Source organism: Pseudomonas sp. R11F, from assembly GCF_050312575.1.
Classification (GTDB): Bacteria; Pseudomonadota; Gammaproteobacteria; order Pseudomonadales; family Pseudomonadaceae; genus Aquipseudomonas; species Aquipseudomonas palleroniana.
In genome coordinates, this window is record NZ_JBNPJU010000024.1 from 1 (window position 1) to 56602 (window position 56602).

A 56602-nucleotide genomic window follows, 5' to 3' on the forward strand; every position below is an offset into this window, starting at 1 on the left:
GGTGTATCAGTATCAGATAAGCTGACTGAGGCACCGCTATCGGGAGCAAGCCCCCTCCCACATTTTGAGGCCGGTTCATTCAGGATCATCTTCCATGTCCAAATTCCCGACTGCTGTAAACCTGCACAAGACCTCCAACACCCTCAGCCTCACCTACGGGCCCAATGAGGTCTATCAGTTGCCCGCCGAACTGCTGCGTACCCACTCGCCTTCCGCAGAGGTCCAGGGCCACGGCAAACCCATCCTGCAATTCGGCAAACTCAACGTGCGCCTGATCAAGGTAGAGCCGGCCGGGCAGTACGCACTGAAATTGACCTTCGATGACGGCCATGACAGCGGACTGTTCACTTGGGACTACCTCTACCAACTGGCTGTACGCCAGGAAGCACTGTGGGCCGATTATCTGGCGGAACTCAAAGCCGCCGGAAAAACCCGCGACCCGAGTGAGTCGGTCGTGCGGCTGATGCTCTAGCTCAGGCCTGCGGCTCTTTAGAGAGCATTTTCTAATTCCATCTGCTTGAATGCCCTGTCTCGTGGCCAACGATTGGCCCGCTTGCGAAAAAAATTAAACTCGGGTAACCAATGGAACTGGCAAGTTCCCTGCATTTGACGATGCGGTATCAACGGTCACCCGAGTCGCGTACCTGGCTTGTGTTGTGTATCGAAACCTGGTGCACAGCGGTACCCGGTACTCGTCTTTCGGACAATGGAGCGTCGTAGATGAGTAACAAGAACAACGATGACTTGAAACGCCAGGCCTCGGAAAACACCTTGGGGCTGAACCCGATCATCGCGTTACGCAAAAAGGATTTATTGGCCTCGGCGAAGATGGTGTTGACCCAAGCCATCAAGCAACCGTTACACAGCGTCAAACACGTCGCCCATTTCGGCGTTGAACTGAAAAACGTGATGTTCGGCAAATCCCAACTGGCGCCCGAGAGCGACGACCGTCGCTTCAACGACCCGGCCTGGAGCCAGAACCCACTCTATAAACGCTACCTGCAAACCTACCTGGCGTGGCGCAAGGAACTGCACGACTGGATCGGCGACAGCAACCTGTCCGAACAGGACATCAGCCGCGGCCACTTCGTGATCAACCTGATGACCGAAGCCATGGCCCCCACCAACAGCGCGGCCAACCCGGCGGCGGTCAAACGCTTCTTTGAAACCGGCGGCAAAAGCCTGCTCGACGGGCTTTCCCATCTCGCCAAAGACCTGGTGCACAACGGCGGCATGCCGAGCCAGGTCAACATGGGCGCTTTCGAAGTGGGCAAGACCCTGGGCACCAGTGAAGGCGCGGTGGTGTTTCGCAACGATGTGCTGGAGCTGATCCAGTACAAGCCGATCACCGAGCAAGTGCACGAGCGCCCTCTGTTGGTGGTGCCGCCGCAGATCAACAAATTCTATGTCTTCGACTTGAGCCCGGATAAGAGCCTGGCGCGCTTTTGCCTGCGCAATGGCCAGCAGACGTTCATCGTCAGTTGGCGCAACCCGACCAAGGCCCAGCGCGAATGGGGCCTGTCCACCTACATCGAGGCGCTCAAGGAAGCGGTGGATGTGGTTACGGCGATCACCGGCAGCAAGGACGTCAACATGCTGGGCGCCTGCTCCGGCGGCATCACCTGCACCGCCCTGCTCGGCCATTACGCGGCACTGGGGGAGAAGAAGGTCAACGCCCTGACCCTGTTGGTGAGCGTGCTGGACACCGCCCTGGACACCCAGGTGGCGCTGTTCGTCGACGAACAGACCCTGGAAGCGGCCAAGCGCCACTCCTACCAGGCCGGCGTGCTGGAAGGCCGCGACATGGCCAAAGTGTTCGCCTGGATGCGCCCCAACGACCTGATCTGGAATTACTGGGTCAACAACTACCTGCTGGGCAACGAGCCTCCCGTGTTCGACATCCTGTTCTGGAACAACGACACCACGCGCTTGCCCGCCGCGTTCCACGGCGACTTGATCGAACTGTTCAAGAACAACCCACTGGTGCGCGCCAACGCACTGGAAGTGTGCGGCACGCCGATTGACCTCAAGCAGGTCACCGCGGATATCTACGCACTGGCCGGCACCAACGACCACATCACACCGTGGCAGTCGTGCTACAAGTCGGCGCAGCTGTTTGGTGGCAAGGTCGAATTTGTGCTGTCCAGCAGCGGGCATATCCAGAGCATCCTCAACCCGCCGGGCAACCCCAAGGCGCGCTACCAGACCAGCGACAGCCTGACCGGCAAGGCTCTGGACTGGCAGGAGAATGCGACCAAGCACACCGACTCCTGGTGGCTGCATTGGCAGGGTTGGCTGGCAGACCGGGCAGGCAAACTGAAGAAGGCCCCTACAGCGCTCGGAAATAAAACCTACGCCGCGGCGGAAGCGGCGCCGGGCACCTACGTACATGAACGCTAGATTGAAATGAGATCAAATGTGGGAGGGCGCTTGCCCCCCACATTGGCTGCACTCCAGAGACACCACTTCACAGGGCTTGAGCATGCCGCAACCGTTCATCTTCCGTACCATCGACCTGGACGGCCAGACCATCCGCACGGCGGTACGCCCGGGCAAGCCTCACTTGACGCCGCTGCTGATCTTCAATGGCATCGGCGCCAACCTCGAGCTGGTGTTTCCGTTCGCCCAGGCGCTGGACCCGGACCTGGAAGTGATCGCCTTCGACGTGCCTGGAGTGGGAGGGTCTTCAACGCCCAGCGTGCCCTATCGCTTTCCCGGCCTGGCCAAGCTCACCGCACGAATGCTCGATTACCTCGACTATGGCCAGGTCAATGTGGTGGGTGTGTCCTGGGGCGGGGCGCTGGCGCAGCAATTTGCCTACGACTACCCGGAGCGCTGCAAGAAACTGATCCTGGCGGCCACGGCGGCGGGTGCGGTCATGGTGCCGGGTAAGCCAAAAGTGTTGTGGCTGATGGCCAGCCCGCGCCGTTACATCCAGCCATCCCACGTAGTACGCATCGCGCCAATGATTTATGGCGGTTCATTCCGTCGCGACGCCAAACTCGCCGCCGAACATGCCAGCAAAGTGCGCTCGGCCGGCAAACTGGGTTACTACTGGCAGCTGTTCGCCGGCCTGGGTTGGACCAGCATCCATTGGCTGCACAAGATCCGCCAACCGACCCTGGTACTGGCGGGGGACGACGACCCGCTGATCCCGCTGGTCAATATGCGCCTGCTGGCCTGGCGCATCCCCAACGCACAGTTGCACATCATCGATGACGGCCATCTGTTCCTGATCACTCGGGCCGAAGCCGTGGCGCCAATCATCATGAAGTTTCTCGAGGAGGAGCGCCTGCGCGCGGTGATTCATCCGCGCCCCGCGGTGTAAGGACCACACCGCCGCGCAACTTCCCAGGAACCGACTATGGTTCTGAATTGGCGTGCCTGCTTGATGACTTGACCAAGGAGTGTTGGCTCATGCGAGAAAGACCCGTGTCGAACCCGGCGCCCACCCCCGCTGCGTTCATTAACGCGCAAAATGCGATCACCGGTCTCAGGGGACGAGACCTGCTGTCGACCTTGCGCAGCGTGGCGGCCCACAGCTTGCGCAACCCGCTGCATACCGCCCGTCATGCCCTGGCATTGGGTGGCCAGTTGGGGCGCGTGCTGCTGGGCGAAACCGTGCACGAGCCCAACCCCAACGACAGCCGCTTCATCGACCCCACCTGGAAGCTCAACCCGCTCTACCGGCGCAGCCTGCAAGCCTACCTGAGCTGGCAACAGCAGACGCGCCACTGGATCGATGACAGCCACCTGAGTGCCGATGACCGCGCCCGCGCGCACTTTGCCTTTTCCTTGATCAATGACGCCGTTTCACCCTCCAACACCCTGCTCAACCCACTGGCCGTCAAGGAACTGCTGAACTCCGGAGGCAACAGTGTGGTGCGTGGTGTGAGCAACCTGTTCGAAGACCTGCTGCACAACAATGGCCTGCCGCGCCAGGTGAGCAAGCACGCCTTCGAAGTGGGCAAGACGGTGGCCACTACGCCGGGCTCGGTGGTGTTTCGCAACGAGCTGCTGGAGCTGATCCAGTACAAGCCCTTGAGCGAAAAACAGTACGCCAAGCCGCTGTTGATCGTGCCGCCGCAAATCAACAAGTACTACATCTTCGACTTGAGCCCCGGCAACAGCTTTGTGCAGTACGCCCTGAAGAACGGTTTGCAGACATTCATGATCAGCTGGCGCAACCCGGATGTGCGCCATCGCGAATGGGGCCTGTCCACCTACGTGGCGGCCCTGGAGGAAGCACTCAATGTGTGCCGGGCAATCACCGGGGCCCGAGAGGTCAACCTGATGGGTGCCTGCGCCGGTGGCCTGACCATTGCCGCCCTGCAAGGCCACTTGCAGGCCAAGCGCCAGCTACGGCGCATTTCCAGCGCCACTTACCTGGTCAGCCTGCTCGACAGCCAGATCGACAGCCCCGCTACCCTGTTTGTCGATGAGCAAACCCTGGAGGCCGCCAAACGCCACTCCTATCAACAGGGCGTGCTGGACGGTCGTGACATGGCCAAGGTGTTCGCCTGGATGCGCCCCAACGATCTGATCTGGAACTACTGGATCAACAACTACCTGCTGGGCAAGGAACCACCGGCCTTCGACATCCTGTACTGGAACAACGACAACACGCGCCTGCCTGCCGCGCTGCACGGCGACCTGCTGGACTTCTTCAAGCACAACCCGTTGAGCCACCCCGGCGGCCTGGAAGTATGTGGCACGCCGATCGATTTACAGAAGGTCACGGTGGACAGCTTCAGCGTGGCCGGGATCAACGACCACATCACCCCCTGGGACGCGGTGTATCGCTCGACTCAATTGCTGGGCGGCGAGCGACGCTTCGTGCTGTCCAACAGCGGGCATATCCAGAGCATCCTCAACCCGCCGGGCAACCCCAAGGCCAACTACGTCGAGAACGCCAAGCTAAGCAGCGACCCGCGGGCCTGGTATTACGACGCCAACCACGTCGAAGGCAGTTGGTGGCCGCAATGGCTGGAGTGGATTACGCAGCGTTCGGGCGTGCAACGCGAAACCCTCACGGCCCTGGGCAACCAGAACTACCCACCGATGGAAGCGGCGCCGGGCACTTATGTGCGGGTGCGCTGAGCTCTACGAACTCATTAAGAAGACTGGATGAAGACCCGCGACCGTATCCTTGAATGTGCCCTGCAATTGTTCAACCGCAAGGGCGAGCCCAACGTGTCGACCATGGAGGTAGCCAATGAGATGGGGATCAGCCCCGGCAACCTCTACTACCATTTCCACGGCAAGGAGCCGCTGGTGCTCGGGCTGTTCGAACGCTTTCAGTGTGAGCTGGCGCCGCTGCTCGATCCACCCGCGAACGCGCAACTGGAGGCCGAAGATTACTGGTTGTTCCTGCACCTGATCGTCGAGCGTATGGCGCACTACCGCTTTCTGTTCCAGGACCTGTCGAACCTCGCCGGGCGCCTGCCGAAACTGGCCAAGGGCATTCGCAGCCTGCTTACGGCACTCAAGCGCACCCTGGCTTCACTGCTGGCACGGTTGAAAGCGGCGGGACAGTTGGTCAGCAGTACCCAGGCGCTGGGCCAGTTGGTGGAACAAATCACCCTGACCCTGTTGTTTTCCCTGGATTACCAGCGAGTTCTCGATCGCGAAGGTGAAGTGCAGGTGGTGGTCTACCAGATCATGATGCTGGTGGCGCCACACTTGTTGGCACCGGCCCGCCAGGCGACGGAACAGTTCGCTCTGCGCTATCTGGACAACCCGGGTTAAGGCTGGGCAGACACTGCCTACCCTGGCTTGCCAAACTGTTGAGTGAACTTGAAAAGTTCGCTATCGGTCTTGATGCCCAATTTCCGATAGGCCGATTGTTTTTGCGTACTGATAGTACTGGCGCTGCGCGAAAACTTTGCCGCAATTGAACTCACCGACATGCCATCGAGAAAGCAACGCAGCACCTCCTGTTCTTTGGGTGTGAGGCTGGCATTAGTCGGGAGCGAACCGCCCCCGCCCAGCGTTGATGGTATATCGCCCCCCTCAAAGATAAGTTGGGCGCCTTGCTGTTCCGGCAACATACAGGGCTGCAGGTAAATTCGCCCTTGGGCGACTGTTCGAATCGCTGCAACCAACTCCGTCAACTTCTGGGTTTTGCCCAATACTCCCCAACTTCCGGCCTTCAACGTCATTAACACCGTTGCCGGTGTGTAGTGGGATGACAAGACGATGGGTTTGCACTGCTTGAAACGTCGGCTCAGGGTCTGGATCAGGCTGAGGCCATCGATGTCTGAAGGCCCCAGGATAAAATCCATCACCACCACATCAGCAGGCCGCCGGGCAAGCGCCTCCAATAATTCCTTGCCTGTGCCGAAGGAACCGATGACCTCAAGGTCGACTTCCTTGCTCAGGCCCAGCTCGATCCCCTGCCTAACCATCTCATGATCATCAAGCAACATGATGGTGTACGTACTGGAAGTTGATGTAGGCATCGAAAAACCCGATCTTGTGAGTACTGCTCATTACAAAAACTCGCCGGTCATTATGATCACGGTATATCCCAGCCGCACCGCAGGTTCAATCAATAACAATAATAAGGATTTCTCTTACATTCCCAACTTACAGCGCAATCTTACAAGTAGCCGTCAATACAACTATTTGGATTCTAAATACAAAATTTCGAACAATCACGAGGCCAATATCGTTACTTCTCTATAGGCAGCATCGACGGTTCCGGCCGATTATTTGTAGGCCTCGCCAACTTGGAGCGTTTTTAAACAAAGCCCAAGTGCGCGAGGCCAATCCCAGATAATTCATGCTTGGAAATACTATGAAATTCAACGCTCTCTCTTCCGCTGCAACTGCCCTTGCATTGGCTGCCGCCGTATCGCAAACCGCCTACGCCGCCAATGACGGCACCATTAATTTCACCGGACTGGTGAACGACACGACGTGCACCATCGAAGGCGCGGCGCCGGGTACCGGTGCCGTGGTCAAGGACGTGAACCTGGGGGGTGTTTCCGCTGCGCGCCTGGCGCGACCGGGTGATCGTGCCAACCTGACCGGCTTCACCATCCGTATTGGCGCCCCCGGCGAAGGCAGTTGCACCAACGGCCGCACCGCCATGGTTGCGTTCGACCCCACCAGCCCGGCCATTGACGTGGCGACCGGGCGCTTGAACATCGATGGCTACGACAACCCTGACGACACCGCCAACGCCAAGAACGTACAGGTTGAAGTGACCAACCGAAATGGCACGCCCATTAACGTTTACACCGAAAAATCGGAGGGCGTCGTCATCGCGGATAACCAGGCCATCATCCCGCTGGCCGCGCAAATGTACGCCAGCGGCACGGCCACCGAAGGCACGGTCAAGACACGCGTCGGCTTTATGGTCGTGTACGCCGATTAAGGAGCTGGCAGGCCAAGTAGGTAACGGACTTGCAGCGCCCCTGCAGGTCCCTCCCTGGATTCGAAGAGACGTTGGACACTATGAAAACAATGGCTCGCCTCGCGCTGGCCACCTGTGCTGTTGGATGGTTATCGCTCCAAGCGACTCCCGCCCATGCAGGGGTGATTATTTATGGCACTCGCGTGATCTTCCCCGCCGAACAGCAGGAGGTCGTCGTGCGCCTCGAGAACAAAGGCGATCGTCCGGCGCTGGTGCAAACCTGGCTGGACACGGGCGATCTGCGCTCGACACCGGCGACGGCACAAACACCGTTTACCCTGTCACCGCCGATCTTCCGCATTGAGCCTAATCAACAGCAGGCATTGCGCCTGCGCTACTCCGGCGAAACACCGCCCACCGACCGCGAAAGCCTGTACTGGCTGAACGTGCTGGAAGTACCCCCGGTGAGCGCCGGTGCCGAGCAAAACAACCAGATCGAACTGGCCTTCCGTACTCGCCTGCGCGTGTTCCTGCGCCCCCAGTCATTACCCTATCCGGTGGGCAGTGCCCCGGCAAAACTGCAGTGGAAGCTGGTAGCCCGGGACCAGGGCTATGCGCTGCAAGCGACCAACCCGACGCCGTACCATATTTCCCTGACCACCGTTGACTTGCTCAGCGAGGGTAAACGCTTCAGCAAAGCGCCGAACCAGGCAGCCAACGATGGCCTGCTGCTGCCGGCCGGAGACGTGAAACTGTTTGCGCTGCCGCAACTGCATGAGCGTCCCCGTGGCGCCTCCAAGGTCGAGTTCACCACCGTCAGCGACTTCGGTGCCCGAGTACGTCACTCGGCAAACCTTGCCCCTTCAACTACCCGATGACTCACCCCATGAACCTAACCTCTATTTCACAGCGGCTCTTGCAGCTCATGGTATTGGCATTCGCACTGCTGGGCACAGCCCTCGCGCACGCCAGCGTTGTCATCAACAACACGCGGATCATCTACCCACAGAACGACAAAGAGGTGACGGTCAGGCTTGAAAGCAAAAACCAGGCACCGGTGTTGATTCAGGCCTGGCTGGACAGCGGCGACGAACACTCCACGCCGGACCTTGCCGGCATCCCCTTTATCGCCACGCCGCCGATCTTCCGCATGGAACCCGGAAAGCAACAGGTTCTGCGCCTGGCCTACACCGGCGAAAGCTTGCCGGCGAAACAGGAAAGCCTGTTCTGGTTCAACCTGCTGGAAGTACCCGCACAAACTCGGGACGCCCAGCAGGGCAACCAGCTGCAGCTCGCCTTCCGGTCGCGGATCAAGCTGTTTTTCCGCCCGCCGAACCTGCCTTATGGCGTCGACGCTGCGCCGGGCAAACTGCAATGGCGGCGCGAATCCACCGAGCAGGGCCAGGTTCTGGAAGTCTACAACCCCACCCCTTATCACGTGACGTTCGAGGAGATTGAAGTGCTGGAGTCAAACCTGCGTCATGCACGCAAGGCCTCGACATCCGGTGCCGAGAACATGGTGGCGCCTGGCGCTCGCAATCGCTTTGAAGTGCCCAGTCTCAAGTCAGCACCGGGCCGCGCAACAACCGTGGAATTCCAGACGCTCGACGACTTTGGGGTAAAGACCTCTCATCGCGCCAAGCTCCTGATGTGAGCGACGAAGCCTGCCGAGCACCGTAGCCGCCCGACCCGCTCCTCACCTCACTGAACACACCCGTTTGATGCCCATTTTTCAGGGCAGGGCTTCCCCTTGCCCGAATTCGGACAGCACCTTTTTTTGGAAATGGTAAAGATGAGTTTGAACACGCCTGTCAGCGCAAGACCCAGGTCCCTGACACGTCATTGGTTGACGCACACGGCGCGTTGCCTGTTACTGCTGGGCGGTGCCCAATCCCTCAACGCCCACGCGGTCGAGAATGTCGAGTTCAACCCGGCCTTCTTTCCGGATGGCGTGGGCGGCCAGCAAGTTGATATTTCAAAATTCAGCCAGGGCAACGTTGTACTCCCCGGCAGCTACCGCAGCGACGTCTACCTCAACGGCCAGTGGATAGGCCGTGAAACCCTGGCCTTCATCGCGGTCAAGGGCCAGGACTCTGCGCATATGTGCCTGGAGCGAGACGCGCTGCTCAGGTTTGGCATCGACCTGGACGCGCCGCAGAAGCAACCGGCCGAGGCCGGTCAGGCGCCCACCCCGACATTTGCTCGCTGTGCCGACATTTCCGCCTACCTGCCAGGCAGCACCAGCCAATTCGATTCGGGCGAAAACCGCCTGACGCTGCAGGTGCCACAGATCTACCTGGCGCGTAAGGCGCGTGGCTATGTTGACCCCAAGCATTGGGACAGTGGGGTCGATGCGGCCTTTGCGCGCTACAACGCCAACACCTTTGCCACCCGCACCAACGGTCGCTCACTCAACTCCCATTACCTGGGCCTGAACACCGGGCTCAACCTGGGTGACTGGCACTGGCGTCACAACGGCAGCTTCAGCCAGACCGACACCGCCTCGGGCTATCAAAGCAGCAGCACCTATGTGCAACGCGAACTCAACCCTCTGCGTTCACAACTGATGCTGGGCGAGATCTACACCCCGGGCGAGCTGTTCGACAGTGTGCGCCTGCGCGGTGCCAGCCTGTTCAGCGATGACCGCATGCTGCCGGACTCCATGACCGGTTTTGCACCGGTGGTACGCGGCATCGCCCAGACCAACGCCCGGGTCACGGTGCGCCAGCGCGGCGTGCTGCTCGATGAGGTGTCTGTCGCTCCCGGCCCATTCGTCCTCAACGACCTGTTCCCCACCGGTTATGGCGGCGACCTGACCGTCACGGTGACCGAAGCCGACGGCCGTCAGCGCGAATTTATCGTGCCCTTTGCCGCCAATGCCAACCTGCTGCGCGCGGGCCACACTCGCTACTCGCTGAGTGTCGGCGTGCTGGATGAAATCGGCCTGCGCCATCCACCGACCCTGGCCCAGGCCACCTACCAGAACGGGCTCAACAACCTGCTCACCGCCTACATGGGCGCGGTCGTCAGCGAGGACTATCTGTCGCAGTTGTTGGGCGCAGCGTTCAACACCCCGGTTGGCGCACTGTCACTTGACCTGACCACATCGAGAGCCGCCCTGCCGGGCCATGAACCGCGTGGCGGACAAAGCTTGCAGTTACGCTACAGCAAGAATTTCACCGACACCGGAACGCACTTTGCCCTCGGCGCCTACCGTTACTCCACCGAAGGCTTCCTGAGCATCGCCGACGCGGCACGGGTGCGTGACCTCGCCATCGACGGGCGCAGCCTGGACAACCTGTCGCGCCTGCGCGACAGGATGGACATCAGCCTTAACCAGAGCCTGGGCAACGGCTCGGTGTACCTCACCGGTTCCTCGCAAAACTACTGGAACCGCGCCAGCGGCAACCTGACCTTTACCGCCGGTTACACCAATAGCTGGAAGGGCCTGCACTACACCGTCAGTGCCCAGCGCACCAAGGATTTGCTGAGTGACAGGGTCGACAAGCAACTGGAACTGACCGTGAGCCTGCCACTGGGCAGCGACCCTCGCTCACCGACCTTGACCACGACGGCCTTTCGCGGCAATCAAAGCAGCGGCGAACGCGTGAACCTTGGCGGCACACTGGGCGAGCGCAGCGAATTCACCTACGGCGTGGGAGGCAGCCGCACGCAAGGCAGCGGTAACTCCGTGACCGCCGACGTGAAGTACCAGGCCAGCCACGGCGTGCTGTCCGCAGGTTATGGCCAGAGCAACACCTACCGCGCCATGTCACTGGGCATGACCGGTGGCGTCGTCGCCCACGCAGACGGCGTGACCTTCGCTCCGGAGCTGGGCGACACCATCGGCATCGTCCAGGCAGCGGACGCCCAGGGAGCGCGGATCAACGGCAACCATGGCGCCCAGGTCGGCAAGCAGGGTTTTGCCGTGGTGCCCCACCTCACGCCCTATCGCCAGAACGTGGTCGAGCTGGACCCCAAGGACCTGTCGGTCGACGTGGAACTCAAGACCGCCGCGCAAAACGTAGCGCCCCGTGCAGGCTCGGTGGTGAAGCTGCAGTTCGACACAGTCAGCGGCCAAGCCGTGCTGATCACAGCGTTGCGAGAGGATGGCAGCCTGCTGCCGTTCGGCTCGGATGTATTCGATGAAGACGGTGCCAGCGTGGGGATCGTCGGCCAGGGCGGCAAGGCGTTTGTACGCGTAGCGCGTGACCAGGGGCGGTTGACCGTCAAGTGGGGTAGCCGTGACGACGCGTCTTGCCGGCTGCAATACGGCCTGGACAAGGCAACGGGAGGGAGCGCCACCCAGCGGTTGCGCCATCTGGATGCCGGCATTTGCACGGCCAATACAAGCGGTTGATCCGGCGAGCGCGCATATCGCGCCCAAACGCTCTATTTCCGAGGACGGGACTGACGATGAAACACCCTACCCTGCTGGTTTCGACACTGCTGGCCCTTGGCATACCGGTCGCCGCCCAGGCGAGGTGTGACCGATTCCAGAACGATACGTTTACCTTGAACCTGCCGGCGACCATCACCGTGCCGGACAGCCTGCCGGTTGGCAGCGTCATCACTCGCGTGGCTTTCAACGGTACGGCACCCGACTACTTTGCCGAGTGCAGCGTTGCCACCCATAGCGGGGTCTGGGGTCGATATACCCGGCTGCAACACCCGGGGACTGACGCTTACCACACCGAAGTTGCAGGGGTAGGCCTGCGTATCACGATGACCTGGGCCGGCGGCGGAGGCCCGGCAGCCTTTGCACTTTATGACCAAGGCTACCAACAGGTGTACGGGAAGATCCCCAGCTTCACCTCAGCGGAGGCCACCTTCTACAAAATCGGCGCGGTGACCACCGGGACAATCCCCAGCGGAAGGTTCTGGGAAAAACACTGGGTCATCACTCCAGAGCGGTTTCAACTGCAACTCGCCAGCCCGGTCCGCTTCGTCAGGCCTGCGGCCACTTGCGACCTGGCAGCCGGCGACGTCAACCGCACCATCACGCTCCCGTCCATCCAAGTCAGTGCCTTGAAAGACGAGGTCTACGCCGGCGCACAGAACTTCGACCTGACAGCCAACTGCACCGATGCAGGCAACGTCACGTTCAGTATCACCGGCACTCCCGCCCCCGGGAACGACTTGCTGTTCGCCAACACCGGCACCGCAGCGGGTATAGCGCTGTGGCTGTACTCACGCATCAACGGCGTCCCACAGACCCTTAGCAACCATGGCACGCGCACGCTGGTGGTTACCGGCAATCGCGCAATCCTGCCGCTCGGTGCGGCTTACCACAAAAACGGCACGGTCAGTTCGGGCACGCTCGCCAGTACTGCCACCGTCAACATCACCTACAACTGAAATAACAAGGACTACCTGATGAGCTTTCGAACCCTGCCCATAGCACTGGCAATCACCGCAAGCCTGGCTACCAATGCCGCACACGCCGCGACCACGGGCACCCTCAACTTCCGGGGCCAGGTCAACGCCGGTACCTGCAACCTCGCCGCTGGCGATGTGAACCGCACCATTACCCTGCCAACGGTCAAAATATCTGACTTTGATTCGGTCAATTTCACAGGAGCGCACAACTTTGAAATTTCCGCCGACTGCGAATCGGACATTCGCAATGTAGTTTTCCTGTTTGCCGGCACCGTTTCCGCCGGCAACGGGCTGTTGTTTGCCAACACCGGCACTTCAGCCGGGACGGCTTTGTGGCTTGCACACCGCGCCGCCCCCCACACCACAATCCCCGCCAACGGCACTCCCGCCCAACGCAGCCGAACGATACCGACCAGCGGCAACAAGGCGGTTCTGCCCCTTCAGGTCGCCTACCACAAAACCGGTGTGCCGATCACCCAAGGCACCCTGGTCAGCGCCGTGACGGTGTCCATCACTTACAACTGACGAAGGTCTGGCATCCCTCCAACCTTGATCACGGCACTGCGTGAACTGTGGACCACCAGTGCCGACGCCTATTTCGTCACGAGAACAGAAGATGAAGCACGGTTTCAAATCTCTTTGCGTATTGCTGGGCCTCGGTTTGCCAGTCGCCGCCCAGGCGGCCTGCGATCGCTACCCCAACATGCAACACAGTGTGACCTTTCCCAGCACCATTACCGTGCCGGAAAGCCTTGGCATCGGCCAACTGATCACCAGCCAGACATTTGCAGGGCCCTACCCGACGTTTTACATGAATTGCCACTCCCCGACCCCGACGTTTCTCACAGGGCGGTTCACGTCCGCAATCTCGGCGCCGGGAGGGCTCATTTATCACACGAATGTTCCTGGCATCGGCATGCGCGTCATGGTCACGCTGACCTCCGGCGCGCCCTATTCCGCCAAGCTCATGACCGAAAGCCTTGTCTCGGCTCCTGGAAGGATTCTATGGGGGGCTACCCGGCTGGTTGCGCAGTTTTACAAGCTGGGGCCGGTGACAACCGGCACTTTGCCTAGCGGTGAAATCCAGCATAACAACTGGGATGGAGGCAGAGGCCATTACCGGATGATCCTCAATACCTCCATACGCTTCGTCAATCCCGCGTCTACCTGCGACCTGGCCGTTGGCGATGTGAATCGCACGATAATCTTGCCCACCGTCAGGGTTTCCGACTTCAACCACGCCAACTCCACCGGAGTGCATCCCTTCGAACTGACCGCCCACTGCGAACCTGGGATCAGGAATGTGAGCTTCCTGTTCTCGGGTACGCCGTCAACCGGGAACGGCGCGCTGTTCGCCAATACGGGAACCTCAAGAGGAACGGCGCTCTCGCTGTCCCACCGCAACGTCGCGTACATTCCCGCCAATGGGTCTGCGGCCCAACGCACCCGCCAGATCCCGACAAGCGGCGCGAGAGCGGTGTTACCCATGAACGCGGAGTATCACAAAACCGGGGCCGCGATCACTCCAGGAACCCTGGTCAGTACCGCAATCGTTTCCATCGCTTACGACTGATGAAGTTTGAGCGCGCATAAAAAATGCCCGACCTTTTCAGGCCGGGCATTTTCAGGTCCCGGTAAAATCAGGACTGACTGGATGGCGTCGGCGTGGCCGGCGTCGCAGTCGTAGTTGTAGCAGCAGACGCCGGCGCGGAAACCGAGTTGGCGGTGGAGGCGGTTGACGCAGGTGCCGTGGCAGGCTTGGCCGCGACTGCCGGCTTGGGCGCTGCTGGTTTCTTCGCTACGGCCGGCTTTTTAGCGGCGGCGGGTTTGGCCGCCGGCTTGGCAGCGGGTTTGACGGCTGCCGGTTTGGCGGCAGGTTTGGCGGCAGCGGTTTTAGTCGCGGGCTTGGCAGCCGGTTTTGCGGCGGCCTTGGCGGCGGGTTTAGCGGCAGGCTTGGCAGCGGCTTTAGCGGCCACGGGCTTGGCGGCAGGCTTGGTGGCTGGTTTTGCCGCGGCGGTTTTGGCAGCGGGTTTGGCCGCTGCTTTTGCCGGGGCCTTGGCGGCAGGTTTGGCGGCGGCTTTTGCCAGAGGCTTGGCGGCCGATTTCGCCGCAGGCTTGGCCGCTGCAGTTTTAGCGACAGGCTTGGCAGCCGGTTTGGCGGCTGCGGTTTTCGCCGGAGCCACTTTCGCGCCGGTGAGTTTTTCGATTTGCTTGGTCAGGGTATCGACCTTGCTGTGCAGCGTCTTCAGTTCTGCTTTGCTGGGTACGCCCAGCCGAGAAATGGCACTGTTCAGACGCTTGTCGAACGTTTCTTCCAACTTGCCCCAAGTATCAGAAATACTGGACTTGGCGGAACCGGCAGTGGCCTTGGCCGCCTCGACTTTCTTACCTACGGTGGTCTTGGTCAACTTCTCGGCCTTCTCGCCGTCTTTAACCAGGGTCTCGAAGTATTTACCGCCGTCACTGCTAACCTTCGAGTACACGCCTAAACCAGCAAGCCAGATCTTACGGGAATATTTTTCAACCTCCCCGATCCACGAGCTGCCTTCTTTCTGAGTTTTCTTTTGAACAGCCATCCCGTTGTCTCCTTAATGTTTACGCGCGACACGTTCGAGCAATGCCGTCAGCTCTTCGAGCTTAGCAGAGAGTGTCTCAACGTCATGTTTAGACGCAATGCCAATCCGATTCAAGGCACTTGCAACACGCGTGTCAAAGGCTTTTTCAACTTTATCCAGTTGAACTTCGACCAAGCCTTTGACGCTGGAGACATTACTCTTTACTTGATCAATCTGACTGTTGGCAGCATCAAGTTGTTCAACCACAACTTTTTTGCCTTTACTTTCAACATGTTGACCGGTCTTAACCAGCTCTTTGAAGTACTCGCTGCCCTCGCTGCCGACCTTGGCATACGCACCAAGACCCGCCAGCCAGATCTTGCGGGCATAGCTTTTAACGTCACTCAGGGCAGTGGACTGTACGTCGTTTTTTTTCTTCAAAATAACTTTGGCCATGGTGCACCTCACGCAAAATAGGGTGGAGGAACAGCCCACAGGAGTTGAGGGCCTGGGCACAAAGTAGGGAGAAAAATTAGAATCGGCACCCTAAGCGCGGTGAATCAAGCCAGCGCCTTATCCAGCGCCTTCTCGATTTCGGACTTGATAGTGCCACTCATGGCCGACATCAACAGGCCCAGTTCCACATCAATGCGCAGCGACTCATCAGCCACTAATACAGTGCCTTTAACCCCCGAGCGCTTGAGGTTCAAGGTATCGCCGGACCATGAAGGTTCCAGGCCATATTGCTCCTTGAGCTTGTGCGCCAACTTCTCGGCCTTCGCCCGCGCGCCCTCTTTACCCAAGGTGTGTGCACGTTCAACGGTAATACGGGCCATTGCAATGACTCCTCTTTATAGCGAGTGGAACACCTGCCATGCGGCAAAAGGTCTCGGTGACCGCCTATCTTACCTTCAGCCTTGCCAAGACAAAGCAGGTCATGGGGATTATCATGTCCCGCATTCTCTTTTGGTGACAGCGATATGACTGATCAGCGCAAAGGCAGCGATGCCGAACCCACCACTCACTTCGGTTTCAAGAACGTCCCGGAAAGCCAGAAAGCGGAAAAAGTCGCTGAGGTGTTCCACTCCGTGGCCGCCAAGTACGACCTGATGAACGACGTGCTGTCGGGCGGCATGCACCGCCTGTGGAAACGCTTCACCATCGAACTGTCGGGCGTACGCGCCGGCAACCGTGTGCTGGACATCGCCGGCGGCACGGGCGACCTGGCGGCCAAGTTCTCCAAGCTCGTCGGCCCCACCGGCCAGGTGGTACTGGCGGACATCAACGGTTCGATGCTCAAGGTCGGTCGCGATCGCCTGCTGGATAAAGGCGTGGCCGGAAATATCGAATTCGTCCAGGCCGACGCCGAAAAACTGCCGTTCCCGGATAACCATTTCGACTGCGTGACCATCGCCTTCGGCCTGCGCAACGTCACCCACAAGGAGGACGCGATCCGCTCCATGCTGCGCGTGCTCAAGCCGGGTGGTCGCCTGTTGGTGCTGGAGTTCTCCAAGCCGACCAACGCGCTGATGTCCAAGGTCTACGACACCTACTCCTTCGCCTTCATGCCGTTGATGGGCAAGCTGATCACCAATGACGCCGAGAGTTATCGTTACCTGGCCGAATCGATCCGCATGCACCCTGACCAGGAAACTCTGAAGTCGATGATGGTGGAGGCCGGTTTCGACCGCGTGACCTACCACAACATGACCTCGGGTATCGTCGCCCTGCACCGCGGCATCAAGCCCTGATGTTGTTCGCCGGTCTTCTCGCCAGCGTGGAACACGGCATCAACCGTGTCTTGCGCCTGGACAGCACCGCCCTGGCGCGGCTCGCGCACCTCAACGGCAAGATCATTGCCGTAGACTGCCGCAGCCCCGCCTTGCAGTTGTTCATCCTGCCCAGCGATGAAGGCTTGCTGCTCGCCAGCCACTGGGCCGCCGAGGCCGACTGCACCCTGCGGGCGCCGGCGTCGAGCCTGTTGCACCTGGCCTTGAGCCGCAACAAGACCGCCATCCTCCACAGCGCCGAAGTGGAACTGGAAGGCGAAAGTGCGGTGCTGATGGACTTGGCCGCCGTGCTGCAAGACCTTGAACTGGACTGGGAATACGAGCTGTCGCGCTGGATCGGCCCCGTCGCCACCCAGTTGATCAGCGGGCACCTGCGCAGCCGCTCGCGCTGGTACCAGCAAGGGTTCGCCAGCCTCAACCAGAACCTTGCCGAATACCTGAGCGAAGAATCGCGCACCCTGGTCGGGCAACGGGAAGCGCAAGCGCGCTTTCGTGAACTCGACAAGGCCAAAATCGACCTGGAACGCCTTGAGGCCCGCTTCGAGCGCCTGAGCCGTTCCCTTGATCCAAGCGATAACGCATGAAGCTGCTCGCCGTCCGCCGTCTGTTTCGTATCCAGCGCGTCGTAGCCCGCTACCGCCTCGATGACCTGCTGTTTGCCCTGCCCCTGCCGTGGTTTCTTCTGGCAGTACGCTATGTGCTGCCGTGGCGCTGGCTGCCGCGCAAGCAGCTGGAACTGAGCCGTGGTGCACGCCTGCGCCTGGCGCTGCAGGACCTGGGGCCGATCTTCATCAAGTTCGGGCAGATCCTCTCCACCCGCCGCGACCTGCTGCCGGAAGACATCGCCGACGAACTGATGCTGCTGCAGGACCGCGTGCCGCCGTTCGACTCGCAGCAATCGGTCAAGCTGATCGAAGAACAGCTCGGCAAAAAGATCAGCGAAGTGTTCAGGCGCTTCGACATCGAGCCGCTGGCGTCGGCCTCGGTGGCGCAGGTACACGCCGCACAGCTCAAGACCGGTGAAGAAGTGGTGGTGAAGGTGATTCGCCCCGGCCTCAAGCCGATCATCGGCCAGGACCTGGCATGGCTGTTCATCCTCGCCCGCGCCGCCGAGCGTTTCTCCGCCGACGCACGCCTGCTGCACCCGGTCGACGTGGTCGCCGATTACGAAAAAACCATCTACGACGAACTCGACCTGCTGCGTGAAGCCGCCAACGCCAGTCAACTCAAGCGCAACTTCGAAGGCTCGCCCTTGCTGTATGTGCCGCAAGTGTACTGGGACTGGTGCCGTCCCAAAGTACTGGTGATGGAGCGTATCTACGGTGTGCAGGTCACCGACCTCGCGACCCTGGCGGACCAGCGCACCGACATGAAGATGCTCGCTGAACGCGGTGTGGAGATATTCTTCACCCAAGTATTCCGTGACAGCTTCTTTCACGCCGACATGCACCCGGGCAACATCTTCGTCAGCACCGTGAACCCGTGGAACCCACAGTACATTGCGATCGACTGCGGCATCGTCGGCAGCCTGACCCCGGAAGACCAGGACTACCTGGCGCGCAACCTGTTTGCCTTCTTCAAGCGTGACTACCGCCGCGTGGCGCAACTGCACATCGATTCGGGCTGGGTACCGGCGGAAACCAAGCTCAACGAATTCGAAGCGGCGATCCGTACCGTCTGCGAACCGATCTTTGAAAAACCGCTGAAAGATATCTCTTTCGGCCAGGTGCTGATGCGCCTGTTCCAGACTGCGCGGCGCTTCAACATGGAAGTGCAGCCGCAGTTGGTGTTGCTGCAAAAAACCCTGTTGAACATTGAAGGGCTGGGGCGCCAGCTGTACCCGGACCTTGACCTGTGGAACACCGCCCAACCGTTCCTGGAACGCTGGATGCGTGAGCGCGTCAGCCCGAAAACCCTGATCGGCAACCTGCACAGCCAGTTCGAACAACTGCCGCACCTGGCCAACATGACCCGTGACCTGCTGGAGCGCATGTCCCAGCCCCACGCCCATGACCCGGCGCCACCCTGGCAGAAGCGCAAGGACGACTGGTTCCTGCGTCTTTTGGGCGCCGCGCACCTGGTGGGTGGCGTGATACTAGCCATTGGCGGGCCACTGAATGAGTTGGGCCACTGGCCAGCCGGCATCATGGTCGCCGTGGGTGTGTATCTGATCGTGCGTCGATAGCCGATCCGGTTATACACTGTCGCAAATTGCCGGAGCCGAACATGAAAGACTGGTTGGACGAGATCAAGTGGGACAATGACGGCCTGGTGCCGGCCATCGCCCAGGACTACAAGACCGGGCGCGTGCTGATGATGGCCTGGATGAACCGCGAGGCCCTGAGCCTCACCGCCGCTGAGCAGCGCGCTATTTACTGGTCACGTTCGCGTGGCAAACTGTGGCGTAAGGGCGAAGAGTCCGGCCATGTGCAAACCCTGCACGAGATACGCCTCGACTGTGATGCCGACGTGGTGATCCTGATGGTCGAGCAGATTGGCAACATCGCCTGCCACACCGGTCGTCACAGTTGCTTCTATCGCGTGTTCGAAGACGGCGAATGGAAGATTGTCGAGCCGGTGCTCAAAGACCCGCACGCCATTTATTCTCCAGGACACTGAACATGAGCGATACCCTGAACCGCGTGGCCCAGGTACTGGAAGACCGCAAGGGCGCGGATGCCGACAGCTCCTATGTCGCCAGCCTGTACCACAAGGGATTGAACAAGATCCTGGAGAAGCTCGGCGAGGAGTCCGTCGAAACGATCATCGCCGCCAAGGACGCGCAGATCAGCGGTGATTACAGCGATGTAATCTATGAGACCGCCGACTTGTGGTTCCATAGCCTGGTCATGCTCGCCCAACTGGGGCAGCATCCGCAGGCCGTACTGGATGAACTGGACCGTCGCTTCGGCTTGTCCGGGCACGTCGAAAAGGCCTCGCGCCCGTCCGCCTGAATAACTTTCACAGAGGAATTGCAGCATGGGCATTTTTGACTGGAAACACTGGATCGTCATTCTGGTGGTGGTGGTACTGGTGTTCGGCACCAAGAAACTCAAGAACCTGGGCACCGATGTGGGCGAGTCGATCAAGGGCTTTCGCAAGGCCATGAACGACGACGAAAAACCGGCCGACACGGTCGCCACTCCGGTGCCGCCGGCCCAGCCGGTACATCCGCAGGCCACCCAGCCGATCACCGAGCGTCGGACCTTCGACGTGCAGGCTGAAAAAGTCGAAGAGCCGACCCGCAAAGACTCGTGAGCACTGACTAATGTTTGGTATCAGCTTCTCTGAACTGCTACTCGTCGGCCTCGTGGCGTTACTGGTATTGGGGCCTGAACGCCTGCCCGGTGCCGCACGCACGGCCGGCCTGTGGATCGGGCGCCTGAAACGCAGTTTCAACGCCATCAAACAGGAAGTTGAACGGGAAATCGGCGCCGACGAGATCCGCCGCCAACTGCACAACGAACACATTCTGTCGTTGGAGCAGGAAGCCCGGAAAATCCTGTCGCCGGTACAAGAGCCGGCCAAGCCGGAGGAGCCTGCGGCCCCGAACAGCATCGCGCCCGCACCCGTTGCACAAGCCACGCCCGCCACGCCAACCGAGCCTGCGCCGACGCCCGTTGCGTCGCCCGCGCCCCATGACCCTACATTGCCGCCGCGAGCCCCATGAGCGCTGATAAACCGGAAAACGACCAGCACATGCCGCTGGTCTCGCACCTCACCGAGTTGCGCACCCGCCTGCTGCGTTGTGTAGCGGCCATCTTCATCATCTTTGCCGGGCTGTTCGCCTTTACCCAGCAAATCTACACCTTCGTCTCCACGCCTCTGCGCCAGTACCTGCCGGCTGGGGCAACGATGATCGCCACCGATGTGTCGTCGCCGTTCCTCACGCCATTGAAGCTGACCATGATGGTGTCGTTGTTCCTTGCGATCCCGGTGATCCTGCACCAGATCTGGGGCTTCATCGCGCCGGGCCTGTACAAGCATGAGAAGCGCATCGCCGTTCCGTTGCTGGTGTCGAGCATCCTGTTGTTCTACACCGGCATGGCGTTCGCGTATTTCCTGGTGTTCCCGCTGATCTTCAAATTCTTCGCCGCAGCCACGCCGGCCGGCGTGGAGATGATGACCGACATCACCAGCTACCTTGATTTCGTAATGACGCTGTTCTTCGCCTTTGGCGTGGCCTTCGAAATTCCGGTGGCCGTGGTGCTGCTGGTATGGATCGGCGTGGTCGACGTCAAATACCTGAAGAAGATCCGCCCGTACGTGATCATCGGCTGCTTCGTGGTCGGCATGATTCTCACCCCGCCGGACATCTTCTCCCAGACCTTGCTGGCCGTGCCCATGTGGATGCTGTTCGAGATCGGCATCCTGTTCGGCAGCCTGATCAGCAAGCGCGAAGACCAGCCGGATGACCCGCCCGTCGACAACGACCAGCCGCCAGCCACCCAGCCATGAACCTGCTGTTGCTGGAAGAGGCCGACTTTATCGCGGCAGACCGGGTAGTGCTGCGTGATCGGCGCCTGGTGCATATGCAGGAAGTCCACCGTGCTGCGGTGGGCGACAGCCTGCGCGTGGGGCGCATCGGCGGCCTGATGGGCAACGCCCGGCTGTTGCGCCTGGAAACCCGCGAGGCCGAGCTGCAAGTCAGCTTCGACCAGCCCCCGCCGGCCAAATTGCCCCTGACCCTGCTGCTGGCCCTGCCGCGCCCGAAAATGCTGCGCAGGGTGCTGCAAACCGTGGCCGCCATGGGCGTGCCGAAGGTCGTGCTGGTCAACAGCTACCGCGTAGAAAAAAGCTTCTGGCAGACGCCGTTCCTGGAGCCTGAAGCGATCCGTGAGCAATTGATCCTGGGCCTGGAACAGGCGCGGGATACGGTGTTGCCCGAGATCATTATCGAAAAGCGCTTCAAGCCGTTCGTTGAAGACCGCTTGCCCGCCATGACCGCAGGCACCCTGGGCCTGATCGGCCACCCTGGCGATTACCCGGCCTGCCCGCGCGGGCTGGATGAGCCGGTGACACTGGCCATCGGCCCCGAGGGCGGCTGGATTCCCTATGAAGTGGACTTGCTGACCCAGGCCGGCTTGCAACCGGTGCAACTCGGCGCACGTATCCTGCGCGTCGAAACGGCGGTCACCGCCCTGCTCGCCCGCCTGTTCTAACAACGCTCACTACAAACTCCAGTTTTCCTACAGATATAGCCCTGCCGGCCGATAGCCTTTGAATAAGTCCAAGCCTTGTTCCAAAGGAGATCGCAGCATGTATCGTTGGTTAGCCGAAAAACTGGGGAATGTGAGCGTCAATCGCAAGCTGGGCGTAGGCTTCGGCTTGGTGTTGATCCTGACGCTACTGATCACCTTCACCGGCTGGACCGGCCTGAGCAACGTGACCAGCCGTGGCGACAAACTCGGCTTTATTTCCAGCCTCAACAGCCTGACCAAAGACCTGCGGCTGGCACGCCTGGACTTCGAGATGCGTCGTGGTGAACAAGGTACGGATGCGGTCAATGGCTTGCTCACGCAGTTGGACAGCGGCCTGAAAACCGCCCTGGATCTGATCGAACAGCCTAACGACAAGGCGCTGGTCGAGCAGCAACTGGAGGCCCTGAATCAATATAAAAAAGCCTTCGCCGCCATGGTCCAGGCCGGTCTGAAGCGTGAAGGCGCCCGCAGCCAATTGGGCGACACCGCTGACAACGCCGTGGCCAAGATCAATGAAATCGAAAAAGCCCTGCTGCAAGGCGACAGCGTCGCCCAGTTCAATAGCGTGGTGGACTTGAGCAAGCTGATCCAGCAATCGCGCTTCCAGGTTCGCGGCTACACCTACAGCGGCAAGACGGAGGCCGAACAGCCGGCCCTGGATGCCATCGACAACGCCCTGAAAAAAATCAACCAACTGCAAGGCCAACTGCCGGAGCCGTATCAGGCCAACCTGCAAGAAGCCGGCGTGTCGCTGCAAGCCTATCGCGCTGCCGTCAGCCAGTATCGCGACGCCCAGGTTGCCAGCGCGGCGGCCATGGCGACCATGAAGGCCCAAGGCGATATGCTGTTGGGCCATAGCGAAAAGCTCACCACCTCGCAAACGGCAGTGCGTGATGCCGACGTCGTGCAAGCCAAACAGCTGTTACTGCTGGCCACCGTGCTGGCGCTGATCTTCGGCATCATCGCCGCCATGGCCATCACCCGCCAAATCGTCATCCCACTGAACCAGACGCTTAAAGTCGCAGAGCGCGTAGCCTCGGGCGACCTGAGCCACAACCTGGACTCGATGCGCCAGGATGAACTGGGCCAGTTGCAACGCGCCATGCAAAGCATGACCGTGGGCCTGCGTGAACTGATCGGCGGCATCAGCGACGGCGTCACGCAAATCGCCAGCGCCGCCGAACAACTGTCGGCCGTGACCGAACAAACCAGCGCCGGGGTCAACAGCCAGAAGGTCGAAACCGACCAAGTGGCCACCGCCATGAACGAAATGGCTGCCACCGTGCAGGAGGTGGCGCGCAACGCCGAGGAAGCGTCCGAAGCCGCCGTGGCCGCCGACCAACAGGCGCGTGAAGGTGACAAGGTGGTCAGTGAAGCCATCGACCAGATCGAGCGCCTGGCCACCGAAGTCGGTCACTCCACTACCGCCATGGGCGACCTGAAACGCGAAAGCGACAAGATCGGCAGCGTGCTCGACGTGATCAAGTCGGTCGCCCAGCAAACCAACCTGTTGGCGCTGAACGCGGCAATTGAAGCGGCGCGCGCCGGTGAAGCCGGACGCGGTTTCGCGGTGGTGGCCGATGAAGTGCGCAGCCTGGCCCAACGCACCCAGAAATCCACCGAAGAGATCGAAGAACTGATCGTCGGCCTGCAAAACGGCACCCAGCAGGTGGCCACTATCCTGGACAACAGCCGTGGCCTGACCGACAGCAGTGTCGAATTGACCCGTCGCGCCGGCAGTGCGTTGGCGAGCATCACCCGCACGGTCTCGACCATCCAGGCGATGAACTCGCAGATCGCTACCGCCGCCGAGCAACAGAGCGCCGTCGCCGAAGAGATCAACCGTAGTGTGCTGAATGTGCGCGACGTGTCGGAGCAAACGTCGTCGGCCAGTGAAGAGACCGCCACCTCCAGCGCAGAACTGGCGCGCCTGGGGATCTACTTGCAGACCTTGGTCGGGCGCTTCCGCGTCTGACCCTTTGCTGCGGCGGTCGATCAAGGCCGCCGCAATTTGTGAAACGTCCTACGCAGTTATCAGCCCGCCGTCACCTCGAATCGTTTTAGCGTTTTAACCGAACGCTATTCCTGATTGGAGGCTCATCATGTTTTCTCGGCTGACCCACGTGCTGGTCAATGCCAGCGTCCGTCTCAAGCTCATCCTGGGATTCGGCCAAGTGCTGATCCTCAGTCTCCTGATCGCCATGACCGGCTGGCAAGCCTTGAACACCGCGCTGTATCACACCAGCAGCCTGACGGTATTGGGGCGGTTGGCCGTCGACACAGAAGCCATGCGCGCTGATCGTATCGTGTACCGCACCCTGACGGACGCCGACAGCCTGGCCAAGATGGCCACGAGCATCGAACAAATCGACGCACACCTGGCCGACCTTTCAAGCCGCTTGAAAGACCCCGCCGACCTGCAGCGCTTGCAGGAGGCAACGCGCTGGGTCGCGGATTTCAAGGCCGCCCTGGTGCAACTGCCGCCCTTGATCGAGCAACGCGAGAGCATTCGCCCCGCGCTCAAAAGAACGGCGCTGCAAGCCAGTGAGACGCTCGTCCAACTCGCCGGCGCATTACCCGACCCAGAAGACGGCAACGCCCATGGCGCCATCGAGCAGTTGCGCCAGGCCATGGAGCAGGCCGAGGAGCGTGTGCAAAGCCCGGCATGGGCCGCGCAATCATTGCAAGCCTACTCCGAGGCCATTGCCAAGACGCTCGACGCGCTGGAAGTCGCCCAGGCCGCAGTCACCACCTTGCCTGTCGACTCGGCGCAGCTCAAAACCGACCTGGCCACCTATCGCGAGCAACTCACCCGGCTCAAGGACGCGCAGCTCAACACTGAAACCGTGCAAAACCGCTTTGAACAGCAACTCAACCAGCTGCGCGAGCAAAACCTTGCGCTGATTGAAGGCCAGAACGCCCAGGGTGATGACGCCGCGAGCCACACACGTTTCCTGCTGATCAGCGTCACCGTGACAGCCTTGCTGCTCGGCGGCCTGGCCGCATGGTGGATCGCCCGGCAGATTGCCGTACCGCTACGCGCAGTCCTCACCGCTGCCCATCGCGTCGCCGACGGCGACCTGAGCCACGACACCCAGGCCGATCGCCATGATGAACTGGGCCAATTGCAACAGAGCATCGGACAAATGACCCGCAACCTGCGCAACCTGATCAGCCGCATCGGCGACAGTGCCCGGCAGATAGCCAGTGCGGCCACCCAATTGTCCGCCGTCACCTTGCAAACCCGCACGGGCGTGAACAACCAGAAAGACGAAACCGACCAGGTGGCCACGGCCATGAATGAAATGCTCGCGACCGCCCAGGAAGTCTCGCGACACGCCGAACAGGCGTCGGCCGCCGCCCAGGAAGCAGACCAACAGGCCAGCGCCGGAGAACAGGTGGTCGCGCAGGCGGTGGAGCAGATTGGTCACCTGGCGAGTGAAATGGCATTGTCCAGTCGCGCCATGCTCGCCTTGCAGCAGGAGAGCCAGAAAATCGGCAGCGTGCTGGATGTGATCAAATCCGTGTCCCAGCAAACCAACCTGCTGGCGTTGAACGCCGCCATCGAAGCGGCGCGCGCCGGGAGTGCCGGAGAAGGGTTTGCCGTGGTCGCCGATGAGGTACGCAGCCTGGCGCAACGCACCCAGGAATCGGCGGAAGAAATCGAAGGGCTGATCCTGGACCTGAACAAGGGCACCGAGCAGGTGGCGCAGATTCTGGACAGCAGCCGAAACCTGACCGACACCAGCGTCGGCCTGACCCGCGATGCCGGTCAAGCGTTGGTGGCGATTGCGCGCACGGTGTCGATCATCCAGGACATGAACCCGCAGATTGCCGCCGCCGCCGAGCAGCAAAGCGCGGTGGCCGAGGAGATCAATCGCAGTGTGTTGAAGGTGCGGGATGTGTCGGAACAGACGGCGACCGCCAGCGAAGAAACGGCGGCCGCCAGTGTTCAGTTGACGCGGCTGAGCCTGGATTTGCAGACGCTGATCGGCAAATTCAGGCTCTGACGCTTACAGGACCTGGCGTAAAAACGCTTGGGCCCGCGGGTCTTTGGGGGCATCGAAGAACTCGGCCGGGGACGCGTCTTCGAGCAACTTGCCGTGATCGAAGAACAGCACGCGGTCGGCGACTTCGCGAGCAAACCCCATCTCGTGGGTGACGCAGACCATGGTCATGCCTTCCAGGGCCAGGGTCTTCATCACGTCGAGCACTTCACCGACCATTTCCGGGTCAAGGGCCGAGGTGGGCTCATCGAACAACATCACCTTGGGCTCCATCGCCAGGGCGCGAGCAATTGCGACGCGCTGCTGTTGGCCGCCGGACAACCGTGATGGAAACTCGTTGGCCTTTTGCGCAATACCGACTTTTTCCAGCAGCGCCAGGGCCTTGGCCTCGCGTTCTTTCTTGGCGCGCTTGCGCACGACCTTTTGCGCCAGGCACAGGTTTTCCAGCACGGTCATGTGAGGGAACAGGTTGAAATGCTGGAACACCATGCCGACTTCACGCCGATAGGCGTTCACATCGGTTTTCGGATCAGCCAGCTGCAGGCCGTCGATGCTCACCGAGCCTGAATCGAACGTTTCCAGGCCATTGAGACAGCGCAGGAAAGTGGACTTGCCGGAGCCCGACGGGCCGATCACCACCAGCACTTCGCCCTTGGCCACTTGGGTGGTCACGTGGTCCACCGCGCGCACGACCTGGCCACGGGTATCGAAGACTTTTACCAGATCGCGGACTTCAATCACTTTGCGCGAGCCTCCGCTCAAGCCGGCTGGCCATTTTCGACAGCGGCAGGTTGATCAGCAGGTACAAGCCTGCCACACAGAACAGGATTTCAAATGGCGAGAACGAGGTGGTGATCACCTCCCGGCCGCTTTTGAGCAATTCGGTAATCGCAATCACCGACACCAGCGAGGTGTCCTTCACCAGGCTGATAAACTGCCCGGCCAGGGGCGGCAACACGCGCTTGAAGGCTTGCGGCAATACCACATGCCGCATCGACTGGCTGACACTCAACCCCAGGGAGCGCGCAGCTTCGTTCTGACCGCGGGCAATGGATTGCACACCCGCACGAACGATTTCCGCCACATAGGCGCCGGTAAACAGTGACAACGCAGCCACCCCGGCGAACTCCCGGGACAGGTTGAGCACGGTGCCGATGAAGAAATAGAAAATGAAGATCTGCACCAACAACGGCGTGCCGCGTACCAGTTCGACATAGATCGTCGACAGATCACGCAACGTCGGGTTGCTGGAGAGACGGCACAAGCCGGTCGCCAAGCCGATCGCCAACCCGAGCACCCCGGAGACCACCGATAACCACAAGGTGGTCCACAAGCCCCACATCAGCGGGCCCAACGCCCAATGGCGGGTCACGCCGACCACATCGCCTTCGGCCACATCATCGCCGCGCGCCACTTGCAGGCTGTTGTCGGCCACGCTCAGCTTCTGCTCCACACCGGCGTCGTTGCGCAGGGTGACTTCAGCCACATCGCCCTTGCGCACCAGTTCAACGACGGTGGAGATATCGGCGGCACGCTGGGAGGTCTCGGCCTGGTAGGCGAAGTACTGCGGTACGCGGTTCCAGCGCCACTCGTAGGACATCAGCGAAGTGGCGTAGTACAAGGCGCCAGCCAGGCCGACCAGCACGACCACGGTCAGCAGGTGCCAGGGCCATTGGGCTTTTTTCTGTTTCATTTCACTTTCCGGGATATGTGTCGCCTGTGAGACCGCCTTCGCGAGCAAGCCCGCTCCCACACTCGACCGCATGCTCATGCTGGAACTCGGTCAAATGTGGGAGCGGGCTTGCTCGCGAAGGACGCGACTCGGTCTTAAGCCTTATTCCATGTCCTTGAGCCACTCGGAGCTCTTGAACCACTTGTCATGGATACGATCGTAGGTGCCGTCGTTGCGGATCTGGTGCAGGAAGTTGTTGATGTAGTTGAGGCTGTCGTAATCGCCTTTCTTCAAACCGAACGCCAAGGGTTCGAACGTGAACGGTTCTTCCAGGAACACCAGCTTGCCGTTACCGACTTTTTTCTCGGCGACCACGTTGTAAGGCGCGTCATACACAAAGGCATCGGCCTTGCCGTTGACCACGTCCAGTACGCCTTCCTGCTCATTGTCATAGCCATGGTATTTGGCTTTGGAAATCAGTTTTTTGGCGACCATCTCACCGGTGGTGCCGAGCTTGGAGGTCAGGCGGAACTTCTCGTCGTTCAGGTCTTTATAGGACTTGATGGTGCCTTCCAGGTCTTTACGTATCAGCAGGGTCTGGCCGACGACGATGAAGGGTTCGCTGAAGTTCAGGCGCAGGTTACGTTCCTGGGTCAGGGTCATGCCGCTGCCGATCATGTCGAATTTACCGGTCAGGAACGCCGGGATGATCCCGTCATAACCGGTGGAGACCAGTTCCAGCTTGACGCCCATGGACTTGGCCAGCGCCTTGAGGATGTCGACTTCGAAGCCAATGATTTCACCGCGCTTGTCTGTCATTTCGAACGGCATGTAGGTCGGGTCCATGCCGACTTTGAGCGTGCCGCGCTTGACCGCATCATCGATGGCACCGGCCTGGGCCGCAGTGGCGGCGACCCACGCCGTGACGCCGAGCATCAGCATCGAAAGATACTTTTTCATCATCAAGTCCCCTGGACGGTTCTTATAAGAGCGGCGCGCAAAAGGGCTGCACCATTTCGGGGTGCGATCCTAACCCACTCGTTGCCCGTCACAAAGGCTTCACGGGTAAATGTTATCGGCGTATGTCGGAAATGCCCCACATGGGTGCAGCGAAGCGTGGGCGTAGACACATTGCCCTCTTCACTCGTCCATTGGGTTATGTGTAAACAGTTATGACTTTCAGTCGATTTCCGCCATCCAGGCAGTGTCCTTGAACCACTTGTCGTGCAGGCGATCGTAGGTCCCGTCCTGGGCCACCTGATTGAGGAAGTGGTTGATCCAGTTGAGGCTATCGTAGTCGCCCTTCTTCAGGCCGAAGGCCAGCGGTTCGAAGGTGAAGGGTTGTTCGAGCACCAGCAACGCACTGTTCTCGGGGCGGGTCATTGCAATCAGGTTGTAGGGTGCATCGTGCACAAAGGCATCTGCCTTGCCCTCCACGACCTGGCGCACACCTTCTTCAGGGGTTGCGAAACTGCTCAGGCGCGCCGCGCCCAGGAAGCGCTGCGCCGCCGCCAGCCCGGTGGTGCCTGCAGTGGCGGCGACGCGGTACTCGGCACTGTCCAGGTCTTCAATACTGGAAACCCTACCGGCCAGGCTTGGGTGCAGCAGGATGGTTTGGCCGACCACGATAAAGGAGTCGCTGAAATTCAGTTTCAGGTTGCGCTCCTGGGTCACCGTCATGCCGCTGCCGATCAGGTCAAACTGTTTGGCCACCAAGCCGGGCAGCAACTCGGTGTAAGGCACCGCCACCAGCTCGAGTTCGACCCCCAATGCACGGCTCATGGTCTGCAGCAGGTCGATCTCGAAGCCGACGATGCGCCCCTGCTTATCCGTCATTTCAAAGGGGATGTAGGTGGGCGTCGTGCCGACCCTCAGCACTCCCCGTCGAACCGCATCATCGAGGGCACCGGCATTCAACCAACCTGCGTAGATGCCTGCGACAACGCCGACCAGCCATGCTGAACCGTACCTCTTGAACATGAATACCCCCGTGGCAAGTCAAATCTGGGGGGCGATGCTACCCCAGCCACAGGCACGGCAATACGCCTCGAATCGAGGTCTTTTGTTTCGAAATAACAAGGAGTTAGAACAAAAAGGAAGAGACGCGAAACGCCGTAGGACCAGCGTTTCAAGCGCCCCCGAAGTGAGCCTTCGGGGGCGTCTGAATCAGGCCGGTTGGGCCTGGGACGACAGCGGTTGCAGCGGCAGCAACGGCGCGTGCGGATCAGCCTTGATCGAGGCACGCCAGGCGCCCAGCCATTCGGCGTGACCTTCACTCCAGACCTGCTGGTGCAGGCGGGCCAGGGCTACCGGATCGCTGAGCAGGGCCAGGCGTTCAGCGTTGTTGAGTGCGGCCGGGCCGACTTTCAACGCATGCCGCACCCGCTCGGCACGCAGGTGCTCGATCGGCTCTGCCTGACGGTGGCGCGAAGTCGCCAGGGCGCAGGCCAGGGCGTTCTGCTGCGGGTCGACCACCGAGCGCACAAACCCGTCATGCAGGGCGTGCCAACGGTTTTCGTGGGTGTACTGCTCGGTCGACAACAGCGCTTGCGGCGGGTTGTACTCCTCGGGGATCAGGAACAGGCTCTCGTCGCGGGACTTGAGGCCCAACTTGACCCGGCTGGAGATCACCGACACCGGGATCGACAACATCAGCGAGCCGACGATCGGGATCAGCCACCACAGGAAGCTTGGGTTCAACCACACCACCAACAAGGCCCACAAAAAGCCCAGCACGGTTTGCGGACCGTGGCGCTTGACGGCCTCGCTCCATGGCGTGGAATCGTCGTCACGTTGCGGCGAATTCCAGGTCGCAGCCCAACCGAGGAACGCGGCCAGTACGAAGCGGGTGTGGAAGATCATCCGCACCGGCGCCAGCAGCATGGAGAACAGCATCTCCAGCAGCATCGACAGCGTCACCTTGAACTTGCCACCGAACTCTTTCGCGCCCTTGGCCCAGATCAGGATGATGCTCAGCAGTTTAGGCAGGAACAGCAGCACGATGGTGGTGGAGAACAGCGCCACCGCCTTGTCCGGATGCCATTGCGGCCACAGCGGGTACAACTGGCGCGGCGCCATGAAGTACTGCGGCTCCATCAGGGTGTTCACCGCCAGCAGCGCGGTCGACAGCACCAGGAAGAAGAACCACAACGGCGCCGACAGGTAGGACATCACGCCGGTGAGGAACACCGCACGGTGCACCGGGTGCATGCCCTTGACCAGGAACAGGCGGAAGTTCATCAGGTTGCCGTGGCACCAGCGGCGGTCACGCTTGAGTTCATCCAGCAGGTTGGGAGGCAGTTCTTCGTAGCTGCCCGGCAAATCGTAGGCGATCCACACGCCCCAGCCGGCACGGCGCATCAGCGCAGCTTCGACGAAGTCGTGGGACAGAATCGCACCGGCGAATGCGCCTTTGCCTGGCAACGGCGCCAAGGCGCAGTGCTCGATGAACGGCTTCATGCGGATAATTGCGTTGTGGCCCCAGTAGTGGGATTCACCCAACTGCCAGAAGTGCAGGCCGGCAGTAAACAACGGGCCGTACACGCGGGTGGCGAACTGCTGCATGCGCGCATACAGCGTGTCCATGCCCGACGCACGCGGCGCGGTCTGGATAATCCCCGCGTCCGGCGTGGCTTCCATCAGGCGTACCAGGCTGGTCAGGCATTCGCCGCTCATCACGCTGTCGGCGTCGAGCACCACCATGTACTTGTAGTCACCGCCCCAGCGACGGCAGAAGTCGTCGAGGTTGCCGCTTTTACGCTTAACGCGGCGGCGACGGCGGCGGTAGAAGATCTTGCCGAAGCCACCGGCTTCGCGGCACACGTCCAGCCAGGCCTGTTGTTCGGCGATGCAGATATCGGCGTCGTTACTGTCGCTGAGCACGAAGAAATCGAAGCGGTCCAGGTCGCCTGTGGCGGCCACCGACTCGAAGGTAGCGCGCAAGCCGGCAAATACCCGGGGCACGTCTTCGTTACAGATCGGCATGACCAGCGCGGTACGGGCGTCCTTCGGAATCGGCTCGTCACCGGCACTTTTACCGGAGATCCGGTATTTATCGTGCCCCGTAAGCAGCTCCAAGAAGCCCATCAGCGCGGTCCAGAAACCCGCCGAGACCCAGCAGAACAAGATCCCGAACATGATCAGGATGCTGGTTTGCAGAGCGTAAGGCAGTACCTGTGTGGCGGTTTGCAGCAGGGTCTGGTTGCGGATCTCGTCGAAGTCGACCAGCGACCAGCCCTGGTACGGCATGATGCCTTTCATGTACCAGCCGGCCACGATGGTCTGGCCAAGCATCAAGATCAGCAGGATATAACGGCGGATCGAACCGACGGTGCGCCAGCGCGCAGCGGGCAATACACGCTCGTCTTTCGGCGGCTTGGGTGGGTTGGTGCGACCGGTCAAGCGGCGCCAGCCACGTACCAGGATATTGGTACGCCATGGCTCAGGCACCACCTTGGTCCGACGGATCGGCGGCGTGGCCTTCAGGCTGACCCGGCCGCTGGCGTCGAGCGCGAGCATTTCGGCGTCTTGCAGTTCCTCGGCGGTACTGAGGGTCAAGCGCGTGCCAACCGACGCCTGGGCGGCGTCGGTCGGTGCGTCGAACGTCTTCGACGACAGGCGTTCGTGCAATTCGCTGAAGGAGGTGCAGCCCGCCAGTTCGGCGCGCTGCTCGGCAGTCAACGGGAGATGCGCCAGGTACTCGGACAGAGTTTCTGGTTTGGCTTGTGAATTACTCATCGGCAGGCAACTGGTAGCTCCAGGTCTCGGTCAGGACTTGTTCGGTCTTGGCCGGCTCTGGGGTGGCAGGGGCAGCTTCGGGCTGTTTGGCTTCCTTGTCTTTCGCATCCTTGGCGTCTTTCTTGGCCTGTTTCTCGTGCTGCTTGGCCAGGACCTTGTCGGCCTTGAGCACGTGGCTCGAGTCCTGCTCAGGCGCCGGAGGAGGAACATCTTGCACCAGCGCCGCACGCATTTCGGTCGGCTTGCCTGCGTCCTTGATCTTCATTCGCAGGGTCAAGCGCCAGCCTTTGGTGTGCTCGTTGTAACGCACGCTGTTTTCAACCAGTTCGGCGTTGTCGCCGACACTCACCTGGCTGCGCACCGGGGCGTCCGCAGGCAGTGCCTTGAGGGACGGGCCCTCGAAGTCCACCAGGTAGGCCACGCTGCCGTCAGGCTGGCGAATCAGGTTCGACTGCTTCACGTCACCGGTGGAACGCAGGGTCTGCTTGACCCAGGCGCTATCGCTAGGGTGCAGGGCTTTCTCGTCCATGGTCCAGTGCAGGCGGTAGGAAACGTCCAGCGGCTGACCGACTTCAGGCAGGTTTTCCGGGCTCCAGAAGGCAACGATATTGTCGTTGGTTTCATCGGCGGTTGGAATTTCCACCAGGCTGACGGTGCCTTTGCCCCAGTCGCCTTCGGGCTCGATCCAGGCGCTTGGGCGCTTGTCGTAGTTGTCGTCCAGGTCTTCGTAGTGGCTGAAGTCGCGACCGCGTTGCAGCAGGCCGAAACCTTTCGGGTTTTCCACGGCGAAGCTGCTGACCGACAGGTGTTTAGGGTTGTTCAGCGGGCGCCAGATCCACTCGCCATTACCGGCGTGGATCGACAGGCCGCTGGAGTCGTGCAGCTCACGACGGTAGTTGAGCACCTTGGACGGCTGGTTGGCGCCGAACAGGTACATGCTGGTCAGCGGGGCAACGCCCAGCTTGCTGACCTTGTCGCGCAGGAACATCTGGGACTTGACGTCGACAATGGTGTCGGCGCCCGGACGCAGGGTCAGGCGATACGCCCCGGTGGCCCGTGGAGAGTCGAGCAAGGCAAAGATCACCAGTTGTTTCTCGCCCGGTTTCGGACGCTCGATCCAGAACTCGGTGAAACGCGGGAACTCCTCGCCGGACGGCAAGGCAGTGTCGATCGCCATGCCACGGGCGGACAAACCATAAGTCTGCCCCTTGCCGACAACGCGGAAATAGCTCGCGCCCAGCATGGTCATGATTTCGTCTTGCTTGTCGGCCTTGTTGATCGGGTACAGCACACGGAAACCGGCATAACCCAGCTGTTCGGTGGCTTTAGGGTCAAACTTCACGTCGCCGAAATCGAAACGAGTCGGGTCGTACTTGATTTCCTGGACGCTGTCGGCGGTCACTTCGTTGATTTTCACCGGTGTATCGAAATGCATACCCTGGTGATAGAAGGACAGTTTGAACGGGGTGTTCTGATCAGCCCACTCGGCTTTTTCGTTGCGGAAACGAATCTTCTGGTAGTCAGCGAATTTCATTTCGCGGAATTCGTTTGGCAAATTGCTGCGCGGAGCTTCGTATTTTTGCCCGGCCAGCTCTTTTGCCTTGGCCGACACATCATCCAGACTGAATGCCCACAGTTGACCCGCGCCGAACAGGCAAAACAGGGCAGAGCCCGTCACCAGTGCGTTTCGTAACCGTTTGGCAGACAATTTTGGTGCATTACAGGGACTAACAATCACGAGCAACCCTCGCCGAAAACAGATCAAAAAACCAACGGCCAGCTATCTATATGCCAGGTTGGCGAGCATTGTTCCGACTCCCCTGGGTCAAAATGATTCCCCAAAAGGCTATCGGACAAGTCTCTACCTAAGTCAAAAATGGACCAAACAACGCTGATCCCCGTAGCGCGCGATTATCTAGTAGCCCGCGAAACAACGCATCAGGGACAACGAAGTATTTGTAGTGAAACCCTGCGTTTTTAGGCATTAAAGTCGTTTTTAATACATTCATGTCTGTAAGAGGAAGGTCACAGGGCCATCATTGACCAAATGCACCTGCATATCAGCGCCAAAACGCCCTGACGCTACCTTGCCATGCAATTGTTGCGCTTGTAACAGCAAGTGTTCAAAAAGCGCCGCTCCCAGCGCCGGAGGGGCCGCCGTGGAGAAGCTCGGCCGCAGCCCGCTCTTGGTATCCGCTGCCAGGGTGAATTGCGACACCAGCAGCAAACCACCGTCGATGTCCTTCAAAGACAAGTTCATCTTGCCCTCATCATCGCCGAACACTCGATAGTTAAGCAGCTTGTGCAAAAGTTTGTCGGCGCTCTCGGGCGTATCTGAAGGCTCGACGGCGACCAGCACCAGTAAACCCTGGTCGATCGCCCCTACGACATCGCCCGCCACCTCGACCCGGGCGCCGCGCACCCGTTGCAACAAGCCCTTCATGCTTCTTCAGGCGGCAAGTTAAGCAGGTTGCGGGCCATTTCCCCGGTGGCACGCACCAAAGCATCGGTGATGCCGGGTTCGGATGCGGCATGGCCAGCCTCGCGAATAACCTGCAGCTCACTGTTGGGCCACGCCTGATGCAGCTCCCAGGCGTTATCCAGTGGGCAGATCATATCGTAGCGGCCATGGATGATTACGCCAGGCAGATGGGCGATCTTGTGCATGTCGCGAATCAGCTGGTCGGGCTCGAGGAATGAGTTGTTAGTGAAGTAATGGCACTCGATGCGAGCGATGGACAGCGCACGCTGCGGCTCGGCAAACCGCTCCACCTGCGCAGGGTTGGGGCACAGGCCCAGCATGCGCCCTTCCCAGGTCGACCACGCCTTGGCCGCGTGCATCTGGGCGATCTGGTCGTTGCCGGTCAGGCGTTTGTGGTAGGCACCCAGTAAATCATGGCGTTCATCCTGCGGGATAGGCGCGAGGTAATCCTGCCAGTAATCCGGGAACATGCGGCTGGCGCCCTCCTGGTAGAACCAGTGGATGTCCTTGGGACGAGCCAGGAAAATGCCGCGCACGATCAGGCCATGCACGCGCTCCGGGTGGGTTTGCGCGTAGGCCAGGGCCAGGGTCGAGCCCCAGGAGCCACCGAACAGCACCCATTTATCGATGCCCAGGTGTTCGCGGATGCGCTCCATATCGGCGACCAGATCCCAGGTGGTGTTGTTTTCCAGGTTGGCGCGAGGAGTGGAGCGCCCGCAGCCGCGCTGGTCGAAGGTGACGATGCGGTACAGGTTCGGATCAAAGTAGCAGCGGCTGTTGGCGTCGCAACCGGCACCGGGGCCACCATGGATGAAAATAACCGGCAAGCCTTCGGGAGAGCCACTTTCATCGACATACAGCGTGTGGACGTCATCGACAGCCAGATCGTGCCGGGCGTAGGGTTTGATCTGCGGGTACCAAGTCTGCATTGCGCGCTCCGTAGGGTGTCGGGTTCATCCCTGGGGGGACGTCTATTATTTTGCCGTCTGGCATCATAAACCCGAATTGTGCAATGAGCATGTCCTTGAGCAATTAGACCTGTGTCAGCACTTCGCTCCTCAGGAACTGCAGCAGATAGTCATACAGCCGATCCACCTCCGGCACTTGGCCGCGTGCGCGCAAACAGCCATGGATCAAACCTTTGCCCGGGTACAGCACGGCATTGACACCCGCCGCTTGCAAGCGCTCGGCATACAACATGCCGTCGTCGCGTAGCGGGTCGAATTGGGCCACCACGACCAGGGCGCTGGGCAAACGGCGCAAATCCTCGGCCAACAGCGGCATGGCATAAGCCGATGGCTTGCCTGCACCTTGCAGGTACAGCCGCGCGTAATAATCGGTGTCGTCGGTGCTGAGCAGCGGCGCGTCCCTGCAATCACGACGCGACGGCAAATCGGCCGGGCCACCCAAGCCTGGGTAAATCAGCACCTGAGCCTTGGGCAACGCTTGGCCAGCATCCCGCAGGCCCTGGCACAACGCCGCGGCCAGGTTGCCGCCGGCACTGTCGCCGATCACCACCAGACGTTGCAGGTTGATAGCGTGGGGCGCCTGCCCTGCCTGGACGGCCTGCCACACGTCGCGGCAATCGTCATAAGCTGCCGGGAACGGATGCTCCGGCGCCAAGCGGTAGTCGACGGCGATGACCAGCACCTGCAGCGTGCTGGCCAGTTCGAAGCAGATGAAATCATGGGAATCCAACCCACCGACGATCCAGCCACCGCCATGTATATAAAAAAGACATGGCCAGCCATCAGGTGGAGTGGACGCAGTCGCCAGATAACTGCGCACGCGCACGCCGGCCAGGGTGAAGTCACCGACCTGCAAGCCCGCTGGTTTCGGCGGGGTGAATGCCTGGCACATGCGGTCGTAGTTCTGGCGCAAACTGGCCAGGGATGAGTCGTCACTGGTGAAAGATTCGGTTTTGGCGACGAAAGCAGCAAGCTGCGGAGAAATTGGATACATGCGCGCATATCCTTAGCAATGAAGATCAAACTGTGGGAGCAACCCTGCTCCCACATTTGGATTTGTGATTGCCTCAGGGCTTGAGGCTGGCCTGAACCGCCGCCGTGCCATCACTGCCATCAAACGCTTGAACCCCGGCCAGCCAGCGCTGCAAATCCTCGGGGTGATCACGCAGCCACTGCCTGGCCACATCCTGGGGCGACTGGCGTTCCATAATCGGTACCATCAACTGGCTTTCCTGGGCGGCAGTGAAGGTCAGGTTTTCCAGCAGCCGGTTCGCATTGGGGCAGCGCTCGGCGAAGTCCGGCGCGGTGACGGTGGAGACCGTGGCGCGGCCTTCGTCAGGGCCAAACACATCGTCACTGCCGGTAAGGTAGGTCATCTTCATATTGATGTTCATCGGGTGCGGGGTCCAACCCACAAACACCACGAACTCCTTGCGATTCACTGCGCGCTGCACCGCCGCCAGCATGCCGGCCTCCCCCGAAGCGACCAGCTTGAAACCGCCGAGGCCGAAGTGGTCGGTGTCGATCATCTTCTGGATATCGGTGTTGGCCCCGCTGCCGGGCTCGATGCCATAGATCTTGCCGCCCAGCTTGTCCTTGAAGCGGGTGATATCGGCGAAGGTTTTCAGGCCCGCATCCGCAACGTATTGCGGCACGGCCAGGGTCGCCTGGGCGTCGGCGAGGCTGGGTTTGTCGAAGACCTTGACCTGCTTGGCCGCCAGGAACGGGGCGATGTTGTTGTCCATCGCCGGCTTCCAGTAACCCAGGAAGATATCCAGGCGCTTGTCGCGAATCCCGGCAAAGATGATCTGCTGCACGGCGCTGGTCTGCTTGCTGTCGTAGCCCAGACCGTTGAGCAATACGTCGGCCATGCCGGAGGTGGCGATCACATCGGTCCAGCTGACCACGCCCATACGGATGTTTTTGCAGGAACTTGGCTCGGCGGCCATGGCATTCGCGCTGAGCAGCACGGCACCAGTGAGGGACAACAACAGTTTTTTCATGGATGCGGGCTCACTCGGCTGTTTTTATTCAACAACCTTACCCAGCAGGGATGCTCTGAACACGAACGGTGGCGACCGACAGTTGCACTGTGGCGACTGTACACGCGTCATCGGGGGCAAGCCCCCTCCCACCTTTGATCGGGTTCACACAGCTAGGGGCATTGCTCCCGATGACAGTTCAGCCGTAGCGCTTTTGCCCCCAGGCCAAAAACGCCTCCAGCAACTGCTTCAACACCACGCGTGTCGGCTCGGCCAGGTCCGCGCGATAACGGAACGGTTCGAACTCTTCCATATAAGTGCACTGCCCCAACTCCAGCTGCACGGCATGGATGTCCTGGGCCGGGTTACCGTAGTGCCGGGTGATGTGCCCACCCTTGAAGCGCCCGTTCAGCACATGGGTGTACTGCGGATGGCTGGCGCAGATAGCCTCAAGCTGACTGGCCAACTCCGGGTCGCAGGCGGCGCCGTTGAACGTGCCGAGGTTGAAGTCCGGCAATTTCCCGTCGAACAGGTGCGGGATGACCGAACGGATCGAGTGCGCATCGAACAGCAAGGCATAGCCGAACTCGGCCTTGAGCCGTGCCAACTCCTCTTGCAGCGTGCGGTGATACGGCCCCCAGACCTTTTGCAGGTAGCTGGCGCGTTCGCTCTCGTCGGGTTCCAGCCCTTCACGGAACAACGGCACGCCGTCGAACAAGGTCGCCGGGTACAGGCCGGTGGTTGCACCGACATACAACGGCTTATCGTCAGACGGGCGGTTAAGGTCGATCACAAACCGCGAGTACTCGGCCGCCAGGCTGCTGGCGCCCAGTTCTTCGGCAAAGTCATACAACGTAGGGATGTGCCAGTCGGTGTCCGGCAGGCTTTGCGCCTCGGGGATCAAGCCGGCTTCGACGGCCGGCGTCAGGCGCACACCGGCGTGGGGCATGCTGATCAACAGCGGCACACGGCCTTGCTTGAATGTCAGAACCTTATCCACAACAACACTCCTCAAACAGTGACGTCGACGCCATGGCGCACGACGCGTTTATCCAACTCCCCGCCCAGCCAGTAGGCAAGGTCGGCGGGACGATCGATCTGCCATGCGACAAAATCCGCGACCTTGCCCACTTCCAGCGAACCATGGGTGTCCCCCATCCCCAGTGCGGTGGCCGCATGTTGGGTGGCGCCGGCCAGGGCTTCTTCCGGGGTCATGCGGAACAGGGTGCAGGCCATGTTCAGCATCAGGCGCACCGACAGCGCGGGCGAAGTGCCGGGGTTGAGGTCGCTGGCGATGGCGATCTTCACCCCGTGCTTGCGCAGGGCGTCCATCGGCGGCAGTTGGGTTTCGCGCAGGAAGTAGAACGCGCCCGGCAGCAAGACGGCGACGGTGCCGGAGGCGGCCATGGCGATGGCGTCGGCTTCGGTCATGAATTCCAGATGGTCCGCCGACAACGCGTGATAGCGCGCCGCCAGGCTGGAGCCATGCAACGATGACAGTTGCTCGGCGTGCAGCTTCACCGGCAGGCCCAGTTGCTGGGCGACTTTGAACACACGCTCCACCTGCTCCGGGGAAAACGCCAGGTATTCGCAGAAGGCATCCACCGCATCCACCAGCCCTTCGGCTGCCAGGGCGGGCAGCATCTCGGTACAGATGTGTTCGATGTAAGCGTCGGCGCGATCCTTGTACTCCGGCGGCAATGCGTGGGCAGCCAGGCATGTCGCACGCACGCTGACCGGGAGAGCTTCGCCGAGGCGCCGCGCAACCCGCAGCATCTTGCGTTCGTTGACCAGGTCCAGGCCGTAACCGGACTTGATCTCGACCGTGGTCACGCCGTCACGCAACAAACTGCGCAGGCGCTTGCGGCTGCTTTCGAACAGTTCGTCTTCGGTGGCGGCACGGGTGGCGCGCACGGTGCTGGCAATACCGCCACCCTTGGCCGCGATTTCGGCATAGCTGACGCCTTCCAGGCGCTGCTCGAATTCGCCGCTGCGATTGCCGCCGAACACCGTGTGGGTGTGGCAGTCGATCAGCCCGGGGGTAACCCACGCGCCTTGCAGGTCATGCACCTGGGCGTAGTCCGCCGTCGGCGCCTGGCTGCGGGGGCCGATCCACTCGATGAGCGAACCTGCGGTGACCATGGCGGCATCCTCGATGATCGAGTACTTGCCATGAGCCATGGTTGCGACGTGGCAGTGTTGCCAAAGCGTTTTCATCAACGCCTCCCTAAGTTAACGATGAGACAGAACCGACTCGTAATGGACCTTGGCCGCTTGTCCGGCAGCAGGCTTGACCCACAGCAGGTAAGCCACCACCAACAACACGATCCATACAGCCCCGACCAGCAAAGCGGCCTGGGTGTCCGGGAAGTACCCCAGCACACCAAACACGAACAGCATGAAGACGATGGCCGCAGCCGGCGCATAGGGCCAGAACGGCACCGGGAATTTCAACTCGGCCACTTGCTCCCGGGTCATGGAACGGCGCATGGCCACCTGGGTGAACAGGATCATCAGCCACACCCACACGGTGGCAAACGTGGCAATCGAGGCGATCAGCAGGAACACGTTTTCCGGGATCAGGTAGTTGAGCACCACACCGCCGAGCAACGCCGCGCCCATCACCACCACAGTCATCCACGGCACGCCCTGCCGGGACAACCGGGCAAACCCCTTGGGCGCCTGCCCTTGCTGGGCCAGGCCGTACATCATGCGACCGGCGCCGAAGATGTCACTGTTGATGGCCGACACCGCCGCCGAAATCACCACAATATTGAGGATGGTCGCTGCCGAGCCGATGCCGAGGTTGCTGAAGATCTGCACAAACGGACTGCCCTGGCTGCCGATCTGCGGCCATGGGTAGATCGCCATCAATACAAACAACGTCAGCACGTAGAACAACAGGATGCGCAACGGCACGGCGTTGATCGCCTTGGGGATCACGCGTTGCGGGTCTTTGGCTTCACCGGCGGTGATGCCGATGATTTCAATGCCACCGAAGGCGAACATCACCACCGCGAACGAGGCGATCAAGCCACCGACGCCGTTGGGCATAAAACCGCCATGGGCCCAGAGGTTGCTCAGGCCACTGGCCTGGGTTTCACCGGCCGAGTGAATGCCCAAGAGCATGATGCCCAAGCCGCCGAGGATCATCGCGACAATGGCGCCGACCTTGAGCAGCGACAGCCAGAACTCCATCTCGCCAAAGACTTTGACGTTGCACAGGTTCAGGCCGCCGATCAGAAACACGATGCCCAGCACCCAGACCCAGCGCGCAACTTCCGGAAACCAGAAGCCCATATAGATGCCGAAGGCGGTGACGTCGGCGAGGCAGACGATGATCATTTCAAACGCGTAGGTCCAACCGAGGATGAAGCCGGCCATGGGCCCCAGGTAGGTACTGGCGTATTGGCCAAAAGAACCGGCCACCGGGTTGTGCACCGCCATCTCGCCGAGGGCGCGCATTACCATGAACACGGCGGCGCCGCCGATCAGGTAGGCCAGAAGCACGGCAGGACCGGCCATCTGGATGGCGGAGGCGGAGCCGTAGAACAACCCGGTGCCGATGGCCGAACCGAGTGCCATGAAGCGAATATGTCGAGCTGAAAGCCCGCGTTTCAAACCCTTTTCTTGCTGGTGCATTTCTCTTCCCTAATTATTGTTATCCCGAGAAAAACCGAGCCTGTAGTGAGCGGGCAAGCCCGCTCACTACAGGTTTTGCGGTTAGAGGCTTGGCAACAACTTGGCCGGCACCAGTTCATTCAGGCAGCGGCTGGCGAGCAGTTCGCTGGCGGCATTGATATCCGGGGCGAAGAAGCGGTCCTTGTCGTAGAAACCGACTTTAGCGCGCAACAGGCCGCGGGCTTTTTCCAGTTTCGTCGAGGTTTTCAAGCCATCGCGCAGATCCAGGCCCTGGCAGGCAGCCAGCCATTCCACTGCCAGGATGCCACGAGTGTTTTCAGCCATTTCCCACAAACGCTTGCCGGCAGCCGGAGCCATCGACACATGGTCTTCCTGGTTGGCGGACGTCGGCAGGCTGTCGACACTATGGGGATGGGCCAACGCCTTGTTCTCACTGGCAAGCGCCGCCGCCGTCACCTGGGCGATCATGAAGCCGGAGTTCACCCCGCCATTGCCCACCAGGAACGGCGGCAGTTGCGACATGTGCTTGTCCATCATCAACGAGATACGACGCTCGCTCAGGGAGCCGATTTCGGCGATGGCCAAGGCGATATTGTCGGCGGCCATGGCCACCGGTTCGGCGTGGAAGTTACCGCCGGAGATCACGTCGCCTTCGGCAGCAAATACCAATGGGTTGTCCGACACGGCATTGGCTTCCACCACCAGCACTTCGGCAGCCTGGCGGAACTGGGTCAGGCAGGCGCCCATGACTTGCGGCTGGCAGCGCAGGGAGTACGGGTCTTGCACTTTGTCGCAGTTCTGGTGCGACTTGGACACTTCGCTGCTGTCGCCCAGCAGGTCACGATAAGCCGCTGCCGAATCGATCTGCCCACGCTGGCCGCGTGCCGCGTGAATGCGTGCATCGAACGGCGAGCGCGAACCGAGCACGGCTTCCACGGTAAGGCCACCGCACGCCAGGGCGCCGGCGAACAGGTCTTCGCCTTCGAACAGGCCACGCAGGGCATAGGCCGTGGACACCTGGGTACCGTTGAGCAGCGCCAGGCCTTCTTTGGCGGCCAGGGTCAGTGGCGTCAGGCCGGCGACTTTCAGCGCTTCGGTGGCTTCCAGCCATTGGCCCTTGTAACGCGCCTTGCCTTCGCCGAGCAGCACCAGCGACATATGGGCCAATGGCGCCAAGTCACCGGAGGCACCCACCGAGCCCTTAAGCGGAATGTGCGGGTACACCTCGGCGTTGATCAGCGCGATGAGCGCGTTGATCACCTGGCGGCGAATCCCGGAGAAGCCACGGCTCAGGCTGTTGACCTTGAGCACCATGATCAGCCGCACCAACGCATCGCTGATCGGCTCGCCGACGCCGGCGGCGTGCGACAGCACCAGGGAGCGCTGCAGGTTTTCCAGGTCTTCGCTGGCGATACGGGTCGAGGCCAGCAAGCCGAACCCGGTGTTGATGCCGTAGGCGGTGCGGTTCTCGGCGAGAATCTGCTCCACGCAGGCGACGCTGGCATCGATCTGCGCCGTGGCGCTGTCATCCAGGCTGAGGGTTACCGGCTGTTGGTAGATGGCCCGCAGTTGAGCAAGACTCAGTTGGCCTGGAATCAGATTTAGCGCAGTCACATTCATACTCCTTGTGAATTATTCTTTTGAATACGGGATAGGGGTTCAGTGCAAATTCGGTAGTTCAGTGTCTTTGAGCAACTGGGCGGCGGCTGCAATATCCGGCGCCAGCCAGCGATCCTGCTCGTACGCGGGGACCACTTCACGCAGCAAACGCCAGGCTTTGTCGGTACCTGCGCCGAAGCGCTGATCTTTGAGGAATTCAAATGCCTGGGCCGCCAGCAGGTACTCGATGGCCAGGATCTGGGTGACGTTGGCCAATAGCTGATGCAGTTTGAGCGCAGCGTTGGTGCCCATGCTCAGGTGGTCTTCCTGCAAGCCCGAGGTGACGAAGTTGTCGAGCACCGCCGGTTGCGCCAACTGACGGTTCTGCCCGCACAGGGAAGCGGCCACGTACTGCACGATCATCATCCCGGAGTTGACGCCGGGGTTGCTGACCAGAAAAGCCGGCAACCCGCTGACATGAGGATTGATCAGGCGGTCCAGGCGACGTTCGGCCACCGAGCCGATTTCGGCCATGGCAATCGCCAGCAGGTCGGCCGCCAAGGCGACGGACTGGCCGTGAGGATTGGCCTGGGACACCACGCGGTAGTGGTCCGGCGTGCCGAGCAGCAACGGGTTGTCAGTGGCACTGTTGAGTTCGGTCTCGATCTGGCGGGTAGCGTGTTCCACTTGATCACGCGCCGCACCGTGGATCTGCGGGATCGAACGGATGCTCAGCGCGTCCTGGGTGCGGATGCCTTTACTGCTGGCGATCACCTCGCTGCCGTCGAGCAAGGCGCGCAGGTTGATGCCGACCTGTTGCATGCCGGGATGCGGTTTAAGCGCGATGATTGCTTCGTCGAACGCATCCATTTGCCCGCGCTGGGCCTCGAAGCTCATGGCCCCGATCACATCGGCCCATTGCAGCAGATGATGGGCATCGGCCAGGGCCAGGCAGCTCAGGCCGGTCATGCACGGCGTGCCGTTGACCAGGCACAAGCCGTCCTTGGCGCCAAGCGCCACCGGCTGCAGACCTTCCGCGTCCAGGGCCTGTTGCGCCGTGACGATCCGGCCGCGATAGCTCACGTTGCCAACCCCCAGCAAGGCCACGCCGACATGGGCCATGTGGGTCAGGTAGCCCACCGAGCCCTGGGACGGTACTTGCGGCGTGATGCCGTGGTTGAGCAGCGCCAGCAGCGAATGCACCACCTGCGGGTGCAGGCCGGATTTGCCATGGCTGTAATTGATCACGGCCGCGCAAATGATTGCGCGGGTCTGTTCGTCACTCAGCACCGGGCCCACGCCACAGGCATGGCTCAACAGCGTATTGCGCGACAGTTGGCTGAGTTGCTCACCCTTGAGCGACACATTGCACAGCGCGCCCAGGCCGGTGTTCACGCCATAGGCGCGCTCACCGCTGGTGACGATGCGCTGCACGATGGCCTGGGCATTGTCGATCCGCGCCCAGGCCTGCCCCGAAAGCTCGAGTACCGCGCCGTGACGGGCCACGGCGACCACGTCCTGCCAACGCAGCGGAGCGTCGGCGATGATGATTTTTGCAGGCTGGGACATCTTCATACCTTTTGATCGTTCCCACGCTCTGCGTGGGAGTGCCGCCTGGGACGCTAGGCGTCCCGCTGTAGGGAGTGACGCAGAGCGTCACGGGATGCATTCCCACGCAGAGCGTGGGAACAATCATCATCTAGACCACCGCCGCCCGCCGCTGAACAAACCGGTCCACATACTCGTCCGCCGGTGCATGCAGGATCTCCCGTGGCGTTCCGACCTGGATCAGCTTGCCGTCCTTGAGGATCGCAATGCGGTTGCCGATGCGCACGGCCTCATCGAGATCATGGGTGATGAACACGATGGTTTTGTGCAGGGTCTTTTGCAGCTCCAGCAATTGGTCCTGCATCTCGGCGCGGATCAGCGGGTCGAGGGCGCTGAAGGCTTCGTCCATCAGGATGATGTCGGTGTCGGCCGCCAACGCACGCGCCAGGCCCACACGCTGGCGCATGCCACCGGAGAGCTGGTGCGGATATTTTTTTTCGTAGCCTTTGAGGCCCACGGTTTCGACCCAGTGTTGGGCACGTTCAGCGCAGACCTGCTTGCTTTCGCCGCGCACTTTCAGGCCGTAGGCGACATTGTCGAGCACACTCTTGTGGGGCAGCAGGCCGAAGCTTTGGAAGACCATGCTGATCTTGTGTCGACGGAATTGGCGCAGGGCCTCCATGTCCAGTTGCAGGATGTCTTCGCCGTCCACCAGGATCGCGCCGCTGGTAGGGTCGATCAGGCGGTTGAAGTGGCGTACCAGCGTGGACTTGCCGGAGCCGGACAGGCCCATGATCACGAAGATCTCGCCGGTGCCGATGCTCAGGGACAAATCGTTCACGCCGACCACACAACCGGTCTCGGCCAGCACCTGGTCCTTGGTCTTGCCCTGGCCCACCAGCGCCAGGGCTTCCTGGGCGCGGTTGCCGAAAATCTTGAAGACGTTTTTAACTTCGATTTTGCTGACGGTAGTCATTTGCTCGCCTCATGCCGTGGACGACCATAGGCCTGGGTAATGCGGTCAATGACCACTGCAAGAATCACGATCGCGAGGCCCGCTTCAAGGCCACGGCCGACGTTGAGAGTCTGGATGCCGACCAGCACATCTTCACCCAAGCCACGGGCGCCGATCATCGAAGCGATCACCACCATGGACAACGCCATCATGGTGGTCTGGTTGATCCCGGCCATGATGCTCGGCAGGGCCAGCGGCAGTTGCACACCGAACAGTTGTTGCCAGCGGTTGGCGCCAAACGCGTTGATGGCCTCCATGACTTCGCCGTCGACCTGGCGAATCCCCAGGTCGGTGAGACGAATCAGCGGCGGTGCGGCGTAGATCACCGTGGCGAAGATCGCCGGCACCTTGCCCAGGCCGAACAACATCAGCACCGGGATCAGGTACACGAAGCTGGGCATGGTCTGCATGATGTCCAGCAACGGCATCAATACCGAACGCAAGCGGTTGCTGCGCGCCGACAGAATGCCCAAGGGAATGCCAATCAGCACCGAAATCACCGTGGCGACCATCATCAGCGCCAGGGTTTGCATCAGTTTGTCCCACAGGCCAACCGCGCCCACCAGGAACAGCAGGCCAACGATGACGGCAGTGGTGACCACTTTGCGGGTGGCGTGCCACGCGACGCCACCGACGATGACCAGCATCAGCCACCAGGGGGCTGCGCGCAGCAAGCCTTCCAGGTTGACGATGGCCCATAGCAGGGTGTCGGAAATGTGCCGGAACACATCGCCATAGTTGGTGACCAACGCATCCACCCAACCGTTGACCCAGTCGGCAATGGAAAACGTAAAACTCTCAGGAAACATAGCGTGCTCTCGGTCCAGTGGGTTGCGGGCAGGCGCCCGGCTTGCCCCTCAGGGTAGCCGGGTGCGCTTGACCTACAAGGCCGCGTCGATTTTCTTGGCTGCGTCGTCGCTCACCCATGCGTGCCAGACTTCAGGATGTTCCTTGAGGAACAGTTTCGCCAGTTTTGGCGAGTCAATTCGCTCTTTGGCCATGCGGCCCAGGTTCTGGTTCAGCAAGTCGATCGGCAGGTTGACCTTCTCCAGCACGGCCACCAGTTCCGGCGCCTGCTCGTGGAAGGTCTTGGACAAGCCGACCTTGATGCTCACGCTTTTATCCACACCCGGTTTTTCTTCCAGCTTGACCAGGTCGACCTGGCCCATCAGCGGCGTCGGCGACCAGTAGTAGAACAGGATCGGTTCGCCACGCTTGTAGCTCGACAGCACCGCCGCATCCAGCGCAGGCCCGGTGCCCGGGCGGAAGTTGGTGTAGGTGCTTTCCAGGCCGTAGCTTTTGAGCATTTCGCTGTTGTCCAGCTCACAGGTCCAACCGGCCGGGCAGTTATAGAAGCGGCCCTTGGACGGCTCTTCCGGGTCCTTGAAAACCGCGGCGTATTGGGCGAGGTCGGCGATGTTCTTCAGGCCCGGCGCCTTGGGTTCCAGCTTGCGCTTGGCGTCGCCCTCGATCACATAGCGCGGCACGTACCAGCCTTCGATAGCGCCGACCACAGGCGCACCGACGCCGACGACTTTGCCGGCCTTCTCGGCTTTGTTCCAGACTTCGCTGCGGCCGACCCACTCTTCGGCAAACACTTGGATGTCATTGCTGCTCAGGGCGTTTTCCATGGTGATGGAGTTGCCCGGCAGGCTGTCGGTTTTGCAGCCGTAGCCTTTTTCAAGCACGGTTTGCAGGATGTCGGTGAGCAACATGCCGCTTTCCCAGTTCAGGCCGGCAAACTTCACCGGTTTACCGGATTCGCACCAACCTGCTGCCTGGGCACCAGCGCTGGCGAGTAAACCGGCACAGAGCACGCTGGCCAGCAGGGTCTTATTCATTTTCATTGTTGTAACGCTCCCAAACTTGAAATGGATTACGGCAGTCAGTAGGCATCCTGCCCTGTCCACGTCCCATCAGGCTTGTGCAGCCAGCCCGTTTGTCGTTGTTGGTGTAGCGCCCTGCTCTACCGGCAGGATCAGGTGGTCGGGTACCGTGCCGTGCCATTTTTTCGCACACACGTAATACAGGGCCGCCGGCAGTACCAGGCCGATGATCCAGGAAATGTCCACGTCACCCAGGGCGGCGACCAGGGGACCGGTGTAGAACTTGGTGGAGATAAACGGCAACTGCACCAGCACGCCGAAGACATAGACACTGATACCGAGCAGGTTCCAGCGACCGTAACGACCGTTCGGGTCGGCCAGCGCCGGCACGTCATAGCGCTCGCGGGTAATGCAGTAGTAGTCCACCAGGTTGATCGCACTCCAGGGCGTAAAGAACGCCAGCAGGAACAGGATGAAAGACTTGAACGCCCCGAGGAACGAATGCTGGCCGAGCAACGCGATCAGGGTTGCGGTGCCGACAATGATCAGCACGAACACCAGGCGCTGCAGGCGCGTGACCTCCAGGCGACCGCGAAAGCCGCTGATGATGGTCGCAATGCACATGAAACTGCCGTAGGAGTTCAGCGTAGAGATGGTGACCTTGCCGAACGCGATGCTGAAATACAGCAACGCAGCGGTGGCCCCCGTACCGCTCAAGCCAACGATGTAGGCCACTTCGTGACCGGCGAACTGCCCGTTGGACATGGCTGCCGCGAACACGCCGAGGATCATCGCCACCTGTGCGCCGACGACCGAACCTGCGCCGGCGGCGAAAAAGGTCTTCACCGATGACGTCTTGCTCGGCAGATAACGCGAGTAGTCCGCCACGTAAGGGCCGAAGGCGATCTGCCAGGAGGCCGCGAGCGACACTGCCAGCAGAAAACTGCTCCAGCTGAAGTGGCGGATCTGCAGCAGAGCGCCAACGTCGGTCTGGCTCAACAGGCGACTGAACAGGTACACAAAGGCGATCACCCCAATCACGCTGGCGACACGACCGATGAAGTGGATCACGCGGTAGCCCAGGACCGTGACCAGCACGATGACACTGGCAAAGAGCAGGATGCCGACGCTGTCGCTGACCCCGAACAACTGGCCCAGCGCCTGACCGGACAACACCGTCCCGGTGGCGGTGAAACCGAGGTACATCAGACAGACCAGCACGATCGGGATGGCTGCGCCATACACGCCGAACTGCACCCGGCTGGAGATCATCTGCGGCAGGCCAAGCTTGGGCCCCTGCGCCGCATGCAACGCCATGACGCCACCGCCGATCAGTTGGCCGATCAACAGACCGATCAACGACCAGAACACATCACCGCCCAGCACCACGGCCAGGGCCCCGGTGACAATCGCGGTGATTTGCAGGTTGGCACCCATCCACAGGGTGAACTGGCTCAATAGACGACCGTGTCTTTCCGCTTCCGGGATGTAGTCGATCGAACGCCTTTCGATCAACGGGGTGGTGCTTGCACGTGCGTCATTTGCAGCCATGTGTGTTCAACCTCTGATGGATTGTTTTCTGGTTCATTGCCCGTCAAATGGGGGTTATTTGATCATCGGGAGATTGAGGCCCTGCTCCTTGGCGCAGTCGATCGCGATCTGGTAACCGGCATCCGCGTGACGCATCACGCCAGTGGCCGGGTCGTTGTGCAGCACGCGAGCAATGCGCTCGGCCGCTTCATCGGTACCGTCGCAGACGATCACCATGCCGGAGTGCTGGGAGAAGCCCATGCCCACGCCCCCGCCGTGGTGCAGCGAAACCCAAGTCGCGCCGCTGGCGGTGTTGAGCAAGGCGTTGAGCAACGGCCAGTCGGAAACGGCGTCGGACCCGTCCTGCATCGATTCGGTCTCGCGGTTCGGGCTGGATACCGAACCGGAGTCCAGATGGTCACGGCCGATCACCACCGGTGCCGACAGCTCGCCGCTGCGCACCATTTCGTTGAACGCCAGGCCCAGCTTGGCGCGCTGGCCCAGGCCAACCCAGCAGATACGTGCCGGCAAGCCCTGGAAGCTGATGCGCTCGCGGGCCATGTCCAGCCAGTTGTGCAGGTGGGCGTCGTCCGGGATCAGCTCTTTGACTTTGGCGTCGGTCTTGTAGATGTCCTGCGGGTCGCCGGACAGCGCCGCCCATCGGAACGGGCCGATACCACGGCAGAACAATGGGCGAATGTAGGCCGGTACGAAACCTGGGAAGTCGAATGCGTTTTCCACGCCTTCTTCCTGGGCCATCTGGCGGATGTTGTTACCGTAGTCGAACGTCGGGATGCCTTGCTTCTGGAATTCCAGCATGGCTTTGACATGCACGGCCATCGACTGCTTGGCGGCCTTGATCACGGCAGCCGGTTCGGTCTTGGCGCGGGCGCGGTATTCGTCCCAGGTCCAGCCGGCCGGCAGGTAGCCGTTGAGTGGGTCGTGGGCGCTGGTCTGGTCGGTGACCATATCCGGGCGCACGCCACGCTTGACCAGCTCCGGCAGGATTTCCGCAGCGTTACCCAGCAAGGCGATAGAGATGGCCTTGCCTTCCTTGGTGTATTTGGCGATGCGGGCCAGGGCGTCGTCGAGGTCGGTGGCCTGCTCGTCGACATAACGGCTGTTGAGGCGGAAGTCGATGCTGACCTGCTGGCATTCAATGTTCAGCGAGCACGCGCCGGCCAAGGTGGCAGCCAGAGGTTGCGCACCGCCCATGCCGCCGAGGCCGGCGGTGAGAACCCAGCGGCCGGTAAGGTCGCTGTTGTAGTGCTGGCGACCGGCTTCGACGAAGGTTTCGTAGGTGCCCTGGACGATGCCCTGGCTGCCGATGTAGATCCAGCTGCCGGCGGTCATCTGACCATACATGGCCAGGCCCTTGGCATCCAGTTCGTTGAAGTGTTCCCAACTGGCCCAGTGCGGTACCAGGTTGGAGTTGGCGATCAGCACACGCGGTGCATTGCTGTGGGTCTTGAACACGCCGACCGGCTTGCCGGATTGCACCAGCAGGGTTTCATCGTCATTGAGTTGAGTAAGGCTCTCGACGATCTGGTCGTAGCATTCCCAGTTGCGCGCCGCACGACCGATGCCGCCGTACACCACCAATTCTTTCGGGTTTTCGGCCACTTGTGGGTCGAGGTTGTTCATCAGCATGCGCAGTGGCGCCTCTGTCAGCCAGCTTTTGGCGGTGAGTGTGTTACCGCGGGCCGCGCGGATTTCGACGTCACGGTATTTTGTAGGCTTGGCTTTAGAAAAATCGGTCACGACTGGACTCCTCGGCATGATGCGCGAACTGGGATGGTGCGAAGGAGAGTCTTACGCACACATCTTTACTTGTACATACAAGCATATGCAATCAAGCGGCCAACTTTTTGGAAGGAGCGCTGCAGGTTTTTTTGAAGGCGCGCGCAAGCCTTGAAAATCAAGGCTTCGAGACATGGTGAAATTTCTTACGAAGACGTTTTACAGGGAGGGGGTTTTGTCACGACGGCGTGGCTTTGCGCCACGCTGGGGCGTTCGGTAACAAACTGGTGCGCGGGTTGGAAACAGATCTTGAGAGCAATGGGAAACAAATGTGGGAGGGGGCTTGCCCCCGATTGCAGTGGGTCAGCTACAGATGAACTGACTGATCCACCGCTATCGGGAGCAAGCCCCCCCCACAGTTTTAACCGAGTGGCGTCAGTTCGATCAGGCAGCAGCGGCCTGTTACAGCGATATCCAGCAGGCCGGTGTTACCGTCGATTTGCAGGCAATCGTGATGGCCCAGCGTCTGGTCCAGCACCTTTACCTCATCGGCGACGCTGAACACCAACACCGTCTGCGCCGTACTGAAAAAACGTTGCACGCCATCCACCCACTGCAACCTTGCGTGGTAACGCTGCGGCGAATAGATCAGGTTGAAGTCACGGATGGGCCCGGTGATCAGGCGGCATGACACCTCGCTTTCACCCTTGAACGCGAACGGCTGCAACGGCAACAACCCGCGCTGCTCTTCACCATCCACCGTCAGCACCATGCCTGCACCTTTGATCACCGTGATCACGCGCTGGTAGCCGGCGAAGGTCGAGAAGCCACCGGATTCGCCGATATCGGCAATCGACAGGCGCCAGCCAAAACCCTCCAGGCCAATGCCTGAGTCGCGGGTGATTTCTTCGGTGCTGCCACCGCCGTTTTTCCACGGCATGCGCACGTAATCGGTGGCGCGCCAGACTTTCACTGCACTCATTTGCTGAAACGTCCTTCCAGGCTGTGACGGGAACCGGGGTGGATCAACCGCGCCGCCGTTACCGGCTGACGGCCCGACCAGGTACGCCTGCGAATCAACAGGCACGGCTCGCTCGGTTCGATCTGCAACAGCTTGCACTCCTCGGCGTCAGCGAGGATCGCCTCGACCACGTGCTCGCCCTCGGTGAGCGGCGCGACCTGGTTCAAATACGCGTAGGGCGTTTGCAGGGTGAAATCCTGTTGCAGGTATTCCGGTGCGACCAGGGCGTTGACGAAACGGTCTTCGATTTGCACGGGAATATCGTTTTCGAAATGCACGATCAGCGAGTGGAACACCCGCCCGCCTTCGCGCATTTCCAGGGCAACGGCGCGTTCGGAGCCGGCCGCTTCTTCGCCCAGGTGGATGACCTTGCACGTATGCCGATGACCACGCGAGGCGATCTCATCGGCAATGTTGTGCACTTCAAACAGCGCCGATTGGCTCTTGGGCTCGGCAACGAAAGTGCCGACGCCTTGCATGCGTACCAGCAAACCTTCGGCGGTCAGTTCACGCAGGGCGCGGTTGATGGTCATGCGGCTGAAGCCCAGCTCGCTGACCAATTCACTCTCCGACGGCACGCGGTAATGCGGCGGCCAGTTGCCGGTGAGGATTTGCTGGCTGATCATCTGTTTGACGCGGGCATACAAGGGCGCCGGACTTTCGTCCATGTGGGCAGCCAGCGAAGAGTTGGCGGGCGGAGTCGGCACAGGGAATCCTTGCAGGGGGAAAAGATGCATAGATTGCCGGAGTTTACCGAGCAGGCAAACGTCTGTATATGTATATACAAATAAACACACGACCGGGGTGCCTTGATCATGTCCGCTTTCTTTGCCGAACGCGCGCTGCTGCCTAATGGATGGGCCAATGATGTACGTCTTGAAGTCGGCGCCGATGGGCTGCTGACGAAAGTTGAGGTCAATGCCAGTGCGGATGCTGCCGAACGGCTGAGAGGCCCGGTGCTGGCCGGTATGCCGAATCTGCACTCCCATGCGTTTCAGCGCGCGATGGCCGGCTTGGCGGAAGTGGCAGGCAACCCGAATGACAGTTTCTGGACCTGGCGTGACTTGATGTACCGCATGGTCGGCAAGATCAACCCGGACCAACTGCACGTTATCGCCCGCCAGCTGTACATCGAAATGCTCAAGGCCGGTTACACCTCGGTGGCCGAGTTTCATTATGTGCACCATGACGCCAGCGGCCAGCCATACGCCGACCGCACGGAGCTTTCGCGGCAGATCAGCCAGGCGGCAGCGAGCAGCGGCATCGGCCTGACGTTGCTGCCGGTGCTGTACACCCACGCAGGCTTTGGCGGCCAGGCACCGAATGACGGCCAGCGACGCTTTATCAACAGCACCGAAAATTACCTCGACCTGCAGGCGCGGCTCAAACCGATTCTTGCAACGCAACCGGCGCAGGCGCTGGGCCTGTGCTTTCACTCCCTGCGTGCCGTCACGCCACAGCAGATCAGTGCTGTCCTGGCCGCCAGCGACAAGGACTGCCCGGTTCATATCCATATCGCCGAACAGCAGAAAGAAGTCGACGACTGCCTGGCCTGGAGCGGCAAGCGCCCACTCCAGTGGCTGTATGACAACGTCGAGGTCGATGAGCGCTGGTGCCTGGTGCACGCCACCCATGCGGATGCCGACGAAGTGAAACGCATGGCACAGAGCCGCGCAATTGCCGGTTTGTGCCTGACAACTGAAGCCAACCTGGGTGACGGCATTTTCCCGGCTGTGGATTTCCTTGCCCAGGGCGGGCGCATGGGCATCGGTTCCGACAGCCATGTCTCGCTGAGTGTGGTGGAAGAGTTGCGTTGGCTGGAATATGGTCAACGCCTGCGTGACCAGCGGCGTAATCGTTTGTATCGCAGTGATCAGCCGATGGTTGGCCGCACGCTGTTCGATGCGGCACTGGATGGCGGCACCCAGGCGCTGGGGCAGCCGATTGGTCGTCTGGAAGTGGGCAAGCGTGCGGATTGGATTGTGCTGGACGGCAGCGATCCGTATCTGGCGACTGCGGTAGACGACGGCATTCTCAATCGCTGGCTGTTTGCCGGTGGTGATCGCCAGGTGCGGGATGTGCTGGTGAACGGCAAGTGGGTGGTGCGCGATGGTCATCATGCCGGCGAGGAAGAAAGCAGCCGGGCGTTCACGCAAGTCTTGAAGGATTTACTGAGCTAACTGGCGACATATGACAAATGTAGGAGCGGGCTTGCCCGCGAATGCGGTTTTTCAGTCAGAACATCTGATACTGATACACCGTATTCGCGAGCAAGCCCGCTCCCACATTTTGTTTAGCGATACTCTCAAGTTTATTGCGAGGTCTTGGCCATCTGTTTGTCCGACGTACGCCAGATCAACCGCGTGGTGTCATACCCCTGCTGGCGCGCCCTGCTCAGCAAGTCTTCGCGGGTGTCGGCACTCACCGTCGGCGTGCGCGACAAGATCCACATGTAACGCCGGCTCGGGCTGCCGACGATGGCCGTCTTGTAGTCATCGCTGACGTACAGCACCCAGTAGTCGCCCTTGGCGACGCCCGGCAGCAGCGACGTGAACCAGTTATTGAATTCGACCCAGAGCTTGTCGGTCTTGCCCGGCACTTGCGGCGTGGCCGTGCCCTTGGCTTCTTCCCACTTCCACTCGCTCGTCAGGCAGCGGTTGAACACCGACATGTCACCATCCGGCAGCAGGGTGTAGCGGGCTTCGGACTGTGCGCAGTTGCGCTGGAAGTACATCGGCAATCGGGCCAACTCATACCAGGTGCCCTGGTAACGCTTGAGATTGACGTTGCTCGCGGTCTTGGGTTGCAGATCGTCGCCAGAATGGCTGGCACAGCCCGCCAAAAACAGGCTGGCGCAAAGGCATAAAACAAAACGCATCATTCTTCTTCTCCCGCAGGCTCGCGCCCCGGTTTACTTCAGGCCTTGCCCGGAAAACATCAGAACTTTGTCACCGGCGTACTGCACGCTGATAAAGCTGTTTTTATCACCCCACGTGCAACTGGACATACCCAGTGCACCGGAGCAATCGGTCGGTTTGCCCAGCAACGACTCAACCTCGGCCTTGGCCATGCCGGCCGACAGCTTCGCGTAGTTTTCTTGAGTGACCTTGCTGCAAGCGGCTAAGAGCACGCAAAAAGCCAACAAGGCGAGACGGCGTAGAGACATGGAAAAGCTCCTGGAGAGACAAAGCAGCTGGGGTATCTGCCAGAAGCTTAGAAGGGAAAACAGGTGTCTGGTTCCCGATAGGCAAAAACAAAAAAAGCCCCGAAACGCTGAAACGTTTCGGGGCTTCTTCAAGGGTGATCCGGCTCACAACAACGCGGATAACCGGTCGCTGCAACTTACTGCTTGTGGTAAGCCGTCACACGCTCAACTTCTTCCTTCGAACCCAGGAATACCGCCACACGCTGATGCAGGCCTTCAGGCTGGATGTCGAGGATACGCTGGTGGCCGTCGGTAGACGCACCGCCCGCCTGTTCAACCAGGAAGGACATCGGGTTGGCCTCGTACATCAGGCGCAGTTTGCCCGGCTTGGAGGGTTCGCGGCTGTCACGTGGGTACATGAACAGGCCACCACGGGTCAGGATACGGTGCACGTCAGCCACCATCGCAGCGACCCAACGCATGTTGAAGTTCTTCTTCAACGGGCCTTCTTCGCCTTCCATCAACTCGCTCACATAACGCTGCACGGGAGCTTCCCAGTGGCGCTGGTTAGACATGTTGATGGCGAATTCCTGGGTGGACGCCGGGATGGAGATGTCTTCGTGGGTCAGTACGAAGCTGCCCATTTCGCGGTCCAGGGTGAAACCTTTGACGCCGTCGCCCAGGGTCAGCACCAGCATGGTCTGCGGGCCGTAGATCGCGTAGCCGGCAGCGACCTGCTCGGTGCCTGGCTGCAGGAAAGCCTTTTCGTTCAGGGCTTCGTTCTGGCTCAGGTATTCATTCGGGCAACGCAGTACCGAGAAGATGGTGCCGACCGGAGCGTTGATGTCGATGTTGGACGAACCGTCCAGTGGGTCGAACACCAACAGGTACGCGCCTTTCGGGTATTTGCCCGGGATCTGGTAGGCATTGTCCATTTCTTCGGACGCCATGCCGGCCAGGTGACCGCCCCATTCGTTGGCTTCGAGCAGGATCTCGTTGGACAGTACGTCGAGTTTCTTCTGCACTTCGCCCTGGACGTTTTCAGTGCCCATGCTGCCCAGAACACCACCCAGTGCGCCCTTGGAAACGGCGTGGCTGATCTCCTTGCAAGCACGCGCCACCACTTCGATAAGGAAGCGCAGATCGGCAGGCGTGTTGTTGCTGCGGGTCTGCTCGATCAAATAGCGACTCAAGGTAACGCGGGACATGGAAGGCTCCGAAGAATGGGGGGCTTAAAAACCCGCGCAGTTTAACGCGAGTCGAGGCTTAAATCCTCTAATCAGAGGATTTAAAGCCAATAGAGTTCAGGGGGTACCCTGAGGCTTGCGCAACAAACTGTAGGCCATGGCGCCCAGTGCCGCCACGCCCAACAGGAGCACAGCCCACAGGCCCAACTTCTTCCA

General features: G+C 60.7%; 53 protein-coding genes and 2 pseudogenes (1 of these 55 cut by a window edge). 25 read left to right on the plus strand and 30 right to left on the minus strand.

All coding sequences use genetic code 11. From position 1 onward, the window contains the following. Positions 1 to 94 precede the first annotated feature (94 nt). The 5 genes from ACQRBV_RS07130 to ACQRBV_RS07150 all read left to right on the plus strand — a co-directional run bounded on the left by ACQRBV_RS07130 (position 95) and on the right by ACQRBV_RS07150 (position 5748). Positions 95 to 472 carry a gamma-butyrobetaine hydroxylase-like domain-containing protein gene (locus ACQRBV_RS07130; protein ID WP_411985291.1) on the plus strand — a complete coding sequence of 126 codons (378 nt, stop codon included), beginning with the start codon at positions 95 to 97 and terminating at the stop codon, positions 470 to 472. Between the two features lie 248 nt (positions 473 to 720). Then, positions 721 to 2400 (plus strand): class II poly(R)-hydroxyalkanoic acid synthase, encoded by a 1680-nt coding sequence (phaC, locus tag ACQRBV_RS07135; RefSeq protein WP_060754546.1) that lies wholly within the window; start codon positions 721 to 723, stop codon positions 2398 to 2400. An 82-nt stretch (positions 2401 to 2482) separates the two neighbouring features. Then, a complete protein-coding gene (gene phaZ, locus ACQRBV_RS07140) occupies positions 2483 to 3328 on the plus strand; it encodes a poly(3-hydroxyalkanoate) depolymerase (RefSeq protein WP_060754547.1) in 846 nt (281 codons plus the stop codon). Positions 3329 to 3417: 89 nt separating this feature from the next. After that, a complete protein-coding gene (phaC, locus tag ACQRBV_RS07145) occupies positions 3418 to 5100 on the plus strand; it encodes a class II poly(R)-hydroxyalkanoic acid synthase (protein WP_198760837.1) in 1683 nt (560 codons plus the stop codon). A 27-nt stretch (positions 5101 to 5127) separates the two neighbouring features. Continuing rightward, a complete protein-coding gene (locus tag ACQRBV_RS07150; protein WP_060754549.1) occupies positions 5128 to 5748 on the plus strand; it encodes a TetR/AcrR family transcriptional regulator in 621 nt (206 codons plus the stop codon). Between the two features lie 17 nt (positions 5749 to 5765). On the opposite strand, the gene ACQRBV_RS07155 is transcribed toward ACQRBV_RS07150, so the two are convergent. Next, positions 5766 to 6428 carry a response regulator transcription factor gene (locus tag ACQRBV_RS07155; protein WP_060754694.1) on the minus strand — a complete coding sequence of 221 codons (663 nt, stop codon included), beginning with the start codon at positions 6426 to 6428 and terminating at the stop codon, positions 5766 to 5768. A 371-nt stretch (positions 6429 to 6799) separates the two neighbouring features. On the opposite strand from ACQRBV_RS07155, the gene ACQRBV_RS07160 reads away from it, so the two are divergent. The 7 genes from ACQRBV_RS07160 (at position 6800) to ACQRBV_RS07190 (ending at position 14312) form a co-directional block, all read left to right on the plus strand. Next, positions 6800 to 7381 (plus strand): fimbrial protein, encoded by a 582-nt coding sequence (locus ACQRBV_RS07160; protein ID WP_411985292.1) that lies wholly within the window; start codon positions 6800 to 6802, stop codon positions 7379 to 7381. Between the two features lie 80 nt (positions 7382 to 7461). Continuing rightward, the gene (locus ACQRBV_RS07165; RefSeq protein ID WP_411985293.1) at positions 7462 to 8238 is read left to right on the plus strand and encodes a fimbrial biogenesis chaperone; all 777 of its coding nucleotides are present in this window, start codon (positions 7462 to 7464) and stop codon (positions 8236 to 8238) included. An 8-nt stretch (positions 8239 to 8246) separates the two neighbouring features. Further along, positions 8247 to 9014, plus strand: a complete 768-nt coding sequence (locus tag ACQRBV_RS07170) for a fimbrial biogenesis chaperone (protein ID WP_060754552.1) — start codon at positions 8247 to 8249, stop codon at positions 9012 to 9014. 138 nt (positions 9015 to 9152) lie between these two features. After that, entirely contained in the window at positions 9153 to 11720 is a 2568-nt protein-coding gene (locus tag ACQRBV_RS07175; protein ID WP_411985294.1) for a fimbria/pilus outer membrane usher protein, read from the plus strand. A 56-nt stretch (positions 11721 to 11776) separates the two neighbouring features. Beyond that, a complete protein-coding gene (locus ACQRBV_RS07180) occupies positions 11777 to 12718 on the plus strand; it encodes a fimbrial protein (RefSeq protein ID WP_161547713.1) in 942 nt (313 codons plus the stop codon). Positions 12719 to 12736: 18 nt separating this feature from the next. Then, positions 12737 to 13264, plus strand: a complete 528-nt coding sequence (locus ACQRBV_RS07185) for a fimbrial protein (protein ID WP_411985295.1) — start codon at positions 12737 to 12739, stop codon at positions 13262 to 13264. Between the two features lie 91 nt (positions 13265 to 13355). Then, entirely contained in the window at positions 13356 to 14312 is a 957-nt protein-coding gene (locus ACQRBV_RS07190; RefSeq protein ID WP_411985296.1) for a fimbrial protein, read from the plus strand. A gap of 67 nt (positions 14313 to 14379) precedes the next feature. Here ACQRBV_RS07190 and ACQRBV_RS07195 read toward each other — a convergent pair whose 3' ends face one another. From ACQRBV_RS07195 to ACQRBV_RS07205, 3 genes are all read right to left on the minus strand, one after another. Then, on the minus strand, positions 14380 to 15315 hold the full coding sequence (locus ACQRBV_RS07195; protein ID WP_411985297.1) for a phasin family protein: 936 nt from the start codon (positions 15313 to 15315) through the stop codon (positions 14380 to 14382). Between the two features lie 12 nt (positions 15316 to 15327). Next, positions 15328 to 15750, minus strand: a complete 423-nt coding sequence (locus ACQRBV_RS07200) for a phasin family protein (RefSeq protein ID WP_060754558.1) — start codon at positions 15748 to 15750, stop codon at positions 15328 to 15330. Between the two features lie 104 nt (positions 15751 to 15854). Beyond that, positions 15855 to 16130, minus strand: a complete 276-nt coding sequence (locus tag ACQRBV_RS07205; RefSeq protein ID WP_060754559.1) for a polyhydroxyalkanoic acid system family protein — start codon at positions 16128 to 16130, stop codon at positions 15855 to 15857. 144 nt (positions 16131 to 16274) lie between these two features. Here ACQRBV_RS07205 and ubiE point away from each other — a divergent pair, with 144 nt between their 5' ends. From ubiE to ACQRBV_RS07265, 12 genes and pseudogenes are all read left to right on the plus strand, one after another. After that, on the plus strand, positions 16275 to 17045 hold the full coding sequence (gene ubiE / locus ACQRBV_RS07210) for a bifunctional demethylmenaquinone methyltransferase/2-methoxy-6-polyprenyl-1,4-benzoquinol methylase UbiE (protein ID WP_060754560.1): 771 nt from the start codon (positions 16275 to 16277) through the stop codon (positions 17043 to 17045). Next, positions 17045 to 17668, plus strand: coding sequence for a ubiquinone biosynthesis accessory factor UbiJ (locus ACQRBV_RS07215; protein WP_411985298.1), 624 nt, complete (start codon positions 17045 to 17047; stop codon positions 17666 to 17668). Before ubiE ends, ACQRBV_RS07215 begins: the two co-directional genes overlap by 1 nt. Continuing rightward, a complete protein-coding gene (gene ubiB / locus ACQRBV_RS07220) occupies positions 17665 to 19269 on the plus strand; it encodes a ubiquinone biosynthesis regulatory protein kinase UbiB (RefSeq protein ID WP_090367310.1) in 1605 nt (534 codons plus the stop codon). The genes ACQRBV_RS07215 and ubiB overlap by 4 nt, the downstream gene beginning before the upstream one ends. A gap of 41 nt (positions 19270 to 19310) precedes the next feature. Beyond that, entirely contained in the window at positions 19311 to 19703 is a 393-nt protein-coding gene (hisI, locus tag ACQRBV_RS07225; RefSeq protein ID WP_090367312.1) for a phosphoribosyl-AMP cyclohydrolase, read from the plus strand. Between the two features lie 2 nt (positions 19704 to 19705). After that, positions 19706 to 20038, plus strand: coding sequence for a phosphoribosyl-ATP diphosphatase (locus ACQRBV_RS07230; protein WP_005783994.1), 333 nt, complete (start codon positions 19706 to 19708; stop codon positions 20036 to 20038). Between the two features lie 25 nt (positions 20039 to 20063). Beyond that, positions 20064 to 20342, plus strand: a complete 279-nt coding sequence (locus ACQRBV_RS07235; protein WP_411985299.1) for a twin-arginine translocase TatA/TatE family subunit — start codon at positions 20064 to 20066, stop codon at positions 20340 to 20342. 10 nt (positions 20343 to 20352) lie between these two features. After that, positions 20353 to 20754, plus strand: a complete 402-nt coding sequence (gene tatB, locus ACQRBV_RS07240; RefSeq protein WP_411985300.1) for a Sec-independent protein translocase protein TatB — start codon at positions 20353 to 20355, stop codon at positions 20752 to 20754. Continuing rightward, positions 20751 to 21542 carry a twin-arginine translocase subunit TatC gene (tatC, locus tag ACQRBV_RS07245; protein WP_060754566.1) on the plus strand — a complete coding sequence of 264 codons (792 nt, stop codon included), beginning with the start codon at positions 20751 to 20753 and terminating at the stop codon, positions 21540 to 21542. Before tatB ends, tatC begins: the two co-directional genes overlap by 4 nt. Then, positions 21539 to 22246: a 16S rRNA (uracil(1498)-N(3))-methyltransferase gene (locus ACQRBV_RS07250; protein WP_104995294.1), complete on the plus strand. Its 708-nt coding sequence runs from the start codon at positions 21539 to 21541 to the stop codon at positions 22244 to 22246. Before tatC ends, ACQRBV_RS07250 begins: the two co-directional genes overlap by 4 nt. Positions 22247 to 22343: 97 nt before the next feature. Then, positions 22344 to 23402: pseudogene (locus ACQRBV_RS07255) on the plus strand (methyl-accepting chemotaxis protein); the annotation flags it as partial. Between the two features lie 144 nt (positions 23403 to 23546). Next, the gene (locus ACQRBV_RS07260) at positions 23547 to 24260 is read left to right on the plus strand and encodes a methyl-accepting chemotaxis protein (protein WP_411985342.1); all 714 of its coding nucleotides are present in this window, start codon (positions 23547 to 23549) and stop codon (positions 24258 to 24260) included. Positions 24261 to 24387: 127 nt separating this feature from the next. Continuing rightward, positions 24388 to 26295: a methyl-accepting chemotaxis protein gene (locus ACQRBV_RS07265; protein ID WP_411985301.1), complete on the plus strand. Its 1908-nt coding sequence runs from the start codon at positions 24388 to 24390 to the stop codon at positions 26293 to 26295. A gap of 3 nt (positions 26296 to 26298) precedes the next feature. On the opposite strand, the gene ACQRBV_RS07270 is transcribed toward ACQRBV_RS07265, so the two are convergent. The 22 genes and pseudogenes from ACQRBV_RS07270 to hutC all read right to left on the minus strand — a co-directional run bounded on the left by ACQRBV_RS07270 (position 26299) and on the right by hutC (position 52722). Then, complete coding sequence (locus tag ACQRBV_RS07270) at positions 26299 to 27033, minus strand: amino acid ABC transporter ATP-binding protein (RefSeq protein WP_060754570.1); 735 nt, start codon at positions 27031 to 27033, stop codon at positions 26299 to 26301. After that, positions 27026 to 27985, minus strand: coding sequence for an amino acid ABC transporter permease (locus ACQRBV_RS07275; protein ID WP_060754571.1), 960 nt, complete (start codon positions 27983 to 27985; stop codon positions 27026 to 27028). The genes ACQRBV_RS07270 and ACQRBV_RS07275 overlap by 8 nt, the downstream gene beginning before the upstream one ends. 141 nt (positions 27986 to 28126) lie before the next feature. After that, a complete protein-coding gene (locus tag ACQRBV_RS07280; RefSeq protein ID WP_060754572.1) occupies positions 28127 to 28924 on the minus strand; it encodes a transporter substrate-binding domain-containing protein in 798 nt (265 codons plus the stop codon). Positions 28925 to 29143: 219 nt separating this feature from the next. Next, on the minus strand, positions 29144 to 29944 hold the full coding sequence (locus tag ACQRBV_RS07285; protein ID WP_411985302.1) for a transporter substrate-binding domain-containing protein: 801 nt from the start codon (positions 29942 to 29944) through the stop codon (positions 29144 to 29146). 148 nt (positions 29945 to 30092) lie between these two features. Beyond that, positions 30093 to 32701 (minus strand): annotated as a pseudogene (gene mdoH / locus ACQRBV_RS07290) (glucans biosynthesis glucosyltransferase MdoH). Beyond that, positions 32694 to 34439: a glucan biosynthesis protein G gene (locus tag ACQRBV_RS07295; RefSeq protein WP_090372265.1), complete on the minus strand. Its 1746-nt coding sequence runs from the start codon at positions 34437 to 34439 to the stop codon at positions 32694 to 32696. Before ACQRBV_RS07295 ends, mdoH begins: the two are co-directional and overlap by 8 nt. 267 nt (positions 34440 to 34706) lie before the next feature. Further along, positions 34707 to 35144: a D-aminoacyl-tRNA deacylase gene (gene dtd / locus ACQRBV_RS07300; RefSeq protein ID WP_411985303.1), complete on the minus strand. Its 438-nt coding sequence runs from the start codon at positions 35142 to 35144 to the stop codon at positions 34707 to 34709. Further along, positions 35141 to 36112, minus strand: a complete 972-nt coding sequence (gene pip / locus ACQRBV_RS07305; RefSeq protein ID WP_411985304.1) for a prolyl aminopeptidase — start codon at positions 36110 to 36112, stop codon at positions 35141 to 35143. Before pip ends, dtd begins: the two co-directional genes overlap by 4 nt. A 103-nt stretch (positions 36113 to 36215) precedes the next feature. Continuing rightward, positions 36216 to 37145: an alpha/beta hydrolase gene (locus ACQRBV_RS07310; protein WP_411985305.1), complete on the minus strand. Its 930-nt coding sequence runs from the start codon at positions 37143 to 37145 to the stop codon at positions 36216 to 36218. Positions 37146 to 37218: 73 nt separating this feature from the next. Beyond that, entirely contained in the window at positions 37219 to 38154 is a 936-nt protein-coding gene (locus ACQRBV_RS07315; protein WP_090367333.1) for a choline ABC transporter substrate-binding protein, read from the minus strand. Positions 38155 to 38332: 178 nt separating this feature from the next. Beyond that, positions 38333 to 39133, minus strand: coding sequence for an N-formylglutamate deformylase (hutG, locus tag ACQRBV_RS07320; RefSeq protein WP_411985306.1), 801 nt, complete (start codon positions 39131 to 39133; stop codon positions 38333 to 38335). A gap of 11 nt (positions 39134 to 39144) precedes the next feature. After that, positions 39145 to 40350, minus strand: a complete 1206-nt coding sequence (gene hutI, locus ACQRBV_RS07325; RefSeq protein WP_411985307.1) for an imidazolonepropionase — start codon at positions 40348 to 40350, stop codon at positions 39145 to 39147. A 15-nt stretch (positions 40351 to 40365) separates the two neighbouring features. Further along, positions 40366 to 41775: an amino acid permease gene (locus ACQRBV_RS07330; protein WP_104995286.1), complete on the minus strand. Its 1410-nt coding sequence runs from the start codon at positions 41773 to 41775 to the stop codon at positions 40366 to 40368. Between the two features lie 81 nt (positions 41776 to 41856). Then, on the minus strand, positions 41857 to 43395 hold the full coding sequence (hutH, locus tag ACQRBV_RS07335; protein WP_145977739.1) for a histidine ammonia-lyase: 1539 nt from the start codon (positions 43393 to 43395) through the stop codon (positions 41857 to 41859). Between the two features lie 39 nt (positions 43396 to 43434). Further along, a complete protein-coding gene (locus ACQRBV_RS07340; RefSeq protein ID WP_411985308.1) occupies positions 43435 to 44943 on the minus strand; it encodes an HAL/PAL/TAL family ammonia-lyase in 1509 nt (502 codons plus the stop codon). A gap of 130 nt (positions 44944 to 45073) precedes the next feature. Then, on the minus strand, positions 45074 to 45898 hold the full coding sequence (locus ACQRBV_RS07345; protein ID WP_205344120.1) for a quaternary amine ABC transporter ATP-binding protein: 825 nt from the start codon (positions 45896 to 45898) through the stop codon (positions 45074 to 45076). After that, entirely contained in the window at positions 45895 to 46746 is an 852-nt protein-coding gene (locus ACQRBV_RS07350; protein WP_411985309.1) for an ABC transporter permease, read from the minus strand. Before ACQRBV_RS07350 ends, ACQRBV_RS07345 begins: the two co-directional genes overlap by 4 nt. Positions 46747 to 46818: 72 nt before the next feature. Beyond that, positions 46819 to 47784, minus strand: a complete 966-nt coding sequence (locus ACQRBV_RS07355) for an ABC transporter substrate-binding protein (protein WP_104995284.1) — start codon at positions 47782 to 47784, stop codon at positions 46819 to 46821. A gap of 69 nt (positions 47785 to 47853) precedes the next feature. Further along, positions 47854 to 49314 carry a purine-cytosine permease family protein gene (locus ACQRBV_RS07360; RefSeq protein WP_411985310.1) on the minus strand — a complete coding sequence of 487 codons (1461 nt, stop codon included), beginning with the start codon at positions 49312 to 49314 and terminating at the stop codon, positions 47854 to 47856. Positions 49315 to 49368: 54 nt separating this feature from the next. Continuing rightward, positions 49369 to 51054 carry a urocanate hydratase gene (hutU, locus tag ACQRBV_RS07365; protein ID WP_411985311.1) on the minus strand — a complete coding sequence of 562 codons (1686 nt, stop codon included), beginning with the start codon at positions 51052 to 51054 and terminating at the stop codon, positions 49369 to 49371. 400 nt (positions 51055 to 51454) lie between these two features. Beyond that, positions 51455 to 52015: a HutD/Ves family protein gene (locus ACQRBV_RS07370; RefSeq protein WP_090367346.1), complete on the minus strand. Its 561-nt coding sequence runs from the start codon at positions 52013 to 52015 to the stop codon at positions 51455 to 51457. Further along, positions 52012 to 52722 carry a histidine utilization repressor gene (gene hutC / locus ACQRBV_RS07375; RefSeq protein ID WP_235594029.1) on the minus strand — a complete coding sequence of 237 codons (711 nt, stop codon included), beginning with the start codon at positions 52720 to 52722 and terminating at the stop codon, positions 52012 to 52014. Before hutC ends, ACQRBV_RS07370 begins: the two co-directional genes overlap by 4 nt. A 147-nt stretch (positions 52723 to 52869) precedes the next feature. Here hutC and ACQRBV_RS07380 point away from each other — a divergent pair, with 147 nt between their 5' ends. Then, positions 52870 to 54234, plus strand: coding sequence for a formimidoylglutamate deiminase (locus ACQRBV_RS07380; protein ID WP_411985312.1), 1365 nt, complete (start codon positions 52870 to 52872; stop codon positions 54232 to 54234). A 131-nt stretch (positions 54235 to 54365) separates the two neighbouring features. On the opposite strand, the gene ACQRBV_RS07385 is transcribed toward ACQRBV_RS07380, so the two are convergent. From ACQRBV_RS07385 to ACQRBV_RS07400, 4 genes are all read right to left on the minus strand, one after another. Continuing rightward, positions 54366 to 54935 (minus strand): lipocalin family protein, encoded by a 570-nt coding sequence (locus ACQRBV_RS07385; RefSeq protein ID WP_060754590.1) that lies wholly within the window; start codon positions 54933 to 54935, stop codon positions 54366 to 54368. 30 nt (positions 54936 to 54965) lie between these two features. Beyond that, on the minus strand, positions 54966 to 55220 hold the full coding sequence (locus ACQRBV_RS07390; RefSeq protein WP_060754591.1) for a hypothetical protein: 255 nt from the start codon (positions 55218 to 55220) through the stop codon (positions 54966 to 54968). Positions 55221 to 55396: 176 nt separating this feature from the next. Beyond that, complete coding sequence (locus ACQRBV_RS07395) at positions 55397 to 56407, minus strand: class 1 fructose-bisphosphatase (protein ID WP_034095457.1); 1011 nt, start codon at positions 56405 to 56407, stop codon at positions 55397 to 55399. Between the two features lie 96 nt (positions 56408 to 56503). After that, positions 56504 to 56602, minus strand: partial view of a DUF3999 domain-containing protein gene (locus ACQRBV_RS07400; RefSeq protein WP_411985313.1) — the 3' portion only. The gene runs 1251 nt beyond the window's last position; the window shows 99 of its 1350 coding nt (coding positions 1252-1350); its start codon lies off the right edge, out of view; its stop codon occupies positions 56504 to 56506.

What these genes read in the sequence shown, in the direction of transcription:
- ACQRBV_RS07275 (WP_060754571.1), bottom strand. Translation starts at nt 27,985, where the DNA reads ATGAAACAGAAAAAAGCCCAATGGCCCTGGCACCTGCTGACCGTGGTC.
- ACQRBV_RS07170 (WP_060754552.1), top strand. Translation starts at nt 8,247, where the DNA reads ATGAACCTAACCTCTATTTCACAGCGGCTCTTGCAGCTCATGGTATTG.
- ACQRBV_RS07350 (WP_411985309.1), bottom strand. Translation starts at nt 46,746, where the DNA reads ATGTTTCCTGAGAGTTTTACGTTTTCCATTGCCGACTGGGTCAACGGT.
- ACQRBV_RS07200 (WP_060754558.1), bottom strand. Translation starts at nt 15,750, where the DNA reads ATGGCCAAAGTTATTTTGAAGAAAAAAAACGACGTACAGTCCACTGCC.
- ACQRBV_RS07250 (WP_104995294.1), top strand. Translation starts at nt 21,539, where the DNA reads ATGAACCTGCTGTTGCTGGAAGAGGCCGACTTTATCGCGGCAGACCGG.
- ACQRBV_RS07345 (WP_205344120.1), bottom strand. Translation starts at nt 45,898, where the DNA reads ATGACTACCGTCAGCAAAATCGAAGTTAAAAACGTCTTCAAGATTTTC.
- ubiE (WP_060754560.1), top strand. Translation starts at nt 16,275, where the DNA reads ATGACTGATCAGCGCAAAGGCAGCGATGCCGAACCCACCACTCACTTC.
- ACQRBV_RS07390 (WP_060754591.1), bottom strand. Translation starts at nt 55,220, where the DNA reads ATGTCTCTACGCCGTCTCGCCTTGTTGGCTTTTTGCGTGCTCTTAGCC.
- ACQRBV_RS07285 (WP_411985302.1), bottom strand. Translation starts at nt 29,944, where the DNA reads ATGTTCAAGAGGTACGGTTCAGCATGGCTGGTCGGCGTTGTCGCAGGC.
- pip (WP_411985304.1), bottom strand. Translation starts at nt 36,112, where the DNA reads ATGCAGACTTGGTACCCGCAGATCAAACCCTACGCCCGGCACGATCTG.
- ACQRBV_RS07165 (WP_411985293.1), top strand. Translation starts at nt 7,462, where the DNA reads ATGAAAACAATGGCTCGCCTCGCGCTGGCCACCTGTGCTGTTGGATGG.
- ACQRBV_RS07280 (WP_060754572.1), bottom strand. Translation starts at nt 28,924, where the DNA reads ATGAAAAAGTATCTTTCGATGCTGATGCTCGGCGTCACGGCGTGGGTC.
- ACQRBV_RS07215 (WP_411985298.1), top strand. Translation starts at nt 17,045, where the DNA reads ATGTTGTTCGCCGGTCTTCTCGCCAGCGTGGAACACGGCATCAACCGT.
- ACQRBV_RS07160 (WP_411985292.1), top strand. Translation starts at nt 6,800, where the DNA reads ATGAAATTCAACGCTCTCTCTTCCGCTGCAACTGCCCTTGCATTGGCT.
- ACQRBV_RS07185 (WP_411985295.1), top strand. Translation starts at nt 12,737, where the DNA reads ATGAGCTTTCGAACCCTGCCCATAGCACTGGCAATCACCGCAAGCCTG.
- tatC (WP_060754566.1), top strand. Translation starts at nt 20,751, where the DNA reads ATGAGCGCTGATAAACCGGAAAACGACCAGCACATGCCGCTGGTCTCG.
- ACQRBV_RS07355 (WP_104995284.1), bottom strand. Translation starts at nt 47,784, where the DNA reads ATGAAAATGAATAAGACCCTGCTGGCCAGCGTGCTCTGTGCCGGTTTA.
- ACQRBV_RS07235 (WP_411985299.1), top strand. Translation starts at nt 20,064, where the DNA reads ATGGGCATTTTTGACTGGAAACACTGGATCGTCATTCTGGTGGTGGTG.
- hutI (WP_411985307.1), bottom strand. Translation starts at nt 40,350, where the DNA reads ATGAAAACGCTTTGGCAACACTGCCACGTCGCAACCATGGCTCATGGC.
- ACQRBV_RS07385 (WP_060754590.1), bottom strand. Translation starts at nt 54,935, where the DNA reads ATGATGCGTTTTGTTTTATGCCTTTGCGCCAGCCTGTTTTTGGCGGGC.
- phaZ (WP_060754547.1), top strand. Translation starts at nt 2,483, where the DNA reads ATGCCGCAACCGTTCATCTTCCGTACCATCGACCTGGACGGCCAGACC.
- ACQRBV_RS07155 (WP_060754694.1), bottom strand. Translation starts at nt 6,428, where the DNA reads ATGTTGCTTGATGATCATGAGATGGTTAGGCAGGGGATCGAGCTGGGC.
- dtd (WP_411985303.1), bottom strand. Translation starts at nt 35,144, where the DNA reads ATGAAGGGCTTGTTGCAACGGGTGCGCGGCGCCCGGGTCGAGGTGGCG.
- ACQRBV_RS07130 (WP_411985291.1), top strand. Translation starts at nt 95, where the DNA reads ATGTCCAAATTCCCGACTGCTGTAAACCTGCACAAGACCTCCAACACC.
- hisI (WP_090367312.1), top strand. Translation starts at nt 19,311, where the DNA reads ATGAAAGACTGGTTGGACGAGATCAAGTGGGACAATGACGGCCTGGTG.
- ACQRBV_RS07315 (WP_090367333.1), bottom strand. Translation starts at nt 38,154, where the DNA reads ATGAAAAAACTGTTGTTGTCCCTCACTGGTGCCGTGCTGCTCAGCGCG.
- ACQRBV_RS07340 (WP_411985308.1), bottom strand. Translation starts at nt 44,943, where the DNA reads ATGTCCCAGCCTGCAAAAATCATCATCGCCGACGCTCCGCTGCGTTGG.
- ACQRBV_RS07175 (WP_411985294.1), top strand. Translation starts at nt 9,153, where the DNA reads ATGAGTTTGAACACGCCTGTCAGCGCAAGACCCAGGTCCCTGACACGT.
- ACQRBV_RS07380 (WP_411985312.1), top strand. Translation starts at nt 52,870, where the DNA reads ATGTCCGCTTTCTTTGCCGAACGCGCGCTGCTGCCTAATGGATGGGCC.
- ACQRBV_RS07260 (WP_411985342.1), top strand. Translation starts at nt 23,547, where the DNA reads ATGAACGAAATGGCTGCCACCGTGCAGGAGGTGGCGCGCAACGCCGAG.
- ACQRBV_RS07395 (WP_034095457.1), bottom strand. Translation starts at nt 56,407, where the DNA reads ATGTCCCGCGTTACCTTGAGTCGCTATTTGATCGAGCAGACCCGCAGC.
- ACQRBV_RS07310 (WP_411985305.1), bottom strand. Translation starts at nt 37,145, where the DNA reads ATGTATCCAATTTCTCCGCAGCTTGCTGCTTTCGTCGCCAAAACCGAA.
- ACQRBV_RS07330 (WP_104995286.1), bottom strand. Translation starts at nt 41,775, where the DNA reads ATGCACCAGCAAGAAAAGGGTTTGAAACGCGGGCTTTCAGCTCGACAT.
- ACQRBV_RS07180 (WP_161547713.1), top strand. Translation starts at nt 11,777, where the DNA reads ATGAAACACCCTACCCTGCTGGTTTCGACACTGCTGGCCCTTGGCATA.
- ACQRBV_RS07265 (WP_411985301.1), top strand. Translation starts at nt 24,388, where the DNA reads ATGTTTTCTCGGCTGACCCACGTGCTGGTCAATGCCAGCGTCCGTCTC.
- ACQRBV_RS07370 (WP_090367346.1), bottom strand. Translation starts at nt 52,015, where the DNA reads ATGAGTGCAGTGAAAGTCTGGCGCGCCACCGATTACGTGCGCATGCCG.
- ACQRBV_RS07360 (WP_411985310.1), bottom strand. Translation starts at nt 49,314, where the DNA reads ATGGCTGCAAATGACGCACGTGCAAGCACCACCCCGTTGATCGAAAGG.
- tatB (WP_411985300.1), top strand. Translation starts at nt 20,353, where the DNA reads ATGTTTGGTATCAGCTTCTCTGAACTGCTACTCGTCGGCCTCGTGGCG.
- hutC (WP_235594029.1), bottom strand. Translation starts at nt 52,722, where the DNA reads ATGGACGAAAGTCCGGCGCCCTTGTATGCCCGCGTCAAACAGATGATC.
- ACQRBV_RS07230 (WP_005783994.1), top strand. Translation starts at nt 19,706, where the DNA reads ATGAGCGATACCCTGAACCGCGTGGCCCAGGTACTGGAAGACCGCAAG.
- ubiB (WP_090367310.1), top strand. Translation starts at nt 17,665, where the DNA reads ATGAAGCTGCTCGCCGTCCGCCGTCTGTTTCGTATCCAGCGCGTCGTA.
- ACQRBV_RS07150 (WP_060754549.1), top strand. Translation starts at nt 5,128, where the DNA reads ATGAAGACCCGCGACCGTATCCTTGAATGTGCCCTGCAATTGTTCAAC.
- ACQRBV_RS07205 (WP_060754559.1), bottom strand. Translation starts at nt 16,130, where the DNA reads ATGGCCCGTATTACCGTTGAACGTGCACACACCTTGGGTAAAGAGGGC.
- phaC (WP_060754546.1), top strand. Translation starts at nt 721, where the DNA reads ATGAGTAACAAGAACAACGATGACTTGAAACGCCAGGCCTCGGAAAAC.
- phaC (WP_198760837.1), top strand. Translation starts at nt 3,418, where the DNA reads ATGCGAGAAAGACCCGTGTCGAACCCGGCGCCCACCCCCGCTGCGTTC.
- hutH (WP_145977739.1), bottom strand. Translation starts at nt 43,395, where the DNA reads ATGAATGTGACTGCGCTAAATCTGATTCCAGGCCAACTGAGTCTTGCT.
- ACQRBV_RS07195 (WP_411985297.1), bottom strand. Translation starts at nt 15,315, where the DNA reads ATGGCTGTTCAAAAGAAAACTCAGAAAGAAGGCAGCTCGTGGATCGGG.
- ACQRBV_RS07190 (WP_411985296.1), top strand. Translation starts at nt 13,356, where the DNA reads ATGAAGCACGGTTTCAAATCTCTTTGCGTATTGCTGGGCCTCGGTTTG.